51 protein-coding genes and 5 tRNA genes (1 of these 56 running past the window's edge) are annotated in these 57,671 nt (G+C 45.8%); 26 read left to right on the top strand and 30 right to left on the bottom strand.

The genetic code is table 11. From position 1 onward, the window contains the following. Positions 1 to 127: 127 nt before the first annotated feature. From FME95_RS05000 to FME95_RS05010, 3 genes are read right to left on the bottom strand one after another with little or no spacing between them, the layout of a single operon-like run. Positions 128 to 835 (bottom strand): polysaccharide deacetylase family protein, encoded by a 708-nt coding sequence (locus FME95_RS05000; RefSeq protein ID WP_147713313.1) that lies wholly within the window; start codon positions 833 to 835, stop codon positions 128 to 130. Positions 836 to 881: 46 nt separating this feature from the next. Then, the gene (locus FME95_RS05005) at positions 882 to 2,063 is read right to left on the bottom strand and encodes a glycosyltransferase (protein WP_147713314.1); all 1,182 of its coding nucleotides are present in this window, start codon (positions 2,061 to 2,063) and stop codon (positions 882 to 884) included. Positions 2,064 to 2,071: 8 nt separating this feature from the next. Continuing rightward, positions 2,072 to 3,232 (bottom strand): sulfotransferase, encoded by a 1,161-nt coding sequence (locus FME95_RS05010; protein ID WP_147713315.1) that lies wholly within the window; start codon positions 3,230 to 3,232, stop codon positions 2,072 to 2,074. 278 nt (positions 3,233 to 3,510) lie between these two features. Here FME95_RS05010 and FME95_RS05015 point away from each other — a divergent pair. From FME95_RS05015 to FME95_RS05030, 4 genes are all read left to right on the top strand, one after another. Further along, positions 3,511 to 3,587 (top strand) — tRNA-Met (locus FME95_RS05015). A gap of 4 nt (positions 3,588 to 3,591) precedes the next feature. After that, positions 3,592 to 3,666, top strand: a tRNA-Gln gene (locus FME95_RS05020). Between the two features lie 43 nt (positions 3,667 to 3,709). Next, positions 3,710 to 3,784, top strand: a tRNA-Gln gene (locus FME95_RS05025). Positions 3,785 to 3,904: 120 nt separating this feature from the next. Further along, a complete protein-coding gene (locus FME95_RS05030; protein WP_222709908.1) occupies positions 3,905 to 4,753 on the top strand; it encodes a sulfurtransferase in 849 nt (282 codons plus the stop codon). 27 nt (positions 4,754 to 4,780) lie between these two features. Here FME95_RS05030 and FME95_RS05035 read toward each other — a convergent pair whose 3' ends face one another. Together FME95_RS05035 and FME95_RS05040 are read right to left on the bottom strand one after the other, a co-directional pair. Next, complete coding sequence (locus tag FME95_RS05035) at positions 4,781 to 5,800, bottom strand: LacI family DNA-binding transcriptional regulator (RefSeq protein WP_147713317.1); 1,020 nt, start codon at positions 5,798 to 5,800, stop codon at positions 4,781 to 4,783. Between the two features lie 52 nt (positions 5,801 to 5,852). Further along, positions 5,853 to 6,596 (bottom strand): MBL fold metallo-hydrolase, encoded by a 744-nt coding sequence (locus tag FME95_RS05040; RefSeq protein ID WP_147713318.1) that lies wholly within the window; start codon positions 6,594 to 6,596, stop codon positions 5,853 to 5,855. A gap of 172 nt (positions 6,597 to 6,768) precedes the next feature. On the opposite strand from FME95_RS05040, the gene FME95_RS05045 reads away from it, so the two are divergent. From FME95_RS05045 to FME95_RS05065, 5 genes are all read left to right on the top strand, one after another. Next, positions 6,769 to 7,782, top strand: a complete 1,014-nt coding sequence (locus FME95_RS05045; protein WP_147713319.1) for an ABC transporter ATP-binding protein — start codon at positions 6,769 to 6,771, stop codon at positions 7,780 to 7,782. A 16-nt stretch (positions 7,783 to 7,798) separates the two neighbouring features. Then, complete coding sequence (locus tag FME95_RS05050) at positions 7,799 to 8,947, top strand: ABC transporter substrate-binding protein (protein WP_147713320.1); 1,149 nt, start codon at positions 7,799 to 7,801, stop codon at positions 8,945 to 8,947. A gap of 60 nt (positions 8,948 to 9,007) precedes the next feature. After that, positions 9,008 to 9,835, top strand: coding sequence for an ABC transporter permease (locus FME95_RS05055; RefSeq protein ID WP_147713321.1), 828 nt, complete (start codon positions 9,008 to 9,010; stop codon positions 9,833 to 9,835). A gap of 19 nt (positions 9,836 to 9,854) precedes the next feature. Continuing rightward, the gene (locus FME95_RS05060) at positions 9,855 to 10,694 is read left to right on the top strand and encodes an ABC transporter permease (protein ID WP_147713322.1); all 840 of its coding nucleotides are present in this window, start codon (positions 9,855 to 9,857) and stop codon (positions 10,692 to 10,694) included. Between the two features lie 170 nt (positions 10,695 to 10,864). After that, positions 10,865 to 11,905, top strand: a complete 1,041-nt coding sequence (locus FME95_RS05065) for a polysaccharide deacetylase family protein (protein ID WP_147713323.1) — start codon at positions 10,865 to 10,867, stop codon at positions 11,903 to 11,905. A gap of 104 nt (positions 11,906 to 12,009) precedes the next feature. Here the strand turns inward: FME95_RS05065 and FME95_RS05070 are convergent, their stop codons facing one another. From FME95_RS05070 to FME95_RS05085, 4 genes are all read right to left on the bottom strand, one after another. After that, a complete protein-coding gene (locus FME95_RS05070) occupies positions 12,010 to 12,342 on the bottom strand; it encodes a DUF2185 domain-containing protein (protein ID WP_147713324.1) in 333 nt (110 codons plus the stop codon). 177 nt (positions 12,343 to 12,519) lie between these two features. After that, positions 12,520 to 13,242, bottom strand: coding sequence for a DUF3581 family protein (locus tag FME95_RS05075; protein ID WP_147713325.1), 723 nt, complete (start codon positions 13,240 to 13,242; stop codon positions 12,520 to 12,522). 193 nt (positions 13,243 to 13,435) lie between these two features. After that, on the bottom strand, positions 13,436 to 14,287 hold the full coding sequence (locus FME95_RS05080) for a hypothetical protein (RefSeq protein WP_147713326.1): 852 nt from the start codon (positions 14,285 to 14,287) through the stop codon (positions 13,436 to 13,438). Between the two features lie 106 nt (positions 14,288 to 14,393). Then, complete coding sequence (locus FME95_RS05085) at positions 14,394 to 16,691, bottom strand: hybrid sensor histidine kinase/response regulator (RefSeq protein ID WP_246109360.1); 2,298 nt, start codon at positions 16,689 to 16,691, stop codon at positions 14,394 to 14,396. Between the two features lie 251 nt (positions 16,692 to 16,942). Here FME95_RS05085 and FME95_RS05090 point away from each other — a divergent pair, with 251 nt between their 5' ends. From FME95_RS05090 to moeA, 4 genes are all read left to right on the top strand, one after another. Then, positions 16,943 to 17,956 carry a DUF3549 family protein gene (locus tag FME95_RS05090; protein WP_147713328.1) on the top strand — a complete coding sequence of 338 codons (1,014 nt, stop codon included), beginning with the start codon at positions 16,943 to 16,945 and terminating at the stop codon, positions 17,954 to 17,956. Then, positions 17,953 to 18,327, top strand: a complete 375-nt coding sequence (locus FME95_RS05095; protein WP_147713329.1) for a YchJ family protein — start codon at positions 17,953 to 17,955, stop codon at positions 18,325 to 18,327. Before FME95_RS05090 ends, FME95_RS05095 begins: the two co-directional genes overlap by 4 nt. 91 nt (positions 18,328 to 18,418) lie before the next feature. Further along, positions 18,419 to 18,853: a hypothetical protein gene (locus FME95_RS05100; protein WP_147713330.1), complete on the top strand. Its 435-nt coding sequence runs from the start codon at positions 18,419 to 18,421 to the stop codon at positions 18,851 to 18,853. A gap of 21 nt (positions 18,854 to 18,874) precedes the next feature. Further along, positions 18,875 to 20,104 (top strand): molybdopterin molybdotransferase MoeA, encoded by a 1,230-nt coding sequence (gene moeA / locus FME95_RS05105; RefSeq protein WP_147713331.1) that lies wholly within the window; start codon positions 18,875 to 18,877, stop codon positions 20,102 to 20,104. A gap of 112 nt (positions 20,105 to 20,216) precedes the next feature. On the opposite strand, the gene FME95_RS05110 is transcribed toward moeA, so the two are convergent. The 4 genes from FME95_RS05110 to FME95_RS05125 form a co-directional block, all read right to left on the bottom strand. Next, entirely contained in the window at positions 20,217 to 20,777 is a 561-nt protein-coding gene (locus FME95_RS05110; protein ID WP_147713332.1) for a phosphoribosyltransferase, read from the bottom strand. A 365-nt stretch (positions 20,778 to 21,142) separates the two neighbouring features. Continuing rightward, entirely contained in the window at positions 21,143 to 22,138 is a 996-nt protein-coding gene (gene gap, locus FME95_RS05115; RefSeq protein WP_147713333.1) for a type I glyceraldehyde-3-phosphate dehydrogenase, read from the bottom strand. Between the two features lie 326 nt (positions 22,139 to 22,464). Further along, positions 22,465 to 24,291, bottom strand: a complete 1,827-nt coding sequence (locus FME95_RS05120) for an ABC transporter ATP-binding protein (RefSeq protein ID WP_147713334.1) — start codon at positions 24,289 to 24,291, stop codon at positions 22,465 to 22,467. Between the two features lie 59 nt (positions 24,292 to 24,350). Beyond that, a complete protein-coding gene (locus FME95_RS05125; protein WP_147713335.1) occupies positions 24,351 to 24,965 on the bottom strand; it encodes a carbonic anhydrase in 615 nt (204 codons plus the stop codon). Positions 24,966 to 25,263: 298 nt separating this feature from the next. Here FME95_RS05125 and FME95_RS05130 point away from each other — a divergent pair, with 298 nt between their 5' ends. Then, complete coding sequence (locus tag FME95_RS05130) at positions 25,264 to 25,569, top strand: ComEA family DNA-binding protein (RefSeq protein ID WP_147713336.1); 306 nt, start codon at positions 25,264 to 25,266, stop codon at positions 25,567 to 25,569. Positions 25,570 to 25,905: 336 nt separating this feature from the next. Here the strand turns inward: FME95_RS05130 and FME95_RS05135 are convergent. From FME95_RS05135 to FME95_RS05170, 8 genes are all read right to left on the bottom strand, one after another. Continuing rightward, positions 25,906 to 25,982 (bottom strand) — tRNA-Pro (locus FME95_RS05135). Positions 25,983 to 25,989: 7 nt separating this feature from the next. Further along, positions 25,990 to 26,079: transfer RNA gene (locus FME95_RS05140), tRNA-Ser, on the bottom strand. 152 nt (positions 26,080 to 26,231) lie between these two features. Then, the gene (gene queF, locus FME95_RS05145; RefSeq protein WP_342783515.1) at positions 26,232 to 27,065 is read right to left on the bottom strand and encodes an NADPH-dependent 7-cyano-7-deazaguanine reductase QueF; all 834 of its coding nucleotides are present in this window, start codon (positions 27,063 to 27,065) and stop codon (positions 26,232 to 26,234) included. Positions 27,066 to 27,071: 6 nt separating this feature from the next. Continuing rightward, positions 27,072 to 27,842: an ABC transporter permease gene (locus tag FME95_RS05150; RefSeq protein WP_147713337.1), complete on the bottom strand. Its 771-nt coding sequence runs from the start codon at positions 27,840 to 27,842 to the stop codon at positions 27,072 to 27,074. A gap of 2 nt (positions 27,843 to 27,844) precedes the next feature. Beyond that, positions 27,845 to 28,774 carry an ABC transporter ATP-binding protein gene (locus FME95_RS05155; protein WP_147713338.1) on the bottom strand — a complete coding sequence of 310 codons (930 nt, stop codon included), beginning with the start codon at positions 28,772 to 28,774 and terminating at the stop codon, positions 27,845 to 27,847. A 96-nt stretch (positions 28,775 to 28,870) separates the two neighbouring features. After that, a complete protein-coding gene (locus FME95_RS05160) occupies positions 28,871 to 30,106 on the bottom strand; it encodes a DUF4032 domain-containing protein (protein WP_147713339.1) in 1,236 nt (411 codons plus the stop codon). Between the two features lie 92 nt (positions 30,107 to 30,198). Next, on the bottom strand, positions 30,199 to 31,293 hold the full coding sequence (locus FME95_RS05165) for an ABC transporter ATP-binding protein (protein ID WP_147713340.1): 1,095 nt from the start codon (positions 31,291 to 31,293) through the stop codon (positions 30,199 to 30,201). A 545-nt stretch (positions 31,294 to 31,838) separates the two neighbouring features. Then, entirely contained in the window at positions 31,839 to 32,837 is a 999-nt protein-coding gene (locus tag FME95_RS05170) for a glucokinase (protein WP_147713341.1), read from the bottom strand. 424 nt (positions 32,838 to 33,261) lie between these two features. Between FME95_RS05170 and hexR the strand changes: the two genes are divergently transcribed. From hexR to FME95_RS05185, 3 genes are all read left to right on the top strand, one after another. Next, a complete protein-coding gene (gene hexR / locus FME95_RS05175) occupies positions 33,262 to 34,140 on the top strand; it encodes a transcriptional regulator HexR (protein ID WP_147713342.1) in 879 nt (292 codons plus the stop codon). A gap of 340 nt (positions 34,141 to 34,480) precedes the next feature. Beyond that, positions 34,481 to 37,141: a pyruvate dehydrogenase (acetyl-transferring), homodimeric type gene (aceE, locus tag FME95_RS05180; RefSeq protein ID WP_147713343.1), complete on the top strand. Its 2,661-nt coding sequence runs from the start codon at positions 34,481 to 34,483 to the stop codon at positions 37,139 to 37,141. Between the two features lie 23 nt (positions 37,142 to 37,164). Further along, positions 37,165 to 39,042 (top strand): 2-oxo acid dehydrogenase subunit E2, encoded by a 1,878-nt coding sequence (locus tag FME95_RS05185; protein WP_147713344.1) that lies wholly within the window; start codon positions 37,165 to 37,167, stop codon positions 39,040 to 39,042. Between the two features lie 199 nt (positions 39,043 to 39,241). Here FME95_RS05185 and FME95_RS05190 read toward each other — a convergent pair whose 3' ends face one another. Next, complete coding sequence (locus tag FME95_RS05190) at positions 39,242 to 39,610, bottom strand: hypothetical protein (RefSeq protein ID WP_147713345.1); 369 nt, start codon at positions 39,608 to 39,610, stop codon at positions 39,242 to 39,244. 17 nt (positions 39,611 to 39,627) lie between these two features. Further along, the gene (locus FME95_RS05195) at positions 39,628 to 40,542 is read right to left on the bottom strand and encodes an AraC family transcriptional regulator (RefSeq protein ID WP_147713346.1); all 915 of its coding nucleotides are present in this window, start codon (positions 40,540 to 40,542) and stop codon (positions 39,628 to 39,630) included. Between the two features lie 330 nt (positions 40,543 to 40,872). Between FME95_RS05195 and FME95_RS05200 the strand changes: the two genes are divergently transcribed. Next, a complete protein-coding gene (locus tag FME95_RS05200) occupies positions 40,873 to 41,823 on the top strand; it encodes an SDR family oxidoreductase (protein WP_147713347.1) in 951 nt (316 codons plus the stop codon). Positions 41,824 to 41,971: 148 nt separating this feature from the next. Here the strand turns inward: FME95_RS05200 and galU are convergent, their stop codons facing one another. Then, positions 41,972 to 42,802, bottom strand: a complete 831-nt coding sequence (galU, locus tag FME95_RS05205; protein ID WP_147713348.1) for a UTP--glucose-1-phosphate uridylyltransferase GalU — start codon at positions 42,800 to 42,802, stop codon at positions 41,972 to 41,974. Between the two features lie 227 nt (positions 42,803 to 43,029). Here galU and rarD point away from each other — a divergent pair, with 227 nt between their 5' ends. Together rarD and FME95_RS05215 are read left to right on the top strand one after the other, a co-directional pair. Continuing rightward, positions 43,030 to 43,950 carry an EamA family transporter RarD gene (gene rarD, locus FME95_RS05210; protein WP_246109321.1) on the top strand — a complete coding sequence of 307 codons (921 nt, stop codon included), beginning with the start codon at positions 43,030 to 43,032 and terminating at the stop codon, positions 43,948 to 43,950. A 102-nt stretch (positions 43,951 to 44,052) separates the two neighbouring features. Beyond that, positions 44,053 to 44,847 carry an NRDE family protein gene (locus tag FME95_RS05215; protein WP_147713349.1) on the top strand — a complete coding sequence of 265 codons (795 nt, stop codon included), beginning with the start codon at positions 44,053 to 44,055 and terminating at the stop codon, positions 44,845 to 44,847. 86 nt (positions 44,848 to 44,933) lie between these two features. Here the strand turns inward: FME95_RS05215 and rng are convergent, their stop codons facing one another. The 5 genes from rng to FME95_RS05240 all read right to left on the bottom strand — a co-directional run bounded on the left by rng (position 44,934) and on the right by FME95_RS05240 (position 49,563). Continuing rightward, entirely contained in the window at positions 44,934 to 46,394 is a 1,461-nt protein-coding gene (gene rng, locus FME95_RS05220) for a ribonuclease G (protein WP_147713350.1), read from the bottom strand. A gap of 57 nt (positions 46,395 to 46,451) precedes the next feature. Beyond that, positions 46,452 to 47,087, bottom strand: coding sequence for a Maf family protein (locus FME95_RS05225; protein ID WP_147713351.1), 636 nt, complete (start codon positions 47,085 to 47,087; stop codon positions 46,452 to 46,454). Further along, entirely contained in the window at positions 47,087 to 47,578 is a 492-nt protein-coding gene (mreD, locus tag FME95_RS05230) for a rod shape-determining protein MreD (protein WP_187265449.1), read from the bottom strand. The genes FME95_RS05225 and mreD overlap by 1 nt, the downstream gene beginning before the upstream one ends. Then, entirely contained in the window at positions 47,571 to 48,407 is an 837-nt protein-coding gene (gene mreC / locus FME95_RS05235; RefSeq protein WP_342783522.1) for a rod shape-determining protein MreC, read from the bottom strand. Before mreC ends, mreD begins: the two co-directional genes overlap by 8 nt. A 118-nt stretch (positions 48,408 to 48,525) precedes the next feature. Next, positions 48,526 to 49,563: a rod shape-determining protein gene (locus FME95_RS05240; protein ID WP_147713354.1), complete on the bottom strand. Its 1,038-nt coding sequence runs from the start codon at positions 49,561 to 49,563 to the stop codon at positions 48,526 to 48,528. Between the two features lie 255 nt (positions 49,564 to 49,818). On the opposite strand from FME95_RS05240, the gene gatC reads away from it, so the two are divergent. From gatC to FME95_RS05270, 6 genes are all read left to right on the top strand, one after another. After that, positions 49,819 to 50,106, top strand: a complete 288-nt coding sequence (gatC, locus tag FME95_RS05245) for an Asp-tRNA(Asn)/Glu-tRNA(Gln) amidotransferase subunit GatC (RefSeq protein ID WP_147713355.1) — start codon at positions 49,819 to 49,821, stop codon at positions 50,104 to 50,106. Between the two features lie 10 nt (positions 50,107 to 50,116). Further along, positions 50,117 to 51,577 (top strand): Asp-tRNA(Asn)/Glu-tRNA(Gln) amidotransferase subunit GatA, encoded by a 1,461-nt coding sequence (gatA, locus tag FME95_RS05250; protein ID WP_147713356.1) that lies wholly within the window; start codon positions 50,117 to 50,119, stop codon positions 51,575 to 51,577. Further along, positions 51,577 to 53,010, top strand: coding sequence for an Asp-tRNA(Asn)/Glu-tRNA(Gln) amidotransferase subunit GatB (gatB, locus tag FME95_RS05255; protein ID WP_147713357.1), 1,434 nt, complete (start codon positions 51,577 to 51,579; stop codon positions 53,008 to 53,010). Before gatA ends, gatB begins: the two co-directional genes overlap by 1 nt. A 289-nt stretch (positions 53,011 to 53,299) precedes the next feature. After that, positions 53,300 to 55,450 (top strand): adenosylcobalamin-dependent ribonucleoside-diphosphate reductase, encoded by a 2,151-nt coding sequence (locus FME95_RS05260; protein WP_147713358.1) that lies wholly within the window; start codon positions 53,300 to 53,302, stop codon positions 55,448 to 55,450. 11 nt (positions 55,451 to 55,461) lie between these two features. Beyond that, the gene (locus tag FME95_RS05265; RefSeq protein ID WP_147713359.1) at positions 55,462 to 56,175 is read left to right on the top strand and encodes a TSCPD domain-containing protein; all 714 of its coding nucleotides are present in this window, start codon (positions 55,462 to 55,464) and stop codon (positions 56,173 to 56,175) included. Positions 56,176 to 56,285: 110 nt separating this feature from the next. Then, positions 56,286 to 57,230 carry an ATP-grasp fold amidoligase family protein gene (locus tag FME95_RS05270; protein ID WP_147713360.1) on the top strand — a complete coding sequence of 315 codons (945 nt, stop codon included), beginning with the start codon at positions 56,286 to 56,288 and terminating at the stop codon, positions 57,228 to 57,230. A 189-nt stretch (positions 57,231 to 57,419) separates the two neighbouring features. Here the strand turns inward: FME95_RS05270 and FME95_RS05275 are convergent, their stop codons facing one another. Beyond that, a protein-coding gene (locus tag FME95_RS05275; protein ID WP_246109323.1) for a GrpB family protein crosses the window boundary here: on the bottom strand, positions 57,420 to 57,671 show its final stretch. The gene runs 273 nt beyond the window's last position; the window shows 252 of its 525 coding nt (coding positions 274–525); its start codon lies beyond the right edge, outside the window; the stop codon is at positions 57,420 to 57,422.

Raw genomic sequence — 57,671 nt, forward strand, 5'->3', positions numbered from 1 at the left:
CTAATGAAAAGCCCTATCAAAATCAATGCTTTGGCCCTATTGTTAGCACCTAAAGACCTAGCAGTGCCTAAAAACCAAGGCTTTTATCAGCTAAACCAAGAAGGTCCACCAACAAAAGAAGCTGAGCCTATGAATCAGCCACAAACAGGCTCTGCCATGAGACGGCATCCACCTGTGTCAGCATCGTGCTCAGCTGATCGGCAATGCGGTAATCAAAATCATAAGGGTGAATGGAAAGCCTTGCAGGCTTGCGCGCAGATGAAAGCGTCAAATTCAGCCAATTCCAGAAACGCAAAAACAAAGCTCTTGGCCGGTTATCAGCTTCAAACCCCAATAGTGGCAGCTTTTTAAGCTGACCCTGAGGAAAAGACCGAATACCACTGGTGGTTTCATAAGCGCTAAATGGCAACTGGTTTAGGTCAGCAGGTGATAGCTTGCCCATCGCCCAAGCTGGCGGAACATACATAGTCGGAGCGTTAAAGCCGTGATCCGCAAACCACTGAAAATTGTTATTTAACAGCGTTTTTAACTCATCCCTCGAATAGGATAAATGCTCACCCGCCGTGCGAGAGATCAACCGACTATGAACAGCGTGATACAGGCCGCCAATCTTAGTAATGCGATGCAACCAGCCATGACCCGCAAACTCATAGCCTTTCGCCTGCAAGGTATGTAAGCGCTCAATTTGCGAGTCGTCCCATTGCAAGCCCGGTACGATCAATAGCAAAATATTACTGGGCGTAAATCGATCCAGATGCTCAGCCAATATCCACTCTACTCGATCCAGCGTTTCCGGCATGACATCATGAATACTGATGACGACATTTTTTCGCATAGTTACCTCTTGCTTTTTTACAGCCCACCAGCCCTTTTACAAACCACTAGCCACGAATTTTACGATACATCAGTTTCAGGCTACGGCGTGCTGGCACTGGCACTGGCACTGGCACTGATCGACTAACCTGCTCGCCTTGCGTGCATTGCAACCAAAGTTCACGATTCCATTGCACATGAGACAGGGCCGCTTGGCGACTGATCGAGCAGCGGCGATGGATTTCAAACTCACTAAGCGAGTGATATTGCTGCAAGGCATCAGCCAAGGATAAATCCTCATCAACAACAATTAAGCCCTGTTTTAAATCGCTCCATTCACAAATACCGCAGGCTTCAGATACAAACACCAAACGCTGACGCGCCATGGCTTCCATCGCGACTGTGCCAAAGCTTTCAACCTTGCTTGGTAAAACCAAGGCATCGTGATCATCAATCAGCTGCACAATACGCTCGCGACCAACCCAGCCTAATAAGGTGACATTCTCCACCCCCGCAGCCAATGCTTCGAGTGATTTCCGCTCTGGCCCATCACCAGCGATGCTAAATTCGATATCAGGACAAGCTTTCGCTGCTGCAATCACCGCAGGCAGATTTTTCTCGGCCGCCAACCGACCGACAAACAAGACTCGATTAAGCAGTTTAGGCACACGCTTAACCGGTGTGTGCATTAAATTTTGACCAATCGGCGTACCCATCAGATCAACTTTTTTAGCGCCCATATTTTTCGCAATATCGACCATCTCTTGGGAATTAGCCAACACCTGGTCAGCCAAACGAAACAAGGCTTTATTGACCACATCAAAATAGGTACGGGTAATGCCACCCTGAACGCGATTCCAATAGAGTGAGGCAAGCTTTTCGAACCAAGTATGAAAACCAACAATAACTTTAATACCCTGACGCTTGGCGAGCATGGCGCCAACCAAACCAAACAGGCCCGGCGTTGGAATAACCACAACCGTCGGTTCAAATGACTTCAATTTACGGCTCAACTGAAAGCCGTTCGGAAAACACAGTTTTTGTGTCGAGTCGCCTGGCAACGGCACCATCCAGCAGCCTTGCCATTTTTCGCCACTGATTTCTGGTGACACCAATTCCACTTCATCAACATACGGGATTAGGTCATCGATCAAGTCGGCATAATAAGCACCGACACCATTGCGGTGTGGCGCGGCATCAGAAATGACCAATACTCGGGATTCGGGATGGTTAGTCGTTTTTGTGTCCATCGGAGTCTTCACCCTATTTCTTTTAAATTGTATGAATGTTTTAGGTACTTCTTAGGAAACAGCCCAATCGCCTGATCAAACAAGGCAAAATCGGACCGGTTGTAACTGTGACCACTTTTATAAGCGCGCGCCTTAGCAACTTCTCGCTGCAAAGCTTCTGCAAAGGCAGGCGTCATATCTAACTGGCAATGCTGCAATGAGAGCTCAACGACAGCGTTTAAATCCTTGACTAAATCGGCCATCGCAATCGGCAGAACATCGGCTTGCTGCAAAGCTGGTGACTCTAAATAGTGGTAATAACCTGCCATCATCTCAATGAGGCGCTGACTGAAGGCATCGGAAATATCGCAGCCGTAAGCCGCTTGCCAAGCAGGATTTAGCGAACTGATTTGCGATGGCACCGCCGCTTCTGCTTCGCGCTGGCAGACCAAAAAAGACGCCTCATGAAAATGCTCCCTTAAGGTTGCAACCCAGGTTAAAAAGGATGGGTTCTTGCAAAGGTAACGCTGATCGGCACCATGAAAATACAGGTGCTTTTGAATTAAGCGGCGATAGAACGACATGATCGCTTTACGTGAATTGGCACTCAGTTGCTGGTCAAACTGACTCAACTGCCAAAAATGCTTTTGCTCAGGGAACAGCAACACCATTAAAAAGCAGGCGTTAATTGGCAGCAGCGCTATGAAATCTTCTTCGGCTTCTTGCAAGCCAAGCTTATGCACCGAATGCATGTTCTTAATAAAGGGGATGTTTATTTTCGACAGCGCGCCGTTCAAAGGCTTTATCAAGCGGCCGATGGTGCTATAAAAGTAGCGCTCGCTGATGCTCGGGGCGAAAACGCACTCCCACATAGTCATGCTGGTTAATTGCTCGTGTTGAGCAAGTACTCGTTGCAAGTGCGTTGTACCGCTGCGAGGAATACCGGTGACAAAAACAATCTTCGAGGTTTTCTGCTTTCGGTAAGCTCGAAAAAGAATCTCATCCAATAGAAAACCAAACCAATGCAGCAGCTGCAAAGCGATAAAGAGAGGCACGACTAGCAAAAAGATCACCAGTCGCCGCAGCAAACTCGCCTGCTTGGCAACAAAAATAGATCTTATTGACCAACCCAGCATACGAGCCATGTTAAGCAATGCCTGAAGCGCGCCTTTAATCATGCAGTCACTCATAATTTGAAACTAAATTCATCGTAGGTTAAAAAGATGGCATGACAACTTTATGACAGGCAGACTAGCGAACACTGCTCGCGTGGGCCAATAGATCGCTACAACCTTACTTCAGCTTTGCGTTTGTCATTTGCACTGTGCATTGTAAAGCTGCACAAGATTGATTCTGAGAATCAGAGTAGCGCCATATGAGCGTCGCTAACTTGTTGAAATTATTTAAAAAAGACTCAGATATTGTTGACAGTAAAATTTTTATGAGGATAATACGCGTCCGTTATCGGGGCTATATAGCTCAGTTGGTTAGAGCACAGCATTCATAATGCTGGGGTCGCTGGTTCAAGTCCAGCTATAGCCACCATCATTGGTCCGTAGCCAAGCGGTAAGGCAACGGGTTTTGATCCCGTCATGCGCAGGTTCGAATCCTGCCGGACCAGCCAATTCTCGATAACATCAGCTACTCTTTGTATGATCCTCAGGTATTGGTCCGTAGCCAAGCGGTAAGGCAACGGGTTTTGATCCCGTCATGCGCAGGTTCGAATCCTGCCGGACCAGCCAATTCTACCACTTCATTAACTTAGTCTTGTTTCGCTTAATTTAACTCGCTCCATAGCTCAGAACTAAAAGATTGATCGGCAATCAGGTAAACTGGATTTTTTTATCTAACAGGGCCTGCCAATGTCTTACCTTATCGATACTTATCAATTATCCAGCCTACTCGCAGAATCCCCAGATACGCTTATTTTAGATTGCCAATCCGCCTTAGGTGATCGCAGCCAATCCAAAGCACTCTATGATGCAGGCCATATTCTCGGCGCTATCCATGTTGATTCCGAAACCGAGTTGTCTGGGCCAATCATTGCTGACAAAACAGGCCGCCATCCACTGCCAAGCCAAGATCAATGGCAGGCGACATTGCAGCGCTGGGGCGTAACGAAAGACCGCCCTATCATCATATACGATCAAAACAACAGCATGTTTGCAGCCCGCGCTTGGTGGCTATTAATGTGGGCGGGTATCAAACAGGCGAAAGTATTAGATGGCGGTCTCGATGCTTGGCGTCACAGCGGCGGCGCGATTTCAACAGAACCGGCGGCTGCGACTCAAACCTCAAACTTACAAATTGATGTACACAACTCACTCACTATTGCAGCCGACTCGTTACTGTCGTTGTCTGCCGAACAGGCGTTACTGGATGCTCGCGCACTGCCCAGATACCAAGGTTTGGTCGAACCATTAGACAGCAAAGCAGGCCACATACCTGGCGCTATTAATGCCGACTTCAGTAAAAACTTAGACAGCGACAATCGCTTTTTGCCGCCCGAGCAATTAGCTCAGCGTTTCCAATCGGTCGCCGACAAACCAGTGATTTGCTATTGCGGCTCTGGCGTTACTGCCTGCCACAATATTTTGGCGATGACTATTGCCGGAATGAAAATGGCAACACTCTACCCTGGCAGCTGGAGTGAATGGATTGTCGACGACAGCCGCCCTGTGGCAACAGCTATTGAAGGCTCACCTCTGTAAACAGCACTCGGCGTTGCAATAGGCGGTTTAGGGTGAGGTGTGGCGAGTGAGCAGACTTACGGCAACCTGCTCTTGCCTTTGCGCCAGTTCAGGGTTATTGGCTCGCGACTCCAAACACCACAAAACCTTTTCGGCGGTTTCTTTAACACTGTGGTCAATGGTGGTTAACTGATAACTGTATTGCGACGTCAGTGGAGTGTTATCGAAACCGATAAGGTGAAAGTCCTCTGGCGCATGTTTACCCTGCTCACGCATGCCGTCTAAAAAACCACACGCCATCAATGCGGTGGCACAAAATACGCCATCGACCTGTTGACCTGAAGCAACGAGCTGATGCGCTGCCGCACGAGCACCCTCATAACAGTTCTGCTCAGTTTTAATGTTAATCAGCTGATGCGCTGGCTGCTGATTCCAATCGTGCAACGCTGCTTTAAAATGTTCACCTCGGTCGACGCCAGACCAAGTCGAGTCTTTATAATTTAACCAACCAATAGTCTGGCAACCAGCCGACATCAATTGCTGCGCGGCAAGCTGCGCACCCTTTTGATTATCAGAACACACCACGTCGACTTTAGATAAATTAATGGCTCGGTTAATACCAACCACAGGAATGGACAACTGCAAACATTCTTCGACCAACGCTTCCGGCGGCTGACCTGAGGTGACCACAACGCCCGATACCCGATACTGAGTAAATCGGCGCAGCGTATCTTCAAGGTCATCATCCTTACGCACTTCTGTAACTAACGCCTGATAACCACGCGACTTTATCTCTGACAATAAAGCTTCCAACAACGAGCTTCGAAAAGGATCACTCAGATGGGCAACGACAACACCGATCAGCTGACTGCGTCGCCGATTCAAACCCTGAGCCAAAAAATTTACCTGATAACCGAGTTGCTCAGCCGCACGCAATACCTTTGCTTTTGTCTGTTCAGAAATACTGCCATTTTCGGTAAAGGTTCTGGACACAGCCGAACGAGAAACACCCGCCAAATCGGCAACATCTTGCGCCGTCACCACCGTTTTTGTTTTTTTATTATTCAAGCTTTTTCCTATGAATATCGGTTAGCCATCGAGTTGCGAATGGGCTTACTAGCTACAGACGTGATAAATCCAGCTGTAATCCATCTTCGCTGACAAACTGTTTTTCGTTACCAGCTACTGCTGCGCGTATTTTGTCGACTTCCTCATCCCAACAATGATACAAGCCTAGTCGATTGATCTGTAACTCTTCTGCTAACTTCTGACAATCGACAAAATCTCCATGTGAGTCATCCGCAGCCAACTCAGTAAAACAAGCACATTCTTGAAATGCCAAGTCTGCGTCTTTCATCAAAGCTCTGCTGGCTTTGGTCGGCCGACCATCACCGCTGTAAAATAAACGCTGATTATCAACCGAAAATAAAATCGCACGATTGCTAATTTCGTGTTGAGTTTCAGCCGTTTGCAACTGCCAACCTTGCCAGCTAAACGAGTCTTCGGTGTCGAGCCATTGGATTTCAAATGTCGTTGTTTGCTCTGGCCAATAACCTAAGCAAGCAATTGATTGCAATGCGGCGCGATGCTCAGGCTGGCAGATAATGGTGAGCGGCGCACTACGCTGAAAACTTTTCCAATAATTAATTAACGCTGGCAAACCAGCGCAATGATCGGGGTGAATGTGGCTAAAATAAATCACCTGTATGGCATCGAGCGGTAAATTTCGATTAAACAGCGCTCTGGGAATGGTCGGGCCGCAATCCACCAACCACATCTTTCCTGCTGCATCAGTTACCGTGATCGCCGCGGTATTCTTGCTTTTCGCAAACGCACTGCCTGAACCTAGAACATCAATTTTCATATCGTTAACCAAATTTTTTTCATTTGTTAATTAATTTGTCATAAATCAAGCTCAAAGTACCTGCCGCAAGATTCGCAAAACGTTGCACGACTTTACTATCGAATGAACACGTGTTCAACGATTTTAAAACAGCAGTAACCCAATACATTTTTATAGAGTGTTTGATAAACAGATGAAGCGTCTACAGATTCAAGATTTAGCGGCTGGCTACGGCAATAAACAAATTCTATCGGACATTAATTTGTCGGTTAATGCCGGAGAAATGGTTGCCCTACTGGGCCCTTCTGGCTGCGGTAAGACGACTCTGCTAAACGTTCTTTGTGGCTTTTTACCACATTCAAGTGGTGACATTCAGCTTGGCGATCAATCCATCACTGGCCTTTCCGCAGACAAACGAAACATCACCATGGTGTTTCAAAGCTATGCACTCTGGCCTCATCTCAGTGTGGCGCAAAATGTTGCCTACGGTTTAAAAGTTCGCAAGCAACCAGCGCAAGAAATTGCCTCAAAGGTGAAGGAATTTTTAACGCTGGTGAAGTTACAAGGGCTCGAAAACGAAAAGGTAACAAACCTTTCAGGCGGCCAACGACAACGAGTCGCTTTAGCTCGTGCGCTTATTATCCAGCCAGATATTTTGGTATTAGATGAGCCACTATCCAACCTCGACGCCAAGGTGCGCTTGCAGGTTCGTCACGAAATTAAAAGCCTGCAAAAAGAGATTGGTTTTAGCTCTCTGATTGTTACCCACGACCAAGAAGAAGCCTTGGTTATGGCCGATCGCATCGCGGTATTAAACAACGGAAAAATCGAACAGCTCGGCTCTTGCGAAGAAATTTTTAACCAACCTAAAACGCCTTTTGTTGCTGACTTCATGGGCGCAGACAATCAGCTCTCGGTGAATCGCTCCGGCAGCTCTCAGATTATTTATTTTCGCGCCGAGCAGGCTCTGCTGGAGCCTGGATCTCACAACACTATTGAAGCGACGCTTGCCGATCAAGGCCTTGTAGTTTCTGGTCGAGTACTGCAAAGCGCGTTTTTTGGAAACCACTACCAAGTTAGCCTGGAGTGTGATGGTCAACTATTAAGGGCCGTTCATCCATGTGCTTTAGAGCAAGGCGAACAGGTCTTGCTCAAAGTTCCACCCTCGTCGTTACACATTTTTAACCATTCAATCCCCACAAACTGATATTTAAGGATTCGACATGTTTTTAAAAAACAAACTGCTGCTAGCTGCCGCCATGAGTACGGCGTTAACTGCAGGCATCGCACAAGCTGAGACCACATTAAATGTAGTCACCGCTGGTAGTCAAAATATGGTTGATTACGTTAAAACCTATTTGGCGCCAAAATTCGAAGCGACTCACCCTGGCGTAACCGTCAATGTCGTGGGTACTGGTCCTGGTGATGCAGGTTCTCACAAAATTTTAGAAAAACTCGCTGCACAACAACAAAGCGGCCAAACTGTTTGGGACGTTGACGTTGCTGTTGTTCACCAAAAATTAGGTGGCGACATGGTTAAGCAAAACCTACTTAGCGCTTACCGAGACGACATTAAAACTGGCACATTAGTAACCCGTGACAGCGCAGACAATGCTTTAGGTACCGATGTCAGGGGCTACGTCATGCCAATGTTCCACAGCCAAACAGCGATTGCTTATAACAGCGACTTTATTAAAACGCCGCCGGCATCTTACGACGAATTGGTTAAATGGGTTAAAAAGAACCCTAAAGCATTCGGCTATAACGGTATTAAAAACGGTATGTCAGGCTTAGCTTTTGTCGCTGGTTGGATCTACACCTACGGTGACGATGCAGAGACTTTAACAAGCGAGCCTTACAACAGTGAACTTAAAGACTCTTGGTCATCTGCCTATAAGAAGCTTAAACGTTTTAACAAAGACGTAACCTTCACGCCTGGTAACGCAGGTACGTTAGACATGCTAAACCGCGGTGAAATTTTCATGGGCCCAGTTTGGGTAGACATGTTCTACAGCTGGAAAGACCAAGGTAAATTACCTCCATCAATGAAACTTGTGTTGATTGCTCCAGGCATGCCAGGCCAGCCAATGTATTACGCAGTACCTGCAAAAGCAGCTAACGAGCAACTTGCTAAAGAATTTATCGAGCTTGCAACCAGCCCTGAAGTTCAAGCTGAAGGTATTGTAAAACGTTTCAACTGGTATCCAGGTATCGATGCAGAACACGTTCAGAAACACCTAACCACTGAAGAGTGGGAAAAACTGTTCATCGAAATTACACCTAAGGACCTTGCGGATTACGGCAAGAGCTTCCCAATTGCACCTTACTTTGATGACATCAAAGAAGGTTACGAGCGTCAGGTTTCTAACTGATTAAACGATCAAATAATCAAGCGATCTGGTATCGCTTGATTATTTTTTTCAGGAACAATCATGCAATCTCATCCCGTCAATAAAGTTTGGTTGGTACTGCCTGCAGCATCTCTTGTGGTGCTTCTTTTTTTGTACCCGCTTTCTTTTTCTATTTTTTCTGCCTTGTCGGATGACCAAGGAAAATTCACCTTCGCTCATCTGGTCAATGCGTTTGAGCTTTATTCTAAAGACATTTTATTTTCAATTATTATTGTCTTAGCTTCGCTGTTTTTTTTGTGCTTAATATCCGTCACTATCGCAGCTTTGATCCGTCTATCTCGCTTTAAAAAGCTAACTCAATTACTTGGCTTACTGTATCGATTACCGTTGTTTATCCCACTAATTGTCACCGCACAGATGATGCGTACTTTTTTGGCAAAAAATGGCTTGATGAATAACACCCTGATTCAACTCGGACTACTAACGCCAATGGAAACAATGTCGTTTTTAGGTTGGCGCGGCATAATTATCACCTTTGTCTGGAAACAGTTAGCGCTGGCAACTCTGCTTATTTCTGGCGCCATGGCCGCAATTGATGACAATCAAATACGAGCGGCTCAAAATTTAGGCGGCAGCCGACTTGGCATTCTGTTTAAAATTATTTTGCCGCAAATAACACCGGCGATTGGCGTTGCCATGGTGCTGTCTGTGGTTAGCATGCTGTCCGCTCTATCGGTGCCACTTATGATCGGGACCGGAACACCAACCATGATGACCGCCGATATGTCATTCCGAATTAACTCTTACGGTGACTACCATACTGCGAATGCATTAGGCCTTGTTTCCTATCTTTTCTGCGCTGGTTTCGCCTGGTTCTATCTTCGCCAAAACATTAAAGAAAAATCCTAATCGCAGCGAGATTTTCAACATGATCAATCGTCTACTACAGCGACCTAGTGCCAATAGATTTTCCAGTGAGTTTTTTGCACAGGCTGTTTTTATTGTTTGCCTAGCACTCTTTTTATTCGGCCCCATCATTAACTTACTGATATGGAGTGTCGCCGAAGTCTGGTACTTCCCTCATAAACTTCCAGCCGAATGGGGGTTTAAATATTGGAGACAAGTATTCAGCCCATACAGCGATGTGACTGGGTCGATGATATCCAGTGTATTAATTGCGTTAGCGACCGTTGTAGTCTGTTTAGTGGTTTCTATTCCAGCAGGCTTCGCATTAGCACAAAAATCAATTCCGTTACGTCTGTTTTGGATGCTGTTATTTTTAATACCTCAAGCTTTTCCAAACCTAACGGTTTACATCAACATTGCAAAAATCTTTTACGACTTCGGTCTTAATGGCAGCTTTATCGGTGTTGTTTTAGTTCATAGCGTACACGGACTGATGTTTTCGGTTTGGATCTGTGTCGCTGCCTTTTCAGGGATTGACCCTTTGCTGTCACGTGCCTCAATCAATCTGGGGGCAAGCCCGCTGTATACTTTTTTTCATATTATTTTACCCCAAGCGATCCCCGGTATCGTCGTTGCAGGCATCTTTGTTTTTTTAGAATCTTTGGACGAATTCACCGGTACTTTTTTTGTCGGTACGCCTGAAATCACAACACTGCCGTTATTACTTTATACCGCCAGCATGGAAGGAAACTATCAAATTGCGTCCATTACCGCGCTTATCTTACTCGTTCCTTCTGTGGTGTTTGTTTTAATTATTCATCGTTTTGTCAGCGCACAGATGCTGTCAAAGATTGGCCAATAGCCTCTTAGGTGTCTACAAGAGTGCCGCTCAGCAGCGCTGTAACTTGAATGCCAATGCTATAACGATTACATTCCCCAGCTTACAGCTGGGGAATTTTTGCTAACTCGCACTCAATTCCGTCTAGGCTGTTCCATGTTCGCTCTAATCTATCCACTGGGAATAACAGCCTCATGCAAAAAAGTATTGTTACTGCGCTAGTGATTTTATTTTCTAGCCTGCTGCTTAATAAAGCTTATGCTGAAAGCAGTTTTAACATTTTGGTTTATCATCACGTTGCGACAGACACTCCAGCCAGCACATCGGTCAGCCCTGAGCAGTTTCGTCAGCACTTAGAATTAATAAAAAGTAATGGCTATCAGGTTGTCGATTTAGCTCAAGCACTAGATACGATCCGCAGTGGCGAGCCGTTAGCAAAACCCTCTATCGCAATCACTTTTGATGATGGATTCAATGATATCTATACGCAAGCGTGGCCATTGCTAAAGGAATATAACTTTCCATTTACGGTTTTTGTTTCTACCGATGCAATAGATCAGCAGCTAAACGGAATGTTGAGTTGGGATCAGATTCGCGACCTGCACAAGCACGGCGTTACCATTGCTAACCATACGACCGATCATGATTATTTAGTGCGCTATGAAAATTACGATCAGGCTTGGCTGGAAAGTATTTCCGAAAAAATCACCACGGCGCAGCAACGATTAGAAACGGAACTGGACAGCGAACTACCGAAGTGGCTTGCTTATCCCTATGGTGAATTTAATCAGCCATTACAGCATTTACTTAAGCAATTAGGCTACCTTGGCTTTGCGCAACACTCGGGCGGTGTTTGGCAAGGCAGTGATTTCTTGGCTATCCCACGTTTCGCAGCGGCGGGTATTTATGCCAACCCAAATACGCTAAAAGTTAAGTTAGCATCGAAACCGATGCCGATCGATAATTCATTGCTCAGTGATATGGTCACCGATCAAAGCCAACCAACGCTCAAGGCAACGCTGCTCATGCCGGTTGATATGAGCCGATCATTAAATTGCTTCGTCAATGGTCGTGCACACACAGCTCAGTGGATTTCGGATTTAGAGTTTACACTCACCAGCGATACTGCATTAGAAAAAGGTCGGCACCGTTATAACTGCACTAGCCGCAGTAGTACGGGGAATTTCTACTATTGGTTTTCGAAGCCCTGGCTGGTACTGCCGAAAGAAGGTTAATGCATGAAACCACATGAGCAGCTTGCAGCAGTCTCGTGTGGTTTTATAGCGTCATCATTGTGGTATCAATAGATTTTGCTGTGCAAGAAACACAGCAACGTGGATTAGTCGGGTATTACATAGTCGTGCACAGGAACCCAGTGGTTACTATCGGGTAAGCGCTCCCACACACTGCCGACTTCAGATTGCTTAACCAACTCTGAAATGCTGGGGTCTAATCGTTCCATACAGTCTAACGGCGCCACACAGGCTGCATCTTCTTCTTGCAGAAACTCATCGGTCTCTTGGCCGCTGTAAAAGCGAAAGCCAGTATCATTTTTATGCTGGGGCAACTCTTTATAAAAAAAACGGATCGGCAAAGGGCGTTCATTAAGAATAAGACTCGATGCCAAACATAGGTGCCCTGCTTTATTGTTGATACAAACTTCATTCATCATCTTTTACTATCTACCTTAAACAACCAATAACCAAAAGGGCGGCGGATTATAAGTAAACGAGAAAAAAATGCACTGCAAAAATTGAACGATTGGATAACAAAAAAAACAGGCCCCATAAAATCAATCAGTTACAAATGTTATTTTTTGTAACTGACGAAAACGCCCGCTAAATTGAACTTAACTTTCAGCCAACTGAGCTAAGTAATGCTCTTTGCGCTGATTAAATTCATCGACCATCGGGCTAAGAATGCCATCATCGAACGGCATTAAACCGCCGACCAGCAGTTTTTTATCACCCTGACCAACAACTTGGCCTGCTTCTTTAACATCAAAGATAAAGCGGATCTCGGCACGTTTACCGTCAACATCAAATTGAGTACTCGCCAGCTCAAGCGTTGGCGCGTTTAAGTCGAGTCGATCGAGCTTAAACGACATACGTTCGTACATTACCAGAGGGCGCTTAGGGTTAAACATCACACCCTTATCTCGCATTAGTGGCACCATTAAAAATGGGAAGTTGTAGCCAGAAAAGGACACGTACTGCTTTATGAGTTGCTCTATCACCGCTTCATCGTCGGTATGTTCACCTTCGCGGCTAACCTCGGTGTAAAGCTTCCCTTCGGGATCCACCAGCGCCAACTGCTGGGCGCTTGGCTGAGTAAACAGCAGCTCAACATCGCGACCCACCATACCAGCAAAATTAAACTGCATCTGCTGACTTAAGCCTTGCTTGCTTAAGATCAAAGCAAACAATAGGTCGCCGGGAACGCAAAATCGGCGAGCATCGGGGTCATGAATGGGGTTAAAGTCGCCGGCAATTTCTTTCGCAAAGCGACTGGCCTGCTCTGGGCTGATCGATAAGCTATCGCCGTTTTGATTATAAAACTGGTCAAGAAACACTGAAAACCTCACTCATACCTATAGATATTAATCGCTATAGTGTGCCTAGTATATTCATGATTAAAAACGACTCGAATAAGAAAAGATTTGTGCGCTGCGGTAAAAAGCCACAATGCCATAAGCCGGGTTTAGGTGAAGATGCTGTGCAATTAACCGCAGCATCTTCATTTTAAGAGCCTCGTTTTTAAAGGCTTTAATTTGCTAAGGCGTCAAGCCTTGCGCTGAGTGCATCTAATTGACTCGCCAAGGCTGTCAGCCTTTTACTGGTCTCTAGACGACTGGCATCAATGGCCTGCAATTGTCGGCTGTAACTGGCTTGCTCAGCCAACAAATCTTCTTGTGTTAATGTCAAACTGATCAACCGCTCTTCGATGTTGGCCTGTAAAGCACCCTCTAACTTATCACTGAGACTGTTCAGCTGTTGCGTCATTGAAGCAAGCTCTTGCTTATTGCTCTGCGTTAACTGCTGTAGCGGTGATAATTGGCCTTTGAGCGACGAAACGGCCTGATCACTCGAATTTAACTGATCGGCCAGCTCATCGATGCTTTTTTCGGCGGCATTGACACTGGCTAGCTGACTTTTAAGAGCTGCCTGGTTCTCTTCAATCCAGTTTTTATTACGCTTATTCGCCACATCCCACAGCTTTCTGATCTCTGACATGTGCACATCGGTGTCGGCTTTGATTGCCTTAAACTGGGCATTAATTGCGGTTTCGTTCAACGCGACAGACTCATCGGTTTGATTCAGAGCTCGCTCTAAACTGACAATACGGTCGTCGGCTAACTCTAAACGTTCTTCATAAGAGGCTTGTAGCTGATGTAATGAATACTGCTGATAGGCCATAAAGATCGCGGCAATCGCAAGAACAACAACGCTGGCGACAAGACCCCATGGCGTTTTACTGGGTAAATAGTCATCATCAAAGGGAATGTCATCGACTGGTTCTTTAGGCGGCGGACTTGGTGGGGGCGTGTGACGCTCACGAATATCGTCACGATCCGGTACCATACTGGGAATAGAACCAACGTTCGGCTTGTCAGACATCTCTCATATCCTAAGGCTAATTTAGAGCTATTATCTGAGCTTATTCGCCATAGAGCAACAGCTGCTTAAAGGCCGTAATGTCAATCCTCGGTATGAGTATCAGCCGTTACAGCAACCACTGACTTAAGACCGCTTTCAAGCCGTCTAAACGAACAGGCTTAGCCATAAAGTCATTCATCCCAGATTGAATGCACTTTAGCCGGTCGACGTCGGTGTCGTTGGCACTGACGGCAATAATAGGAATATCAGAATCCAGTTCTGGGTTGGCTCTAACCCGCTGAGCGAGTTCGTGGCCACTCATTTCAGGCATCATACAATCCAGCAAAATCAGGTCGACCTTGGATTCACTCAGCTTGTTCAGAGCCTCTTGACCACTTAAGGCGGTTATTGGCGTTGCCTCTAATTTCTTAACGAAGGCTGATAGGATTTTTAAATTAACGGCCATGTCGTCAACCACGAGAATTCGCTTACCCTTGAAAGCGCCCTCTTTAGCCAGTTCTTGATTAGAAACTTCAGTCACCGGAAACGCAACATCAAGGTGTGCGCCGCTGTGTCGATTGCTCAATTTCGACTGAGCGCCTATCTCTTGGATCAGCATATGGCTAACCAATGCGCCCATCGATTCACCATTCCAATGATCACTATTGGTACTGTTGTACCAGTCAATGATGTCTTCATCGGCAAATCGATTGCTGGCAGTAAGATCTGCAGATAAGTAAGGTTTAGACGCCCGATATTCTAGCCGGAAAGTAATGTACATCTGCTTGCAATTAAGAATCTCCATTGCCGCTTCTATAATATTGCGTATCACCTTACTGATATGCAGCCAATCCATTTCTAATATCGTCGGAACCGAATCGTCGATTCGCATATCAACCTTAATCTCCGAATTGGCGAAGATATGCTTCCAGTATTCTTGTATACGCATAATTTCGGCGCGGACATTACAGCGCTGAATAAAGGGTCGATAGCCTTCAGAAACTAAACTTGAGTAAGTCAGCAGGTTATCGACTTTAAACAACAGCTCGGTCGCCGACAGATCGGTTTGGTCAATAATATCGACCTGCTCTGCAAACTCAGCTTTTTCGGACAACAGCTGTAAATTACCGATCAACACGTGGATCGGCGTTTTCAGTTGGTGTCCCGCAGACAGCAAGAATGCTTCATTGGATGCATTACTTCTTTCAACCATTTTGAGTGCATCGCTAACCTTAGAGTAAGCCTCGTAAACCTCTTTATTTGATGTTTTTTGAATTTGCCGTAACCGATAAATCAAAGCAAAAGACAGCACCATTGATTCGGTGGCAACACCAATTTCCGCAAAGCGAATACCTATATAGCTCGGTTCTAAAACGCCCATCACAATTAGGCTGTACGCAAACATACTGGCCATCATAGGCACCCAGCAGAAAACAAATAACCAAGAGCCTTGCACCTTTTTACGGCAACTCATGATGCCAACACCAATAACGCTGATGGTTAACAACAGCAAGCTCAATGTCACTAGCAGTGCCGTCAGTGCTTTATCCACGTATAAAAATGGCACGATCAACAAGGGCGACTGCGCTATCCAGAAGAAATAGCGATCAAAGCGCGGCAAGTGCTGCTTACTACTCAAATAGGAACGCGTGAAATTCAAACCGCCCCAGGTAAAACCAACATAAGCGAGATAGCCAATATTTTGCTGCAACCAGACCATATCCTGCCAAATATAGGCATAGCCATAGCCGCTATTGAACAGTATCGAAGTCGACATGCTGACCATATAAATGATGTACCAGCCGTACTCCGGATAACGCGTTCCAAGGTAGACCATTAGGTTGTAGATGGTCATGGCGAAGATGACGCCGTATAAAAACAGGATAAAGTTTTCATATAGAGTCAGACGCTCAAACACCGTAACCGGATCACCCAGAATCATCGGTAATAGCATCGGGGACTGACCGCGAGCCTGTATCAGGATGCCGTCAGTTTGGTCTTCGGGGATGAGAAAAATGAAACTTCGGTGTTTAATTTGGCGAGCAGCAAAAGGTCGAGTATCACCTGTCTTTGTCACCAAGGTTGGCTCTAGCCGCCCAGTCTCTTGATTGTGAATCAGGTGATAAAAGTTAACCTGATCAATGTAGGCATTGCCCAGCTCTAGCCATAAGGGAACGCCGTCGACATAAGCATCGTCTGATAAATAGACCCAGATATGGCTATGTGTCGCACCGTAAGAAGGAATCGATGTTATGTATTCAAATTCACCTAAACGTGACAAGACGTCAGACGCTGACAGCGAGCCCGATACATCCTCATACACCTGCAACGAGCGCCAATCAACGACGGTGTTCTCTTCGCCATCTGAAAACGCTTCTGTAGAGGCTAAGGCATCAATTGAGTAACCTAGCAAACTGTATAGCATCAATCGAAAGATACTATGAAGTAACTTATTCAGAGCGAGACCTTACTTAGAACAGGGACAGTAAAATAAAAGTAGTTCAACTTGTTAATTTTACAATCAAGTAAACCGTATCTACCAATAAATAAATAGATAAATAAAAACAACAGCTACATACATTTTATGCCTGCGCTCAACGTGGCATACTTATTGGTTAATGTCATCTCGTTACGCTAATTTACTTATAACCCATCACTGAACACGTGGACGCCCTAATGAATGCACCCAGCCTCTCTGGTTTTCTGTCACTTATCGGTACGGAGTATCAGCTGTTCGACCTCGGCGTACAGGTTCGACGCATACCAAAGAACACGTTAGAAATATTGGATCACGGTTTCCGATACCCTCAGCCACACCTTGGCTTTGCTTGGCTGGCTATTTTCACGTGGCAAGCCGATGCATTGGAAAGAAACAATCTATGGTTCTTAAAGCTACCTCTGGACGAACAGGGCTGTTTATTACCTGCAGTGCATGGTGAGTTAGTGCGGCGTCTGTATCAGGCCATTCAAACAAAAGACAACGACGAGCGTCGCCGCTTATTAAGCGATCACGGCTTCCAATTTACGCCCGACAACAACAAGATGGCAGCGATGCATTCTGCCGTCACTCATCAACTGAATTTACCGGCCAGTCCTTACCTAGCGCCCGCGATGGATTATTTTTTACAGACCGAAACCGATATCGACTGGACCAAGCTCGGACTGCAAGGCCTGTCTGATTTAGTAGAGCGTTGCCTACCGAAACACGAACAACAACTCATCGATAATCTAGAAAAAATCGAAGACGCACCACTGATTGCGCTGGTCAACCAAATGCAACATCGCCGCATCAGTGAGCCAATGGCTCTGGCGTTATGTGACGAAGCCCTGCGCAGAAATATTGATGAACTGACCGAAGCAACACTAAGAGGCATCAGTCAAGCAGAGAACCTGCCAGCTATTACCGAGCTTTTCCAAACGCAACTAGCAGAGAACTCTATTTCATTAGAAAGTTTATTAATTCTGATTACCTATTATCCAAAGCTATTTAAAGACATCGACTTTGCCTGCCAGCGCATGACCCAACTGTCTACTCGAGTCGACCGAAAGAGCTTCAGCAAAGTACTGACAAATTTAGCTATGCAGGATGAACTCGACGGCCTAGTTATCAAAATACTGTCATCCGCTACGCTCACCGAGCCACTGGCCAATGCACTGAGCGATACCATTAAATCGGCGGCGAAAAAATGACCTCGAAGAGCCTTTGTTATTGTGGCCACAGCCAAAGCTATGCAGACTGTTGTGGCCGTTATATTGATGCTGGCGCCTATCCTCGCGACCCAGAAAGCCTCATGCGCAGTCGCTACAGTGCCTATGCCTGTAAAAATTTATCCTATCTTAAAAAGACATGGCACCCAGATACCTGCCCAGAATTAACTCAAGCGCAACTAGAACAAACCGAATGGTTAGAGTTAAACGTCATCTCTAGTAAAAATGGCCTCAAAAAAGGTTTTGTCGAATTTGAAGCCTATTACAAAGAAGGCAACGGCAAAGCCTGCCTAAAAGAGCACTCGATGTTCGTTAAAGTCAAAGGACGATGGCTGTATTACTCTGCTCAGTAGCCTGTAACAGGGGGCTTAAAAAGCCAAATCATGAACTCCGTCTATATTTATAGGTCTATCTCAAACAACTTAATATGAGGCTTAGACGACGTTGCTTTTAACCATTACTCAATACTGTTCGAAACTTTATAATAAGCCTGTCATTAAAAGCTTAGTTGCGGCTATCGCGGCATTTATTGTTTATGGTGGTTGGGCGGCCTATGCCAATTATGAATTTGGTACTCAGTACGCTTTGCGTGCGCTGTTCGGGCAAGGCGGCTTCGCCTTTAGCGCAACTTTGCTGTTGACGCTTCTAGCAGAATACCTCTACATCGCTTTTGGCAAAAACAAACAAGCGCTGGCCAAAGCGTTCTCTATTTGCGTTATGATAAGCGCAACATTGCCTGCAACCATTCACTGGTTAATCGGCACACCTAACATTCTACTGTCTATTACGCCTGGCTTTATTTTTGGCTCTGTCTATTTATTTTTATACCTTAGGCTGCTGCACAGAAATACACTCGCACTCAATAAGAGCCTGACATAACAGACACCTTGGATTTGAACTATGACATGTGATCAGCAACCCGGACTAATGCCTCTGGAAACAGGCATTAAAGAAATGCTATCGGCCATCACACCTTGCCAAACAATCGAACCGATTTCCTTGGCGGATGCCGCTGAACGGGTATTAGCAAAAGATATTCAATCGCCTATAGCTGTACCGAGTTTTGATAACTCTGCCATGGACGGTTACGCCATTAATGCAACTGAAAGTACGGCTGAAAGCTTTACCATTCAAGGTCAGTCGATGGCAGGCAGCCCTTATTTAGAAACATTAAAAGCCAATCATGCCGTACGCATTATGACCGGCGCTGCAATACCTAACGGGGCCGACACTGTCATTATGCAAGAGTCTGCCGTTCGCCAAGGCGATCAAGTTACATTTACTCAAATCCCTACTATTGGTAACAATATTCGTAAACGAGGCGAAGACGTCGCTGAAGGTGATACGGTATTGCCTCAAGGCACCCGTTTAAATGCCGCCAACATGGCGTTACTCGCCAGTGTCGGCAGTGCTGAAATTTCGGTTTATGCGAAAACAAAAGTCGGCCTGATGTCGACTGGTGACGAACTGAAACAACCCGGCCAAAGTTTGAGTTACGGTGACATTTACGACAGTAACCGTATCGCGGTTAAACAGATGCTGCAAAACTTATCGGTTGAAGTCATCGATTACGGCATCATTGCCGATAACGAAGCTGACTTTACACGCGCCTTCAAAAAAGCAGACAGTGAATGTGACTTTGTCATCTCTTCAGGTGGCGTCAGTGTGGGAGAAGCCGACTATACAAAAACTGTGCTTGAGCAACTTGGTCGTATTGATTTCTGGAAGCTGGCAATAAAACCCGGTAAGCCTTTCGCTTTTGGCCAACTGCCGAATAGCTATTTTATCGGTTTGCCTGGCAACCCTGTCTCTGCGATTGTCACCATGCACGTTTTAGCCAGCCAAGCGATTCGACAGCATCAACACATTGGTCATCAACCGATGAAAATGATCAAAGCGCGATCAGCAACAGACTTAAAAAAGGCACCCGGTCGATTAGACTTTCAACGCGGCCATTGGCAATTAAATGCGCAAGGGGAAGTTAGCGTTGAGCCAGTAGGTCGTCAGCAGGGATCCCATATTTTGCATGGATTAGCTAACGCCAATTGCTATATCGCGCTGGAACAAGAACGCTCGAATGTCAGTGCTGGGGAATGGGTCGATATTTGGTTGTTCGATCATCTCATTTAAAACCGCAATTGATAAACCGCAGACAATAAAAAAGCCACTTCATTCGAAGTGGCTTTTAAAACTTTCAACATTAGCACTCAATTCTGAGCGTTAATTCTGCTTTCGAGTCAAACTAGACTAATAAATCTCTAATTTCTTTTAACTCTTGCTTACCTTCAATCAGCTCATCTGGCGTTAAACCACTTAATTCATGTGGAAATACTAACCAATCATCGCTCGATTTTACGTAATAGTCTGGTTTCATATCGACCTGAGTATTTTTAGGCTTATACCAAGGGCAAGCCACGCGAATATCATGCGGTGTGTTTTTACGTGACAGCTTTTTAATTTGAGTGATTAACGCATCGACACTACGACCAGAATCAAATACATCATCAACGATCAATAGCGAATCTTCTGCGTTGGTATTTTCGATCAAATAATGCAAACCATGAACGCGGATTTCTTTCGATTGCTGACCAATGCCATAGTATGAAGAGGTACGAACAGCGATATGATCGGTCTCTATGCCTTTAAAGTCGAAATACTCCTGCACAGAAATACCAATGGGCGCACCACCACGCCAAATACCCACAATAAAGTTTGGGCGAAAGCCATCGTCCATAACCTGAGCGGCTAAACGAAACGAGTCTCTTAACAGCTCGCCGGCGGTAATAAATACTTTATCTGTCATGTTCGGAGTTAACCTAGTTCGTCATTATTAAAAAAGGCTGTGGATTATAATTAACCGCCCCAGCTTTGTCTCAATTAATTGGTTTGTCTGTGAACTTATTGCACCTGATTAGCCTAGGATAGGTGAAAATTGAACAATAGGTCTAATCAACTCAATCGTTGATAGCCAATCTATTGGTAAAAAACAGTCAAAGAGAGTATTTTGTAATAAAACTACAAAATCACCAAAACCGCTAACACTAAACCTTATGCCATAAAAAAACCGCGCCAAGGCACGGTTTTTAATCTCGACTCAATCTATTCGCTAGTAGCGAGTCGACTGATGTCGAGGATAGCGGTTTCTAATCTATTAGAAATATAAGCTAATTACTTAGAAATATGAGCCGCTAGATCAAGAACTTTGTTTGAGTAACCGATTTCGTTATCGTACCAAGAAACAACTTTAACGAAAGTATCAGTTAGAGCAATACCGGCTTTTGCATCAAACACAGAAGTTTGTGTTTCACCGATGAAGTCTTGAGAAACAACGTCATCTTCAGTGTAACCAAGAACACCCGCCATTTCGCCTTCTGAAGCTTCTTTCATTGCTGCACAAATAGTTTCATAAGATGCTGGAGTCTTAAGGTTAACAGTTAGGTCAACAACAGAAACGTCTGCTGTAGGTACACGGAAAGACATACCTGTTAGCTTGCCGTTAAGCTCAGGTAGTACAACACCTACAGCTTTAGCAGCACCAGTTGAAGATGGGATGATGTTCTGAGAAGCACCACGACCACCGCGCCAATCTTTAGCAGATGGGCCGTCAACAGTTTTCTGAGTTGCTGTCGTTGCGTGAACAGTCGTCATCAAGCCAGACTCGATGCCGAACTTGTCATTCAATACTTTAGCGATAGGCGCTAAGCAGTTAGTCGTACAAGACGCATTAGATACGATATCTTGGCCGGCATAAGATTTTTCATTTACACCCATAACGAACATTGGTGTTGCATCTTTAGAAGGGCCAGTTAGTACAACTTTCTTAGCACCTGCTTCGATGTGCTTACGAGCAGTTTCGTCAGTTAGGAAGATACCTGTTGCTTCAGCAACAACATCAACACCGATATCACCCCAAGCAAGAGCGGCTGGATCACGCTCGGCTGTTACGCGTACTTTTTTACCGTTAACGATAAGGTTGCCGCCTTCAACTTCTACAGTGCCTTTGAAACGACCGTGAGTTGAGTCGTACTTAAGCATGTAAGCCATGTAATCAACATCAATTAAATCATTGATGCCAACAACTTCAATATCGTCACGCTCGCAAGAAGCACGGAAAACGAAACGACCGATACGGCCAAAACCGTTAATACCTACTTTGATAGTCATGGTATTAGAATCCCCTATTTTTAGGTTTATGTGATTTGGGTTGAAAAATTCTGTAGCAAAATTACAAATTTGGCGCAAAAGGTCAACCGATGGAACGATTTTTCTTGCTTTGAATCAACACAAAAATCAAACAAATCAAGAAATTGAACAATATTTAATCGATCTCAGCACCCAATTGTAGTTTAGAAACAAGGCTACGCGAATCTAGTTATCAACATCTCACTATATAGGGTCAAAATTATTAAAAAAAACCTTAGGCTGCTTCATTTGAGATCAAAAAGTGCCATAAATGCTCAAATACTCCTTAATCTCTCAGCCATAGCGCCTTAATCGGTTAAAAAACCACCTGATTGACGCTGCCAAAGCTCTGCATAAACACCGCCTTTGGCAATCAACTCTGCATGGCTGCCTTGCTCGATTATTTTGCCTTGATCGATAACTATCAGCCGATCCAATGCGGCAATAGTCGATAATCGATGTGCGATCGCAATAACGGTCTTGTCAGACATCAACTGCACTAGGTTTTGTTGGATAGCCGCTTCAGCCTCAGAATCTAAGGCTGAGGTGGCTTCATCCATAATTAGAATTGGCGCATCCTTAAGTAACACTCGAGCAATGGCAATGCGTTGCCGCTGACCACCAGAAAGCTTAACGCCCCGCTCACCCACTTGAGCATCCAATCCCTGGTTACCGTAGGGGTCACACAGCGTCTGAATAAAATCATAGGCTTCTGCTTTTTTGCAGGCAGCAATAAGCTCTTGCTCTGAGGCGTCAGGTCGACCATAAAGGATGTTTTCTCGAATGGATCGATGCAGCAGCATGGTATCCTGCGTCACCACACCAATATTGGCTCGTAACGAATCCTGCGCGACCGTGGCAATGTCTTGATCGTCGATCAAAATACGACCAGACTGCAGCTCATAAAACCTCAACAACAGATTTATCAATGTTGATTTTCCAGCCCCAGAACGCCCTACTAAGCCGACTCGCTCACCCGGCTCGATGGTCAAATTCAAGTTCTCAATCACCGAGCCTTCTGAACCATAGCTAAAGCTTGCCTGTTGAAACTGGATGCGGCCCTGATCAACGTTCATCATGCTAGCTTGATCATTGTCCAGAATGGTTTGCGGCTTACTCAGGGTGCGCATACCATCAATGACGGTTCCGACATTCTCAAATAAAGCACCAATTTCTCGCATCACCCAATGGCTCATGCCATTCATCCTCAATGCCAAAGCAATAGCTAAAGCAATGGTTCCGATGCTGGCCTGCCCCAAGCTCCACAGATAAATTGAGTAGCCAGCCAAGCTAAACAGCAAGATGTAATTAAACCAACTGATGAAAAATTCAAATAGCGTCACCAGTCGGCGTTGTTGATGAGCGGCAGTTAAAAACTGCTGCATGCTCTGCTTTGCATAATCGGCTTCTGCTTGAGTATCAGCAAACAGCTTCACGGTTTGGATATTGGTATAGCTGTCGACAACTCTCCCAGTCATTGTTGAGCGAGCATCTGCGACGGCACTGGAGCTGTGTCGTAGGCGAGGTACAAAGTAAAATTGCAAAGAACAATATATCGCCAACCAAATAAAAATAGGTACCACCAAGCGCGAATCGGCCTGAGCGATCAAAATCAACATAGTGGCGACATAAACAATAATATAGAGCATGACATCAAGCAGGCGCACAACTGACTCACGAACGGCTAACGAAGTTTGCATCACTTTGGTCGCAACTCGTCCGGCAAAGTCATCCTGATAAAACGACAAACTTTGTTTCAGCAAATAGCGATGCGCTAACCAGCGAATAGACATTGAGTAGTTCGGCAACATGGCTTGGTTTTGCAACAATGAAACCAGCAATACCAACAGCGGCACGACAATGACAACAAATATCGAAATAGCTGTCAGCTGCACGCTGTACTGCTCAAACAGCTGGTCAGGGCTAATCGATGATAGCCAGTCAATCAACCAACCCATCAGGCCAAACATCGAAGCTTCTGCTACAGCCACCAAGGCTGAAAAGAGCGATAAAAAGAAAATAGGCGTCCACATGCCTTGGGTGTAATGCAAACAAAAACGGATTAACGTATCGGGTGGCTGCGTTGGTTCTTGTTCAGGAAAAGCGTCGATCAAACGCTCAAAAAATGAAAACATACCAATTCCTGTTACTGATTACGGCGAATAAATGACCTTCCAATAGGTTGTCGCGGCGATTAAATATCTAAAAAGTCTACCTCGCCCGTTTCAAGCGAGTATTGCGCACCGACAACATTCAGCTTACCAAGCTGAACCTGCTCTTCTAAATAGGGTGAGGAATATCGCACTTGGCTGACCGACGAACGAATATTGGCGCGTACCGCATATTTCACCAAATCTGTTTCATTGTGTTTTAGATCGGTTTCGGCAAGCGTTTCGAGGGATGGGCGGATACGAGAAACAATTGACATCAAATTATGTGAAGGCGCGACACTTGGGTTACGGATGGCATCTAGTGTCGCCTGAATTGCACCACAATGACTGTGGCCGAGCACAACAACCAAGGGTGTGCCATAGGTTTCAACAGCAAACTCGATACTGCCGACTTGTGAAGGTGCGACAATATTGCCGGCAACTCGAATGACAAACAGATCTCCCAAACCCTGATCAAACACCAACTCTGCTGGTACTCGCGAGTCTGAGCATCCTAAAATAATGGCAAAGGGTTTTTGCCCATCTAAAAGTTTTAAACGACGCTGCTCTGAGCTGAGTTCATGCTGCTTGCCCACTTGAGAAACAAAGCGTTTATTTCCTTCTTTCAGCTGCTGTAGCGCCTGCTGTGCATCGACCATATTGCGACCTATCACCGTTCATGACTAAGTTATTGTTTTATATCATACGACACCGCAGAAAAGCGAAAAACCGCTTCAAAATCAGAGCATTCATGAAACATTCTCACAACAGCTAAGACGACCAATTGGCAGTAAAAACTGAGAACTGCATCAGGTATTTCGCAATTAGCCGACAAGGGTAGCCTTGGGATACTTTTAGCCTACCCGTTCAATCAGGCTGATTATTTAATTAACCTGCAGTTGTCTTTAGGAACAAAGATGCCCCACCCAAGGAAGACTTATTTAAGGATGAATAACGATGAAAAACCTGCTCATAGCTTTGTGCGCAGCCCTGTATATTGCCATGTCAGCACCGGCAATGGCGCAGGGCACGGAAAGCGCATCCACTGAACAAACTATTTTATATGTAGATATCAACAAGGATAGTGCTGAAAAGATGTCTGATTTGCTAATTGGTGTTGGCGCAAAAAAGGCAGAAGCCATTGTGCAATACCGTGAACAAAACGGACCTTTTAATTCTGCAGAAGAGCTTGTAAATGTGCCGGGGATTGGCGCATCGACCTTGCAAAAAAACTATGAAGCGATTGTTGTTGGCGATATTTAACCATCAGCAAAAGACAACGAATTCGACAGTTAGGGACAGTGATCAGGGATAGGACGAGTAAAGGACTACTCAGCACGGATGCACCATACCTCCTCACCACACTTAAGCATAAAAGGGCCTTTCAAGGTCCTTTTTTATGTCCGCAGCAGAGCCGCGTTACAAAATAAGCTGGCATCTACAAATAAATTTTCCTGCTACACCTCGATATGAGATCGACAATCAGCCGAGTTTTTATCAGCCACAAACTAACCAGCGTATTCAGTTAAAGCCTGATCACTTAATAAAATTTAAAGCAGTAGAATAAATAAAAGGAATTGGCTGATAAAAAAGAAGAAGTGGTCGGAGCAGAGGGATTCGAACCCCCGACCCTCTGGTCCCAAACCAGATGCGCTACCAAACTGCGCTATGCTCCGACTATGATGGCGGTGAGTGAGAGATTCGAACTCTCGATACGATTTCTCGTATACACGCTTTCCAGGCGTGCTCCTTCAGCCACTCGGACAACTCACCAAGCATTTAGCTCGCTGATGTCAGTAATGAAGTCCCACACCAAATCAGCGGTGGCGCACTTTATCGAATTACGCCCTTGCTGGCAAGGTATTTCATAAAAAACAAAAGCTTAGCTGCCTTAGATTGCACAAAAGCAGCTCCGCTGACTGACCTTACTGACGCACCATTCGTAAATTATTTACGATGGCGTCCGCCTGATTACTACGAAATGGATTGATATCCAGACCACCTCGGCGAACATAACGAGCATACACCGTCAACGATTTGCACTGACAGTGCTGCTGCAAGTCTACAAAGATGCGTTCAACGCACTGCTCATGAAATTCGTTATGCTGGCGAAAAGAGATCAAATATTTCAGCAAAGACTCGCGATCAATCTTCGCGCCACTGTACTCGATATAAACTGAACCCCAATCTGGCTGACCAGTCACCAAACAATTAGACTTCAACAGATGAGAGCAAAGACTTTCTTGTACCTGCTCGTCACTACAGCGCAGCAAACTGGCATCGGTCTGATAATCGGTTATCTCAATATCCAGATCATCAATACAGTCTGCCTGCCACTGATGAATCTGTTCATGCGTTACTGCCTTGTTAAGCGAGTGCAGCGCCACCTTAACTTCGGCACCAACCGCTTTGGTCAAATCTTCAGCAAGCAGCGAAGAAACCACGTTTAAGCTTTCAAAACGACTTTGATTAAACGAATTCAAGTACAGCTTGAACGACTTAGATTCAATGATATTGACTGACGACGCGGGAATATAAAATACCGCGATAGCTACCATCGGCTTGCCTTTTAAGTTTAGCCACGACAACTCATAACCGTTCCATATATCGACGCCATGGAACGGCAAGTCACGGTCCGTCAAACCAAGCTCTTCGCGCTTAGCGACACGTGCAATAGGAAAAAGTAAGCTGGCATCGTATTGGTCGATGTAACGACTGGTTTTTCCTAATGGTGATGATTCTGGAGAATTAATAATCAACTTCCCTTAAGAGCGCATACCGCGCCCTACTTTCAATAAGTACATTGCCCAGCTGGTGAGCACCGCAACAAAGACTAGCAACACAATATAGGCAGTCATCGGTGTAATATCCGACACGCCAATAATGCCATAACGGAAGGTATTCACCATATAGAGGATCGGATTCAATTTACTAATCCACTGCCAAACTTCAGGTAGTAATGTTACCGAATAAAAAACACCGCCGAGGTAAGTTAACGGCGTCAAAATAAAGGTTGGCACTATGGTGACGTCATCAAATTTTGTTGCATAAACCGCGTTGATAAAACCAGCCAACGAAAAAGCAATTGCCGTTAACAGAATCACCGAAATGGTGATTAACGGATGCTCTACCGACAGGCTTGAAAACCAAAGACTCAAAAACAATACGATCATACCGCAAGCTAATCCACGAGCAACGCCACCGGCAACATAACCCGATAAAATAATCCAATTAGGCACTGGCGCAACCATTAGTTCTTCAATCGAGCGCTGAAACTTATTGGAGAAAAAACTTGAGCTAACATTGCCATAACTGTTGGTGATCACAGACATCATAATCAGACCTGGCACAATAAACTGCATGTAGCTGAAGCCGCCCATTTCACCAATTCGGCCGCCGATCAGATTGCCGAAAATAACAAAGTACAACACCATAGTAATGGCTGGCGGCAATAGCGTTTGTGGCCAAATACGTAAAAATCGGCGTATTTCTTTAGAAACAATGGTCGTAAAGGCGACCCAGTAATTCGCATTCATATCTAGGCTTCCTGTTCCTTTTTCCCTGTTAAATCGACAAACAATTCTTCCAACCGATTGGTCTTTGGACGAATGCTAATCGCATCAATGCCACACTGACTCAATTGCATGAACAACGAATTCAAACTGGTACCCTTTTTGAGGGTACATTCAATACTATAAGAATCGATCAATTGCGCATTAAATTCCGACAGTGCATCCGGTAATTGCTTAAGTTCTGCCTGTACATCGACAACAAAAACCGAGTTATCTTTTTCATTTAACAGGTCTTTGGTTGCGCCCTGAGCAATGATATTACCAGCGCCAATTATGGCGAGGTTACGGCAAAGCGATTCTGCTTCTTCTAAATAGTGAGTGGTTAGGATAATCGTGATGCCTTGAGCATTGAGCTCAGTTAAGAATCGCCACATGGATCGGCGTATTTCAATATCAACACCAGCGGTTGGTTCATCCAAAATAAGAATTTTGGGTTCGTGCACCAACGCTCGGGCGATCATCAATCGGCGCTTCATACCACCAGATAGCATCACCGCCTGATTATTACGCTTATCCCATAAATCCAATTGCTTGAGGTATTTTTCGGCCCGCTGCAACGCCAACTTAGTTGGCAAGCCATAATAGCCAGCTTGCTGGACAATAATATCAATAACTTTTTCAAAGCTATTGAAATTAAATTCTTGCGGCACAACGCCCAGACTGCGCTTAACTTGCTCACGCTCGGTATCTAGGTCAAAACCATTGACCTTAACGACCCCTTGGGTTTTATTGACTAACGAAGATACGATACCCAAGGTGGTGGATTTCCCAGCACCATTGGGGCCGAGTAATGCAAAAAAATCGCCCTGCTGGACATTGAGTTCGACGCCCTTGAGCGCCTGAAAACCATTGTCATAGACTTTGGTCAGGTTGGATATTTCCAGTGCATAACTCATCAGTGGCTCACTTTAAGACATGGCTAATACAGTTGTAGCCCTTAATGGGTGTGAAGCCTAAGAATTCAACACTGATTCAGTCGATTGCCGCCCAGATTAAGACTCTTTATTTTTAACGCGCTGTTTGAGTACATTTTCAACATAAGACTGTGAGGCGAATGGCATACCGACATCGGCATGTCGCTCCTCACTCAAGTACCAGCGGTGCTCAAGAATTTCATGGAAGATTTCGGCGTCATCGAGGCCGTTTTTTAGCTCTTCAGGTACCACCTGCAAGCAGGGATTAAATATATCCGACATCCAGCGATAGGCGGCAACCGGAATAGGCACATCATAATTTTCTTGCTGTGAGAGTAATACTCGATAACGATTCAGGCTGTTAAGTAACCTGCGGGCTTGGTTTTCTTGCACTTGTAGGCCGGTGAGCGCAGCCAGCTTGCGTTTATGATGCCAGTGCTCAACGACGCGCGGCACCATTTTGACCTTTTGACCATCCTCTTCTATTGAGATTTCCATCTCTTCGACATCAAAACCCAAATCGTTAATGCGGCTGATACGCTTCTCTATTAGGTACTGATCTTCAGAGTCAAACAGTTCAAACTGCGTCAATTCATTCCACAGCTGGGTATATTTGGTGATTAATGAGTCTGCTAAATCGACAGGATCCAAACCTGGCGGTAAGCAATTAGCGGCCTCTAGATCCATTAGATCGCCAGCAATGTTGGTGTGCGCTAATTCTAAATCGAATTCACGCCGACGATCCGGTACCTTATCGAGCAGATCTCCCGTTTCGGCATCGACCAAATAGGCCGCCATCAAACCGGCATCGCGTTTAAAAAGCGCATTTGAAAAGGAGCAATCACCCCAATAAAACCCTGATAAGTGCAGCCTTGCCAGTAACTCTGCCAATGCATCCAGCATTTGCTCTAACTGCAGTTGTTGAATGCCATTTTCGATGATGATTCGATACGGCAGTGCACCGACCATATAGCTGGTAATCAACAAGCCTCGACCTGCAACTTTTTTATTTTGCTGCTTTTCTTGCTCCGAAAGGTGGGCGTCACGCTCGGTGACAATACCGACTGGCTCAACCACCGGCAAACCTAATTCTTGTAACTCACGCAGCAGCCGATACTCTTTTTCTGCAATCGGCGTCGCCAATTCTTTTAGCGCATAAACGTGACCATGATAAGAAATAAACTTAACCACATTTCGATGAATACCATGCGCGACCTCAACGAAGCTCGATGCCGGCCAGTCGGTCAAATGACGCGACCAAGGCAGACGCAAGTCGGTAAAGTAATGACTTGGAGAAGCGATCTTAAACTTCATCGAAACCTCAGCCTCGTGCTTTGGCAGTTAAGTTAAATATAACGGAAGAATCCGTGCCTGCTTGCCAAACAAACAGGCACGAAGCTGGCCAGCTATAGGCGATCTTGGGTGTCGCCATCAAATAGATGCAGCTTGTCTGTATTGATCACCAACGCAACGGTATCGCCTACCTTCGGCGCGCGGTAAACATCCATTTTAGCAATCATTGGTTTTTCTTCGCCTTCCATAACAAAGTGCACAACAACCTCGTGACCCAGTGTTTCAACAATCGTCACCTTGCCGCTAATGGGCGCTTTATGGCTCCATTCACTTTCATCGGCACCTCGAACATGCTCAGGTCGAAAGCCAACATAGACTGTTTTGCCTTTGCGCTCAGCAACAGCTTCTTTCCATTGCTCTGGCACATCCAGTGTCACTATCGGATGACTCAATTGAGTGCCATCTTCAGAGACGCTCATCTTCACCACGTTCATGTTAGGTGTGCCAATAAATTGCGCTACAAAGACATTAGCTGGTGAATCGTAAAGCTCGAGAGGCGTACCTACTTGACGCAACACGCCGTCGTGCAGCACGGCAATACGATCGCCCATAGTCATCGCTTCAACCTGATCATGCGTTACATAAACGGAAGTGATACCTAGACGCTTTTGCAAATTGGCAATCTCGGCTCGCATTTGCACACGCAACTCTGCATCAAGGTTAGAAAGTGGTTCGTCAAATAGGAACACTGCTGGCTTACGCACAATCGCACGACCTAACGCCACTCGCTGGCGCTGACCGCCGGATAAGGCTTTTGGTTTACGCTCTAGCAAATGCGACAAGCCCAACGTTTCGGCAGCTTCGGTAACCAGCTGGTCGATATCCTCTTTCGACATCTTGCGCAAGCGCAGACCAAAGGCGATGTTTTCGTATACTGTCATGTGTGGGTACAGGGCGTAGCTTTGAAACACCATGGCAACATCGCGGTCTTTCGGGTGTACATCGTTCACCTCGCGATTACCAATATACAGACTGCCATCGGTGATATCTTCCAAGCCTGCGATCATTCGCAGTGTGGTCGATTTACCACAGCCCGAAGGCCCCACCAGCACCATAAATTCTTGATCTTGAATATCTAGATCTAGGTTCTTGATGATATTGACATCACCATAGCTTTTAACCACTTTCTCAAACCGAATGCTCGCCATAATTATTGTTCTCTCTTATTCGTATAGGGTTAACACAGGCCAAACAAACAAAAGCACAATAGCGCTGAATTGCGACTGGGAACGTCATCACCGACTGTTGTCTTGGATCTTAGTTACGTTGGATCTTAGTTACGTTGGATCTTAGTTACGTTGGATCTTAGTTACGTTGGATCTTAGTTACGTTGGATCTTAATTACTTTGGATCCCAGTTGCTTTCGATCTCTTTTGTTTTTATTTGGCAATCTAAAACAGCTGCATCCGTTATAACAATGAGAATCTAGTGCTGCAACTACAAATGAATTTATTTAATCCAATAGATTAGTATTTCTAACCCATGGAATAACAACTCTGTAAACATCAACGATCATTCAAGCTCAACCAACCAGCCTGAAACTCAGATATTGCAAGCAGCGCCACCTTCGCAAAGTCATAAAAAATCGGTACGACCACCTTAAGGCAGTAGCCGATCATTATGACAGGTGAATTTATTTCTGCTGTTTGTTGTTGGCTTTTAATCGACGACCCAATTTGGGCAGAGAGCCAACCTACTTCGCTAAGCGATGATTCAAAACCGCGGCAGCACCGAGCAAACCCGGCTGTTCAGTCACAACGACATAAGTTGGGATGGATTCCACAAACGACGACATCCGCCCTTTGCTTTCAAAGCGAACGCGAAACTCACTTTGCTGGAAGAAATCGATAAACCTCGGCACGATGCCACCAGTAATATAAACGCCACCCTTAGCGCCTAACATCAAAGCAACATCGCCGGCGTAAGAGCCCAGTACGGCACAAAACATCGACAACGCCTCAACACAAAGCGGATCACTGCCAGCCAATGCAGCTGCACTAATCTCTTTGGCTTCTAATCGTTGACTCACCCCTTTAAGATCGGCCAAGGCTTGATAAATGTTCTCGATACCCTGACCAGAAAGCAACCGCTCTTGCGACACCCGCTCAAACTTTGATAGCAAAAAGCTCAACACGGCCTGCTCTTTTAAATTAGTCGGCGCAAAGTGACTGTGGCCGCCTTCGGTTTCAAGCGTCACTGGGCCATGATCAGAAAACGCCAGCGCAGCCAACCCCAACCCGGTACCTGGGCCTGTCACTGCAATCGGCTTTGCCGCAACAGCCTCACCACCGCCAACCTTAATTAAGCCCTGATCATCCAATTGCGGAATCGCATTAGCCATCGCATGATAATCATTAATAAAAACCAGACTTTTAAGACCCAACTTAGCCTGCAAGGCTTTAACGCTAAAAGACCAATAATGATTGGTCATATTAATTTGATCGTTATCGGTTGGGCAGGCAATCGCCATAACGGCATGCTCGGGCCGCTCAACGTTATCGGGCAACTGCGTTAAATAAGCATCAACCGCCTGATCGATGGTTTCAAAGTCTGCACCATTCAATGCCGTCACCTGTTGTAAATCGGCTTCAGCCAACATCAACTGCCCATTATTTTTCAACTCACGAATCGGAGCCAATGCAAAGCGCGCATTTGTACCACCAATATCGGCGACTAAGCCCAGTGCTGCCATAGCGTTCAACCCTTATTTTGATTTATTTTTATTTCAAAGTGTTATATCGCGCAGACCATCGACGACGGCCTGCATTCGCAATGATGCCCCAACGAGCATAGCAACTCAATTTGGCGATCAATAGCAAGCTAAGTCAACTTTCCGGCAACATTCAATGCTTAGGCCATAGTAAAACAGCCCAACTCATAACGATTAAACCGACAGATAAAATCTCTCTATTTGTCGATTTTAGTGAAAGTTTATTACATCGACACCATTAGCAGATACCATAGCGAAACAATGCCAAACCTTGATAAACACGGGCCTTACCTGCTCGTTTTAGCATTTATCGTAGAAATCGATGAAAACCTTAAGCTAGATCACTTTACGGCTAAGTTGTTAATTTCCTACAATTTAGCCCATTAAACACACCGGAACATAAATTATGACCAATGACTTATTAGCACGCTTAAGGTCCAACCCCAGTTGCCTAAGCAAAAGTGAACGGAAAGTCGCCGAGGTCATCTTGCAAGACCCCAACAAAGCCATTCGATCAAGTATCGCAAGTTTAGCTCACGCAGCGGATGTCTCTGAGCCAACGGTAAATCGTTTTTGCCGAAGTTTAGATTGCAGCGGCTTTCCTGATTTCAAACTCAAACTGGCCCAGTGCCTTGCCACCGGAAGACCGTTTGAGAATCGCCATGTCGAACCCAGCGATCGCGTTGAGGAATACAGCGAAAAAATATTCGAAGCAACACTGGGCGCTATTTCTGACGCTCAAAACACCATTGACCCTAGCGCCGTTATTCGCGCCGTCGACGTTGTTTGCAATGCTCGCCGCATTGAATTCCACGGCCTCGGTGCATCCAGCAGCGTTTGTCTGGATGCGCAAAATAAATTTTTTCGGCTCAACATTCCTTGCGTTGCCTACACCGACGTCTTACAACAACGCATGTCCGCAGCGGCGGCAAAACCAGAAGACTGTATTTTTATTATTTCCAATACTGGACGCACCATTTCTTTAGTAGAAACCGCTCACCTAGCTCGCGAAGCAGGAGCGACTATTATTTCCTTAACTTCTCCACAATCACCGTTGGCAGAATTAAGCGACATCGTGCTCGGCGTTGAAAGCTCTGAAAACACCGACATCTACACACCAATGACATCAAGACTGGTTCATTTAACTGTGCTAGATGTTCTCTCAACCGGAGTCACCTTACGACTAGGGCCTGAATTCCACAGTCACATTAATCGAATAAAAGCCGCACTGGATGACACTCGATATAAAAATGACTCACGATATAAAAATAAAGAAAAGAGCTAAGCCCACGGATCACGCCAACCCCAAGCGGTTCAGTCAAAATCTTGACCGATTAATGATTGTAACTCTCAGTAATATCCTGTAAAAAGTGCCCCAAATGAAAAATACCACAGACGGCAGCTTCGGCTGCCGTTTGCCGTTGAAAGGTGTGACGAAAGCGAAATTTCGCCAATCAGCGTACTCTCGCTCAATGGCGAATGGCGCGAAACACTCTACGCTCATAAGGTATTTGTTTTATATAAAATAAGCAGTCACCTACATTAATAAACTAATGTAATCTTCAGTGACTTTTTTCATAAAGAACGGAAAGTCCGTTTACCGTCGGGGATGAGGTTTAAACTCTATGGAACACGATTTAGATCCAATCGAAACACAGGAATGGCTTGATGCACTGGCTTCAGTTGTCCGTGAAGAAGGTAGTGATCGAGCTCAATTCTTGCTCAAGCGTCTATCAGACCAAGCTACGCATTCTGGAGAAGGCGTACCTTTTGCTATTAATACACCCTTCCGTAACACCATCGGTTTGGAAGACGAACCAAAATACCCTGGCGACAATGCGCTAGAGCGTAAAATTCGCTCAATGATTCGTTGGAATGCTGTTGCTATGGTTGTTAAAGCCAACAAGTCTGGCGATGACCTAGGTGGCCACATCTCAAGCTTCCAATCATCTGCGACGCTTTACGACATAGGTTTCAACCACTTCTGGAGAGCGCCAACAGCGACGCACCCAGGCGACATGGTTTACTTCCAAGGTCACATTTCTCCGGGTATTTATGCGCGTTCTTATGTTGAAGGCCGCTTAACGGATGACCAGCTTAATAACTTCCGTCGTGAAGTTGATGGCCAAGGTCTTTCTTCTTACCCACACCCTTGGTTAATGCCTGACTACTGGCAGTTCCCAACCGTATCTATGGGTCTAGGTCCGATCCAAGCGATCTACCAAGCGCACGTCATGCGTTACCTAGAAAACCATGAGAAAATTGAAAAAGGCGGCCGCGTCTGGGCATTCCTAGGCGATGGTGAAATGGATGAGCCAGAATCCTTAGGTGCTATTTCATTAGCCGGTCGTGAAAACCTAGACAACCTAAACTTTGTCATTAACTGTAACCTTCAGCGTCTTGATGGCCCTGTTCGTGGTAACGGCAAAATCATTCAAGAACTTGAAGGTATGTTCCGTGGCGCAGGCTGGAACGTAGTGAAAGTTGTTTGGGGTCGTCATTGGGACAAACTGTTTGCAGCAGACAAAAAAGGTCTACTGCAAAAACGTATGGACGAAGTTGTTGATGGTGAGCTACAGGCTTACAAATCTAACGGTGGCGCATACACCCGTGAACACTTCTTCGGCAAGTACCCTGAATTAGCAGAACTGGCTAAAGACCTATCGGACGAAGACATCTACCGCCTAAACCGTGGTGGTCACGATCCATACAAGGTTTACGCTGCGTTCAACCGTGCCGTTAACGACAACGGTGGTAAGCCAACCGTTATTCTTGCGCACACTGTGAAAGGCTACGGCATCGAAGCAGGCGAAGCGAAAAACATGACTCACTCACTGAAGAAACTTTCAGTAGATGATCTGAAAAAATTCCGCGACCTTTGTGAAGTGCCAATCAGCGATGAAGATCTAGATGCGGGCAAAATCCCGTTCTACCGTCCTGATGAAAACAGCCCAGAGATGCAATACATCCGCAATCGCCGCAACACGCTAGGTGGTTACTTACCAATCCGTCGTAAAAAAGCGGAAGGCAAGCTAACGGTTCCAACGCTTGAAAGCTTTGAAGCGATGACAAAAGAATCTGGCGATCGTGAAATCTCAACCACGATGAGCTTTGTTCGCGTATTGTCTTCTTTGATGAAAGACAAAGAAATTGGTAGCCGCATCGTACCTATCGTTCCTGACGAAGCTCGTACCTTCGGTATGGAAGGCATGTTCCGTCAGTTTGGTATCTACTCACCTTGGGGACAGACTTATATCCCTCAAGATAAGAGCCAAGTGATGTGGTACAAAGAAGACATCAAAGGCCAGATCCTTCAAGAAGGCATCAACGAAGCTGGTGCGATGAGTTCTTGGATTTCTGCAGCAACGTCTTACTCTAACTTTAACCACCAGTTAGTACCGTTCTACGTTTACTACTCAATGTTCGGTTTCCAACGTATTGGCGATCTTGCATGGGCAGCTGGCGACCTACAAGCACGCGGTTTCTTAATCGGTGCAACTTCTGGTCGTACAACTCTAAACGGTGAAGGTCTACAGCACCAAGACGGTCACAGCCACATTTTAGCGGGTACCATCCCTAACTGTGTGACTTACGATGCTACTTACGGCTACGAAGTTGCGACCATTATTCAAGATGGTCTGAAGCGTATGGTTGAAGATCAAGAAGACGTCTTCTACTACCTAACGACTCTAAACGAGAACTACACACACCCAGGTTTGAAACCAGAAATGGTTGAAGGCATTAAGAAGGGTATGTACCTGTTCGAAGAAGATAAGAAGAAAGCGAAGCAGCCTACAGTTCAGCTTTTAGGTTCTGGCTCAATCATGCAAGAAGTTCGTGCAGCCGCTGAAATCTTACGTTCTGAGTACAAGGTTAACGTTGATATCTGGGCAGTGACCAGCTACAACGAATTGACTCGTGAAGGTCTAGACGCTGATCGTGAAAACCTTCTTAACCCAGAAGCAGCACCTCGTGAAGCTTACGTGACTCAACTATTAAAAGACCGTGAAGGTCCTGTTGTATCGTCAAGTGACTACATGAAGAATTACGCTAACCAAATCCGCAAATGGGTTCCAGGTACTTATGAAGTATTGGGTACAGATGGTTTTGGCCGAAGTGATTCACGCGCTAAGCTACGTCACTTCTTCGAAGTCGATCGTAACTGGGTCACTGTTGCTGCATTGAAAGCACTTGCAGATGACGGTGCCATTAAAGCGTCGGTGGTATCCGAAGCGATCAAGAAGTTTGATCTTGATATGAACAAACCAAACCCAATGACAGTGTAATTGTCCCGTTAGGAGTCTTATAAATGGCAACTGAAATTATAAAAGTTCCCGATATCGGCATGGACAGCGCTACCTGTATTGAGGTGAGTGTAAAAGTCGGTGATGTGATCAGTGAAGACGATACCATCATCGTCCTAGAGTCCGACAAAGCATCAATGGACGTGCCTGCTCCAGCAGCAGGCAAGGTTACTGAGATTAAAATCAATGAAGGCGACAGCGTTTCTGAAGGCGATGACCTTATTGTCTTAGAAATCGAAGGTGGCGCTGCCACTGCTGAAGCTCCGGCGGCTGCACCTGCAGCAGCCGAAGCACCTGCGGCTCCTGCTGCAGGCGGCGCTGTTGAAGAAATCAAAGTGCCTGACATTGGTATGGACAGCGCAACGATCATCGAAATTTCGGTGAAAGTTGGCGACGTACTCAGTGAAGACGACACCATCGTCGTACTTGAAAGCGACAAGGCCTCTATGGATGTGCCTGCGCCTAAAGGCGGTGAAGTTGTTTCCATTAAAGCTTCAGAAGGCGACAGCGTCTCTGAAGGTGCGGTATTAATTGAGCTGAAAACAGCAGCATCAGGCGCTAAAGGTGCTCCGGTTGCTGAACCTTCTGCTCCACAAAATGCAGCACCAGGCGCGACTGCACCGGCAACGTCTAGCAGCGAAGAAGTGAAAGTACCAAACATTGGTATGGACAGCGCTAAGATCATTGAGATCTCAGTTAAACCTGGCGATATGGTTGCTGAAGAAGACACCATCATCATTCTAGAATCTGACAAAGCTTCTATGGATGTACCTTCCCCAATCGCGGGCGAAGTGTTGGCTGTTAAAGTCAACGAAGGTGATGAAGTTTCTGAAGGTCATCTTATCCTTACGATTAAACCAGAAGGCACGTCAGCAGCTGCACCCGCTGCGGCGCCAGCACCAGCTGCTGCTGCCCCATCCGCTCCTGCTGCAGCAAAACCTGCCGCGGCACCGGCTAAGATGGCTGATGACATCAAGCCAAGCAAAAACGTTCACGCAGGCCCTGCTGTTCGTCGCTTAGCTCGTGAATTCGGTGTTGATCTAGGCTTAGTACCTGGTTCTGGCCCTCGTGGACGCATCATTAAAGATGACGTTGCTAACTGGGTTAAAAACCGTCTACAAGAGCCGACTAACCCTGCTGCAGGCGCTGGTCTACCGACTGTTCCTGATCAGGATTTCTCTAAGTTCGGCGATGTAGAAATCGTTGAAATGAGCCGTATTCAGCAACTAACTGCTGCAAACATGGTTCGTAACTCTTTGGTTATTCCAGCTGTTACTCAGTTTGATGAAGCCGACGTTACAGAAACAGAGAAGTTCCGTCAGTCACTGAAACCTGAAATGGAAAAACGTGGTACTAAGATCAGCCCACTGGCCTTTATTATTAAAGCCTGTGCATCTGCGTTGGTTGAATACCCGAACTTCAATGTTTCATTGATGGCCGATGGTAAGCGCTATGTGCAAAAACACTACGTCAATATTGGTCTAGCAGTTGATACACCAAATGGTTTGATTGTTCCTGTGATTAAAGATGCAGACAAAAAATCCGTATGGCAAATCGCTGAAGACATCATTGACTTTGCGAAGCGTGGACGTGAAGGCAAAGTTAAGCCTGCAGAAATGCAAGGCGGCTGTTTCACCGTATCTAGCCTTGGTGGCTTAGGCGGTACTGCCTTTACTCCAATCGTAAATGCACCAGAAGTTGCTATTCTGGGTATTTCTAAAAACGCTGTGAAACCTCATTGGACCGGTTCTGAATTTGTACCTCGTACATTCACACCGCTGTCGCTTTCATACGACCACCGTGCAATTAACGGTGCTGATGCAGCCAAGTTCACAACCTACCTAACTCAGGTTCTAGCCGACGTTCGTCGTTTAGTTCTGTAATAGGTTCGCGTTCATTAGGCGAGCAACTCGATGAGTTGCTATCGCCTAATACAAAAAAATCCAATGGTAGAGATACCATTGGATTTTTTTTGTCACTGAGAAAATAAAACCGACAATTCAGACTGTTTTTAAATTATTTTTTAATGCTTATAAGCTTTTCTAAAATAAATAACCCTACAGAAAACAACCTACTGTACGCCTAAGAACTGGCTTTAACATACCAATAAAATAACGGCACCAGTAAAACGATTTCGATAACAACATTTAACCATTGCTTAGCAACCGAGCCATCTAAAGCAATGCCCAATAGGCGCGCAATAAGAAAACCGATCATCAACATCGAAGCCGCTAGCGAGACTATCGCCTGCCACGTCATCACCGCAGGCGGGAAACAAAGCAATAGCCCTAAGCCAATCGGAACTCCCCACCAAATTCTTCGCTCTACCGCCTGAAAGATATCGGTTGGAACCGGCCGAGAACTGAGCCACTCAGGCTTGCACGCCAATGCAATTCCTGCCGCGATCAGTAATAGACCAATCAATTTAAACAACATACCAATAGTTATCATAGCGTTCCTTAAATTCGTTAGGCTGATTGCGCAGAGTAATCGCGTATCCATTGTTTAGGCGACTGACCATACATACGTTTAAATTCACGACTAAATTGAGACGAACTGACGTAACCAACATCCATCGCTGCGGAGCTAACATTCATGCCATCAGCAATTTTAATCGCTGCGCTATTGAGCCGCATCGACTTAACAAACTGGATCGGCGACAAACGGGTAGCCTGTTTAAATTTTCGATGAAAAACTGCTCGGCTCATACCAACCTGCGCGGCAATACGATCGATGCTGACCGATTCATCAAGATGGCTAGAAAGGTAGTTAATCGCTCGTGCAATCTCATTGCCAACACCAAAGGCTTGCTTTACTGAAGCGCCTGATGCGCCCTTTAAGATGGCGTAATACAACTCGCGTAGGCGACTGCTACCGAGCACCGCTTTATCCGTATCGTTATCTAGCAGCAATAGCCGATACAGTGCATCGGCAAAACCCATGTCCCAATCACTGGCAACAACACTTTGCGCAATAACGCTGGCGCTCGGCCGACGAATCGTCGCTGCGGCATTATCCATTTCTAACGACAACTCGCTCATCAGTCGGGTATCAAGACTAATATAAACCCCCAACAGTGGATGATCGGGTGAAGCATCGGGCGCTCCGGCTTCGACTGGCGTTGGCATGGTGCAACAAAAATACTGATCGCTGCTGTACAGATGCCGCTGGCCATCTAAGATAGCCTCCTTGGTGCCCGATAAAATAACCGTCACCGAAGGCTCATACACGGCTGGCGCGCAACGTACGGCGTCGGTTACACGAAACAGCTGCACGCCTTGAATACCGGTTTCTATTAAACCCTCATCAACGGCATGCTCTTCGAGCCACTGCGCTATCTGCTGTTTAAGCACCTGATGCTTATTTCCTTGTTGTCTGCTCATTGCTGGTTAGCCACTTAGTAATTGAATCTGTCGTTATTAATCGATACATTCAGCTTAATCTCGAATATGCCGTTATTCAACAGAACGATACAAATAGGCAATTTTTAGCGATTATTACGCCTATTTATTGCCAATCCTGACAACTATAGTCCTCTTCATAGCAATCTACTCACAACCGCACAATTACTTTATTCCGGTAAATGCTTTGATCCGGCAAATGCTGTGCACCGGTAAATGCTTTGATCCGGTGAACATTTGAACCCAATGAATACTGTGCTTGTGCGGATAGACGTTACTTCATAGATAGGCAACGATTAGGAACTAAAGACCATGACAACTAAAAATCCGTTTGGCGCTAAAGGCTGGACACCTGAACGACTCAACTCTCTGACTGGTAAAACCTACGTCATCACTGGTGCGAATACCGGCGCAGGTTTTCAGGCCGCGCGCTTACTGCTCTCTAAAGGCGCAACGGTTGTAATGCTAAACCGTAACGAATACAAATCGACCGCCGCCATTTCTGCGTTAAAGCAAGAATTCGGCGCTGACGCCGATGTTAGTTTTATTCTTATGGATCTAGCCGACCTCTCCTCTGTACGCAAAGCCGCAATAGAAGTTCTTGAAACACAATCGCGCATTGATGCACTGATCTGCAATGGCGCTATTGCGCAAATTGCGAAACAGGAATTCACCAAAGACGGCTTTGAAAGTCAGCTAGGCGTTAACCATTACGGCCATTTTTTACTGTGCGGCATACTGTTCGAACGGATAGACGAATCAAAGGGACGCATCGTTGTTGTCGCTAGCGAAGGCTATAAGATGGGTTTAAAAACAATTCAGTTCGACGATATGAACTGGGACAACAACTATCACCCCAACAAAACTTACTGCCATAGTAAGTTGGCGCAAATGATGTTTGCTTACGAACTGCAAAATAAAGTCGAGCTATATAATAAGTCGGTAAAGGTTTACGTTTGTCATCCCGGTGCCTCGAACACCTCATTGATCGACAACAAAGCCAGTTGGGCAACAAGGTTTACATGGTCAATCATGGTGAAGCTAGGCATCGCTCAAACCGCAGAACGTGGCTCATACCCTGAAGTCATGTGTGCAACTGAAACCGAGCTTAAACAACTTGCTTACTATGGCCCAACAGGTTTAATGAATTTTGGTGGCCCCGTTGGCGAATGTAAGCTTGAATCCTTTGCACTCGACAGCAAGGTTGGTGACAAACTCTGGTCTCTTTCAGAACAACAAACAGCTTTTGAGTGGAGCTTTTAATTCGGCCCTATTGCATCGCAGTAGAAAGCAAAGCCATAGAGAGCCTAACCTAGATTAATCTACAGACAAAAAAATAAGGCCTTCGTAATGAAGGCCTTATTTTCAGTTAACGTCTATAGATGAAGTCTGAATAGCGACCTATAGAGTTTTATTCTTTATAAATATTTTCAAAGCAGTAGTTCGTCGCTTCAACAAAGCCTTCAACCGAACCGCAGTCAAAACGCTTACCTTTAAAACGATAAGCCATAACAACACCGTCTTGCGCTTGAGTCTTCAAGGCATCGGTTAATTGGATCTCATCGTTTTTACCCGGAGGTGTTTCTTTAATGATGTCAAAGATATCCGGCGTTAAGATGTATCGACCAATCACCGCAAGGTTACTTGGCTCAGTGCCCTTCTCTGGCTTTTCAACCATGTCGGTAACACGATAAACACCGTCTTTCATTTCTTCGCCAGCAATCACACCATACTTATGGATTTCATCTTCTGGCACTTCCATAACCGCAACAATAGAGCAACGGAACTGCTTATGAACCTTAACCATTTGCGCTAGAACATTGTCTTCGCCTTCTTCGGTGACACAGAGGTCATCGGCAAGTACAACGCCAAAAGATTCATTACCTACTAGAGTTTCACCGGCCAAAATCGCATGGCCTAAGCCTTTCATTTCTTTTTGTCGAGTATAAGAAAAAACGCCCTCATCCATTAGCATTCGGATTGAGTCGAGGTACTTTTCTTTAGAAGAGCCATTAATTTGATGCTCTAACTCATAAGAAATATCGAAGTGATCTGCAATTGCACGCTTACCACGGCCAGTAATAAAGCCAACGTAGTTCAGACCTGCGTTAATAGACTCTTCAACTCCGTACTGCACCAAGGGCTTATTAACAATTGGCAACATCTCTTTTGGCAATGCTTTTGTCGCCGGTAAAAACCGAGTGCCGTATCCGCCGACAGGGAATAAACATTTACGTATCATTCAGAACGTCCTTCTTTTAAAATAGCGTCTTAATAACGAGGTGTTATGGGTTAAGCAAAATCCCCACCACTTTCTGCACTTTAACATGGTCGAGTTGACAAGTTCAAAGTGTGTCTATGCCTTTGCTTTCACTGAGTTTATGACACTCGTGTGAATATTAGGTTACAAGTGATTGATTTTATTCACATTTCTACCTTTCTATCATGCTCTAAATCAGGAATCGTTAGATGATGAACAAAGAGACTAAAGACGGCATTAGTCTAGCCTTAGGTGCCTACGGATTGTGGGCTGTCGCACCGATCTATTTCAAATGGGTGAGCGACATCGATGCCATTGCCATTTTATCGCACCGTGTTATCTGGTCTTTTGTTTTAGTGATGATGCTTATATTTTTGCTGCGCCGCTGGCAGCCGGTCGTGCAAGCACTGGCCAACCGACGAACACGCCGAGGCTTAATTTTATCCACCCTTCTCATCGGTGGTAACTGGGGTGTTTTTATCTGGGCAGTGAACAACAACCATATGCTCAGCGCTTCACTGGGTTATTACATCAACCCACTGTTCAATATCTTACTTGGCTTTTTATTTTTTAAAGACCGGCTCGATCCCATAAAAAAAATGGCGGCCATTATGTGTTTAGTGGCGGTCTCTATCGAGATTTATCACTTTGGCGAATTGCCTTGGGTTGCGCTAGCGCTGGCAATTTCTTTCGGCCTTTATGGGCTTATTCGTAAAACCATTGCTGTCGACAGCTTTGTCGGCATGACGATAGAAACAGGCCTATTGCTGCCAATGAGTATCGGCTATTTATGGCTGGTACCCAGTGCAACACCGGCGGCAGAAACCGATGCCTGGCTCTACCTTAAACTGTTTTTAGCTGGCCCTATTACCATGGCACCATTGTTGTGCTTTGCCGGCGCCGCCAATCGAATTTCGCTAACCGCATTGGGCTTTTTCCAATACATTGGCCCCAGCGGTATGTTCTTATTGGCGATCTTTGTTTATGGCGAGCCACTTTCCAGTGAAAAACTACTCACCTTTGTGGTGATCTGGTCAGCATTGGCACTCATCATCTGGGATAACATCCGTAAATTAAGACGGCAAAAACTGGATCAGCAAAAACTAAACCAGCAAAAGGCGGTCTATTGAGACTATAACGAGTTAGTTTTCTTTATTGCTAATTGTCTTTAATAGCGATTAGAAACACACTCAATAGAAATACACTCAAAGAGAACAGAGGTCTTTTGCTTCATGTGTTTAGCGGTTTTTTCTTGGCAGCCCGGTGCCGACTCTGTATTGCAGTTAGTCGCGAATCGTGACGAGTTTAGAGCGCGGCCCACATCAGCCATGCATTGGTGGCCAGACAACACTATTCTCGCAGGCAAAGATGAAGTTGCTGGCGGCTCTTGGTTAGGCGCCAATAAGCTAGGACACTTTGCCCTACTGACCAACATTCGGCCTGGCTTTATTGGCTATCAAGCAACAAGAAGTCGCGGTGATCTGGTACGTAACTTTTTAAGCTATCAATTAAATAGTACGCAATTAAGTAGCCCGCAATTAACCAGCACACAGTCTATTGAGCAATATCACCAGTCTGTTATCACTGAAATAGAGGCTTACGGCGGCTTTAATCTATTGCTTGGCGACGGTGAGCGACTGTTTTGGTTTAGCTCGACCAACCCTCAAGGTCGCTGGCTAGAAGCCGGTATCTATGGCTTATCGAACGACAGCCTAGATACACCCTGGCCAAAAACAGAATTAGCGAAACAGCAAATGCAGGCCTTTTTAGATTCGGGCAAAACCACGCTGCAACAGTCCGAAATCCTTACCTCGACAACTGTCTTTGCTGATCACCAATTGCCTAAAACGGATGTACCGATTGAGTGGGAAAGAAAAGTTTCTGCGCAGACCATTACCGATGAGCAATACGGTACACGCTGCCGAACCTATCTTGATTGGCGCAACGCTAGATTTAATATCACAGAACAACAGATCGACAGCCAAGCGAACATCAGCGCTGAAGCGAACTATCTAATCGAGGTTTAATAAACTAAAGTTCAGCAGCTCAACGATACTAAGCTGCAACGTTAGAATAAATTAAGTTGAATTGGATTGGATTGGATTGGATTAAGTTACTGCAAGATGACATCGAACTGCTCTTGCGTATACATCGGCTCAACCTGAAAACGGATTGGTTTGCCGATAAATTCTTCCAAGTCGGCAACGTTAGAAGACTCTTCATCAAGCAATCGATCGATCACTTGCTGATTAGCCAGCACCAAATATTGATCGTTATTATAAGCCCGCTCTTCACGTAAAATTTCGCGGAAGATTTCGTAACACACCGTCTGCGATGTTTTTAACATGCCGCGCCCTTGGCAAACCGAGCAGGCTTCGGTTAAGACCTGTTCCAAACTTTCTCTGGTGCGTTTACGCGTCATTTCAACCAGACCCAATTCAGACACACCGGTCACCTTACTTTTGGCGTGATCGCGCTCTAAACTTTTTTCTAGCATTCGGTGCACTTGGCGACGATGCTCTTCGTCATCCATATCGATAAAATCGAGAATGATAATGCCGCCCAAATTACGCAGCCGAAGCTGACGGCAAATTGCAGTCACCGCTTCTAAGTTGGTTTTGAAAATGGTTTCTTCTAAATTTCGATGGCCGACAAATGCACCGGTATTAACATCAATCGTAGTCATTGCCTCGGTTTGATCGATAATCAAATAACCGCCCGACTTAAGCTCAACTTTACGGCTGAGCGCTCGTTGAATTTCATCCTCAACAGAATACAGATCAAAAATTGGCCGCTCACCGGGATAGTTTTCAAAACAATCAACCACCTCTGGCGTGTACTTAGTGACAAACTCAACCACCTTGGTAAAGGTTTCTTTCGAGTCAATGCGGATACGCTCAACATCGGCGCGCACCAAATCACGGGCGACTCGTAAATACAGCGGTAAGTCTTCATAGATAACACTGGCAGGCTTATTCGATTGCATGCGCTCTTCCAGTACACGATAAACCCGGCGCAAATAATTCATATCCGATTGAATTTCGCTCAAGCCAATACCTTCGGCTGCTGTGCGTAAAATAAAGCCGCCCTTATCGATACCTTCGGAGTCTTTTGCCGACTCAATAGCTTGTCGTAAGCGCTCACGCTCATCATTGCCTTCGATACGCTGTGAAATGCCAATATGATCCGTGCTTGGCATATACACCAAGTAACGCGACGGAATCGACAAAGCCGTGGTCAGCCGCGCACCTTTGGTACCGATAGGGTCTTTAATCACCTGAACAATGAGTGTCTGGCCTTCTCGCACCAGCATCTGAATGGTTTTATGGTTTTCATTATCGGCTCGGCTAATGTCGATATCCGATGCATGAATAAAGGCGGCACGCTCTAAACCGATATCAACAAAGGCCGCCTGCATACCTGGCAGTACGCGCAACACCTTGCCTTTGTAGATATTGCCAACCAGACCGAGCGTCTGGCTACGTTCGATATAGACTTCCTGAACGGACCCATTTTCAACCAGCGCGACGCGCGTTTCCATGGGAGTTACGTTCACTAATATTTCAGAAGCCATGTCGATACCTGTTTGTTTATCGGCCAGAATAAGCTTGGCCTAATTGTAGATCTCTAGCTAGGTTAACTGCAGCTCACCATGCCAAAGAGGGATGTCAGCCTGAGTTAACAATTTGGCGGTTTGATGAATTGGCAAACCCACAACAGCACTATAGCTGCCTGTGATTTGTTCAATAAACACCGATGCCAACCCCTGAATACCATAACCACCGGCTTTATCTAAAGGTTCACCCGTGTGCCAGTAAGCCTTTATTTGCGACTCAGTCAAATGGCTGAAGCAAACCTCGGTGCTGACACAGTCGCTGTAAACATGATGATTAGAAACCAAGGCGATTGCGGTCAGTACGCAATGGCTGCGACCTGAAAGTAATTGCATCATCGAGTAAAAATCATCTTGATCAACTGGCTTGCCAAGAATTTTTCCGTCGACAACGACCGCCGTATCAGAGCCTAACACCCAGCGCTGTTCGGTTGACTGTTCTAGTGCCTGTTCGGTTGTCTGTTTGAATGTCGGTGCCGCCGCCAACACAGCCTTAGCTTTTTCTAACGCCAAGCGTTGTACATAGGCTTCTGCTTGCTCTTGCGGCAATACAGATTCATCGATATCGGCAGCGAAAATATCAAACTCGACCCCCAAACTGGCAAGTAGCTCCTGCCGTCTGGGTGATTGAGACGCTAAAATCAACTGCGCCATTACTGCACTCGAATTTTGTCTTTCAGCAGACTGGTCAAGCCATAAACCCATGGCCAACAGATCGCAGACGTCAGTGCAGGCCAAATATGAACCTGCCCAGCAATGGTCGACATCATCGCACCTTTAAGCCAAGCAGCAACTAAGTGAGTAATCGCTATGGCTAAGAAGATGATCATAGCCTGCTGTGCAATGGGGTACATCTTTAAACGCACATGCAGTAATAGGATGGTGTAAGCCAAGCAGGCAAAAACAACGCTGTATAGGCCTAACGGTGTACCGACTAAGGTGTCGTACAACAGGCCGACACCAAAGCTCACCAAAATACCAAAGCGCTCTGGCAATACCAGCACCCAAAATACAATCATTAAGCCGACCCAATCCGGGCGCGCAATTTCAAATCGGCCAGGTAATGGAATGGCGGCAAAATAAAATGCTATAAAAAAGGTAATGGGGATAAACCAAAGACCAGAACTGGCTTTCCTATTATTCATCATCAGGCTCCTTCTGAAACACCATCAGTAGGCTGCGCGACTGGCCCAAATGAGCCAAAGGTTTTACCTTAATATTAGCGAACGCTGTACCGGGGTCGTGCTCAACACTGACGACTTCAGCAACCGGATAGCCTTCAGGGAATAAACCGCCTAAACCGGAGGTCACCAATAGATCGCCAATTTGTACATCGGCGGTATTGGTCATGTATTCCATTTCTAGCAGATCAAGATTACCGGTGCCGGTAACAACACTGCGAATACCATTGCGATTAACATAGACAGGCACCGCAAAGTTTACGTCGGCAACCAGTGCTACTCGCGAAGTGAGTGAGTCCACCTGCACGACAACGCCAAATAAGCCATAGGCGTCGACCACAGCTTGGCCTAAATAAACACCGTCTTGGGCGCCTCGATTAACAATCACTTGAATGGTAAAAGGGTCTGGGTCAACACTGATCAGTTCGGCCGTCATGACCTCACTTTCAAGGCGAGCAGTTGCATCAAGCAGTCGTCTTAGCCGCTCGTTCTCAGCTTCTAAAACAGATAGCTGCTGTACCTTTTGCTGCAATATAAGAATTTGGCTGCGAGCGCGTCGGTTAGTTTCGAGCAGCTCATTACGCTCAGAAAAGGTCTCAGTCGACCACGTCATTACCTCACCTGGCAGCGAGACAAGCGACTGAACAGGCGAAATAAGATAAGACAACGATTGGCGCAAAAAACTGATTCGATCAAAACGAACATCGAGCACAATCAGGGCTAAAGACAGGATAACAACACCGGCAAATCGATAACCATGCGCTGGCCCGGCTATAAAGAGTGTTTTATTAATGGCTCATTCCCCTAGCATCGGAAACACAGTCACGTACAACTCTGAATAAACGCTTGGTCGATACAGATGCAGCATAAACACTCATTGCATTGACCTACCAAGCGAGACTCTCAGAACGTTACTCAGCACTTAAAAATTCAAAGGTGCTTTCGTCCATCATTTCTAATGCACGGCCGCCGCCACGAGCAACACAGGTCAATGGATCTTCTGCGATCAACACAGGTAGACCTGTTTCTTCGGTTAGCAAACGGTCGATATCACGTAACAAAGCACCACCGCCGGTTAATACTAGGCCGGACTCTGCAATATCAGAAGCCAATTCCGGTGGCGTTTGCTCTAGGGCACCTTTCACCGCCTGAACAATCGCAGATAGGCTTTCTTGCAATGCTTCAAGCACTTCGTTGCTGTTCAGTGTAAAGCTACGCGGAATACCTTCGGCAAGGTTACGACCACGAACATCAATTTCGCGAATCTCAGTGCCTGGGTATGCACAGCCAATTTCAATTTTAACGCGCTCTGCCGTCGCTTCACCGATCAACGAGCCATAATTACGGCGGATATAAGAAACAATCGCTTCATCAAAACGGTCACCACCAACACGGACCGACTCGCTGAATACAATACCGTTTAGCGAGCTGACCGCAATTTCAGTGGTACCACCACCGATATCAACAACCATCGAGCCGCGTGCTTCTTCAACAGGCAGTCCCGCACCAATCGCCGCAGCCATTGGTTCTTCAATTAGGTAAACTTCACGAGCACCGGCACCATAAGCAGACTCACGAATCGCTTTACGTTCAACCTGAGTCGATTTACAGGGCACACACACCAATACGCGAGGGCTTGGCGTGAACCAGCTGTTTTCGTGTACTTTGGTAATAAAGTGCTGAAGCATTTTTTCTGTAACATGAAAGTCAGCAATAACACCGTCTTTCATTGGACGAATTGCTTGGATCGTTCCAGGCGTACGACCTAACATGCGTTTTGCGTCTTCACCAACCGCTGCCACTTCACGCTGGTTACCATTTATGCGCACCGCAACAACGGAAGGTTCATTAAGGACAATATCTCGATCTCGAACATAAATAAGAGTATTCGCCGTACCTAAATCGATCGACAAATCACTTGAAAATAAACCACGTATTTTTTTAAACATTTTTTAATCGCTTAAGCAGAAGGTGACTAATAAGGAACAGCCCAGAAATGTATCAATGGCGGGGATTTTGGGCAAGGAGTAAATGTGATAACGTATACTGCATTCAAAGGTTTTTTACTAAATTGAGCACTAAACAACCACAGTCGCTCATTTTCTAGCCAAAAACAACTGTATCACTGCTCGAAATTTTGCCTGATAAGCCAGCGCTTATTTATTGGCGAGTCGAGCGCGTTAACGTAAAGGAGATTAACGGCCATGAGCCTAGATCGCTCTCAGGTTGAATCCGTTGCCAAACTGGCTCGGCTCAAAATCAGCGAAGCCGATATGCCCGACTACCTCAATAGTCTCAACAGCATTCTTGAACTTGTTGATAAAATGCAAGCTGTCGACACCACCGATGTTGAACCGCTTGCTAACCCACTCGACGCCGTACAGCGTTTACGCGCCGATGTCGTCACCGAGACGAATCAACGCGAAGCCCTTCAAGCAAATGCACCAGCCACCGAAGATGGCTTATTCCTCGTGCCCAAGGTTATTGAATAAGGTTTAATAGATGGAAAACAAAACGTTGAAACAACTGGCCGATGGTCTGTCATCGCGCGAGTTTTCGAGTGTCGAGCTCACCCAACACTATCTCGATAAAATTAATCGTTACGATGAGCAGCTTAATGCTTACATCACCGTAACCGACGAACAGGCACTAAGCGCAGCAAAGGCCGCCGACGAAAAGATTGCCAATGGCACCGCTAGCGCGTTAACCGGCCTGCCGATTGCCTATAAAGATCTTTTTTGTACTCAGGGTGTTCGCACCAGCTGTGGTTCTAAAATTTTAGATAACTTCGTTGCCCCCTATGAATCGACCGCGACTCAGAACCTAAACAGCGCTGGCATGGTTATGCTCGGCAAAACCAACTTGGATGAGTTCGCGATGGGCTCTTCTACTGAATCCAGCTTTTACGGCGCAACCAAAAACCCTTGGGATTTAAACGCCGTGCCGGGTGGTTCATCTGGTGGTTCTGCGGCAGCCGTTGCAGCAGATTTAGCGCCGGTTTCTTTGGGTACCGATACCGGAGGCTCGATTCGTCAGCCTGCGGCTTTTTGTGGCATCACTGGCTTAAAGCCGACTTACGGTCGCGTTTCTCGCTGGGGCATGGTCGCTTATGGCTCATCTTTAGACCAAGCCGGTCCAATGGCGCAAACCGCCGAAGATGCCGCCATGATTATGAATGCATTAGCAGGTTTTGACGCCAAAGACTCCACCTGCATGGACAAGCCAGTCGACAACTACATGGCCGACCTCAACAAGCCAATTAAAGGCTTGAAGATTGGCCTGCCGAAAGAATTTTTTGGCGACTCGCTCGACGCAGGCATTCGCGATGCCGTGATGCAGGCGGTTAAGCAACTTGAAGCCCAAGGCGCCATCATTAAAGAGATTTCGTTGCCACGCACCGAACTTGCTATTCCGGCTTACTACATCATTGCACCGGCAGAAGCCTCGACCAACCTGTCTCGCTTTGACGGCGTACGTTACGGCCACCGCTGTGACGACCCACAAGATCTTGCCGACATGTATATTCGCTCACGTTCTGAAGGTTTCGGCGATGAAGTTAAACGCCGTATTCTCGTGGGAACCTACGCACTATCTGCCGGTTATTACGATGCCTACTACCGCAAAGCACAGCAGTTGCGTCGTTTAATCAAACAGGATTTCCAAGCGGCCTTGGCCGATGTCGATGTTATTGCTGGCCCAACCACGCCATCACCGGCATGGAACATTGGTGCTAAAAACCAAGACCCGGTTGCCATGTACCTAGAAGATATCTACACCCTTTCGGTTAACCTTGCCGGTTTACCGGGCATGTCGATACCTTGCGGTATGCAAAACGGCTTACCAGTTGGCTTGCAAATCATCGGTAACTATTTCGATGAAGCAAAACTACTTAACATTGGCCATCAGTTCCAACAAGCAACCGATTGGCACACCCGCAAACCTACGTTAGGAGAAAGCAACTAATGCAATGGGAAACGGTGATCGGGTTAGAGGTTCACGTACAGCTTTCAACCCAAACAAAAATCTTTTCTGGTTCTAGCACCGCCTTTGGTGCCGAACCCAACACGCAAGCCAATGTCATTGACCTCGCTCTACCAGGTATTTTACCTGTGGTTAACGAACAGGCCGTCGCTAAAGCCGTAGCCTTTGGTTTGGCTATCGACGCGGAGATTGGTAAGAAGTCGTTTTTTGAACGCAAAAACTATTTTTACCCTGACTTACCAAAAGGCTACCAGACCACTCAGTTAGAAGCGCCTATCGTTGGCCCTGGCCATATTGATATCACGCTGCAAAACGGCGATAGCAAACGAGTTCGCATCCACCATGCTCACCTTGAAGAAGATGCCGGTAAATCGCTGCATGAAGACTTCCAAGGCATGACGGGCATCGACCTTAACCGTGCAGGCACGCCGCTGATCGAGATCGTTACCGAGCCGGATATGCGCAGCGCCGAAGAAGCAGTGGCTTTTGCTAAAAAGCTGCACAGCATCGTCACCGCTATTGGCATTGGCGATGGTGAAATGTCACAGGGCTCAATGCGATTCGACGTCAACATTTCAGTGCGCCCCAAAGGCCAAGAAGAATACGGCACCCGTACCGAAACCAAGAACCTAAACTCGTTTAAGTTCATGGAAGAAGCCATTGAGATGGAAGTTGAACGCCAGATCGATGTGCTCGAAGACGGCGGCTCTATCACCCAAGAAACACGACTGTATAACGGCGACAAAAAAACCGCCCGCGCTATGCGCAGTAAAGAAGAAGCTAACGACTACCGTTACTTCCCTTGCCCAGACTTACTGCCGATTGTATTGGATGATGACTACATCGATGACATCAAACAGTCGTTGCCTGAGTTGCCAGCGGCCAAAGAACAACGCTTTATTGAAGACTATAGCCTAACGCCATACGACGCTGGCGTACTCGCTGCGAATGCCGAGCTTGCACTCTATTTTGAGCAAGCAACAAAGGTTTGTGGCGATGCCAAATTAGCCGCCAACTGGTGTATGGGTGAAGTCGCCAAGCTGCTCAATCAACAAGAGCTCAGCGTTGCCGACTGCCCTATCGCTCCTGAAGATCTTGGCCTATTACTAACTCGCATTAAAGACGATACGATTTCGGGTAAAATCGCCAAACAGGTCTTCCAAGCAATGGCTGACGGTGAAGGCAATGCCGATCAAATCATCGAAGCCAAAGGCTTAAAACAGGTTACCGATACTGGCGCGATTGAAGCGATGGTTGATGAAATTATCGCCGCAAACCAAGCTCAGTTCGACGAGCTCAAAGCCGGTAAAGATAAACTGATGGGCTTCTTTGTTGGCCAGGTGATGAAAATCTCCAAAGGCCAAGCCAACCCAGGCCAAGTCAACAAGATCATCAAAAGCAAAATCTCCCAATAGTTTCAATTCGAAAAGCAGTTTCGATTTAAAAAATCGATCACTCAAATAGCCGACTAGCATCACTAGTCGGCTATTTTTTGCGCGCTCTGATCAGTTATCAATCGACAAAATGTGAACCGCCTCACTTGGCTAAAAAAATATTTTTTAAGCAACCCGCATGGTTAGTGGCATCTGCACATGTCAACTACATATAGTTAAAATATCGACTTTAACCACTACAGGTTGTGTTCTAAAATGCATTGCAACACAACCCCTGTACAAAACCGCTGACCCAAAGGACCTTCTTAACATGACGGGAAATACTCAACTGGAACGTGATAATTGCGTCAAAATCGATCATCAAGCTGCATCTATCGACATCTGGGATGCCAAATATCGTTTAAAAGACAGTCACGGCACTGCTGTCGATAAAGACATGCAAGCCACCTTTGCTCGTGTAGCTGAGGCATTATCTTCCGTCGAAACCGATAAGAAAAAACAAGACGAATGGAACAAGAAATTTTTATGGGCACTAGAAAACGGCGCGATACCAGCGGGTCGAATCGTTTCTAATGCCGGTGCGCTTGCACACAAGCCTGCAACATCGACCATTAACTGTACGGTTTCTGGCACCATTCACGACTCTATGGACGGCATTCTAGAAAAAGTCCACGAAGCGGGCCTAACATTAAAAGCCGGTTGCGGTATCGGTTATGAATTTTCTACCTTGCGACCACGTAACGCCTTTGTTTCGGGTGCCGGTGCCTACACTTCTGGCCCGTTATCCTTCATGGATATTTACGATCGCATGTGCTTTACCGTCTCCTCTGCAGGCGGCCGTCGTGGCGCGCAAATGGCAACTTTCGACATCAGCCACCCAGACGTTATCGACTTCATTCGCGCCAAGCGTGAAGACGGCCGCTTACGTCAATTTAACCTATCGCTATTGATCACTTCAGAATTTATGGAAGCGGTTAAAGACGACGGCGACTGGCCGTTAGTATTCCCAGTTTCAGAGTCCGAAGCCAAGCGCGACCAGCTCGATGTTAACGACCCAAACCAAGTCATCTGGAAGGACTGGCACGTTAAAGACGGCTACCTAACCAACGATGAAGACTTAGTCGCTTGCCGAGTTTACCGTGTCATTAAAGCGCGTAACCTGTGGAACGTGATCATGACATCGACTTACGACTTTGCAGAGCCAGGCTTCATCCTGATCGACAAGGTTAACGAGTACAACAACAACTGGTTCTGCGAAAAAATCCGCGCCACCAACCCTTGTGGCGAGCAGCCATTGCCACCTTACGGCAGCTGCTTATTAGGTTCGATCAACCTAACTCAATTTGTTGAGCAGCCTTTTACTGAGCACGCCAAATTCAATTGGGACAAATACCGTGAAGTTGTAAAAATCTTCACTCGTATGCTCGACAACGTTGTTGAAATTAACGGCTTACCGCTAGAAGGCCAACGCCGCGAAATTGAAAGCAAGCGCCGCCACGGCATGGGTTACCTCGGTTTAGGCAGCACCATCACCATGCTACAAATGAGCTATGGCGATAAAAACTCCGTGGCCTTTACCGAAGAAGTCACCAAAGCAATGGCCGTTGCCGGTTGGGAAACCGCCTTAGACCTAGCCAAAGAAAAAGGCCCTGCACCAATTATGGAGCAGACGTTCGAGATCACTCCAGAAATGGTTCGTCAGCGTCCAGAATTATTAAAAGACGGCTACCAAGTTGGTGACAAACTGCCCGGCAAAATTCTACACGCCAAGTACAGCCGTTACATGCAACAGCTGGCTGGCGCTGAGCCAGCGCTTGTCGACGAACTTGCAAAAGTTGGTGCCCGCTTTACGCACCACTCGTCTATTGCACCGACAGGCACCATCAGCCTTTCTATTGCTAACAACGCAAGTAACGGTATTGAGCCAAGCTTTGCTCACCATTACAGCCGTAACATTATTCGCGAAGGCAAAAAGAGCAAAGAGAAAGTCGATGTATTTTCTTATGAGCTACTGGCCTACCGTGAATTAATTAACGACAAAGCGATGCCGTTTAGCACCGATGAAGCCTCTAAACTGCCGGACTACTTTATTGCCGCAGACGATGTCACACCAAACCAGCACGTCGACATTCAGGCCGCATCGCAAAAATGGATTGACTCTTCGATCTCGAAAACCGCCAACGTACCAACGGATTACCCGTTCGAAGATTTCAAAGACATCTACCTGTACGCCTATCAGCAAGGTTTGAAAGGCTGTACAACCTTCCGCTTTAATCCAGAAGCCTTCCAAGGCGTATTGGTTAAAGAAGAAGATTTAGCAAACACCACCTATCGCTTTAACTTAGAAGATGGAACCACCTTAGAAGTTAAGGGTAACGAAGAAATTGAATACGACGGTGAAACACACACCGCCGCCAACCTATTCGACGCCCTAAAAGAAGGCTACTACGGTAAGTTTTAAGGATTAACCTAATGAAAAAAATTGAAAAGAAAATCGTCGGTTTTGAAGTCATCACCGAAGAGAAAAAAGCGCTTGCAGAAGCCGCCAATACAGAAGCAACCCAAACGGAAAAACCCAGTGCAGACATTATTCAAATGCACGAATCGGTTGAGCGTCCAGATATGCTGATCGGTTCTACTTACAAAATTAAAACGCCGATGTCCGAACACGCCATGTATGTCACCATTAATGACATTCTGCTAAACGAAGGCACCGAGCACGAACAACGCCGTCCATTTGAGATTTTCATCAACTCAAAAAATATGGAACATTATCAGTGGGTGGTTGCACTAACGCTTCTCATCTCTGCGGTATTCCGTAAAGGCGGCGACATTACCTTTATCGTCGACGAACTGCGTGCCGTGTTTGACCCGCAAGGTGGCTACTTCAAACGTGGTGGTAAATTTATGCCATCACTGGTTGCCGAAATTGGCGACGTGGTTGAAAAGCACCTTAAGATGATCGGCATGATCGCGACCGAAGAGCTGGACGAACACCAGAAAAAACTCATCGAACAAAAGCGTGCCGAGTACGAAGCTAAAACTGAAAAATCTGCCAGCGCTAGCGAAGAAGCCAGCGAATTCCCAGCAGATGCTCAGCTTTGTAAAAAATGTAATACCAAAGCTGCCATCATTATGGATGGCTGCCTAACCTGTCTAAACTGCGGCGATTCTAAGTGCGGTTAAGTTGAAACGTTAAATAAGCCAACAGAATGGCAGTTCGTAGTATCGACAACTACTGAACTGCCATTTTTAATTACATAATACATGGCTACTTTTATACTGGAACCTTTTACATGTCGTCCTATAAATACATAGCTCATCGCTTACGGCTAAAAATTGTTAACCTTCTAACACCCCTAGCTTGGAATATACATTACTCACTCGCAGCACTATCTGGATTTTCCTCTTTAAAAAAAAGCACTCATAAAAGACTTGGGTATTCACCAAACCTGCGTCACCCTAAGTCATTCAATGAACGTACTCAGCATAAAAAATTATTTAATAGAGATCCCTTACTGCCAATTGCGTCAGATAAATATAAGGTACGTGAATATGTAATCGACACTCTTGGTGAAGGAGCGGAAGAGTACCTAGTCCCTATGATTGACTCTGCAGTATTACCAGAGAAAATCGACTATAAAAATCTACCTAGTGAATGCGTAATCAAAGCTAACCATGCCGCTGGCACTAACTTAATTCTAAGAGAAGGCCATAACCTAACTGCAGATGACATCATTAAAAAATGCTACCAGTGGTTAAGCAGGCCTTATGGGTTATCTAAGTTTCAATGGGCTTATACAAAAATAAAAAAGCGCATCATAGTAGAAGAATTATTAAAAACTGATACTGGCGATATTCCTGAAGACTATAAATTTCACATTTTGAATGGTAAGTGCATATTCATTCAGGTCGACTACGAGCGCCACGGTGAAAACCGAACTAGAACACACTACGATACTGACTGGAATGTATTGCCATTCTCAATGCAACGCTATGGAAGTAGCCAAGTAACTGACGCTCCTAAAAGGCTCAAAGAAATGATAGAGCTTTCGATTAAGCTAGCAAAACCATTTGAGTATTCGCGCATTGATTGGTATGCAGTTAATGATCGAATTTATCTGGGTGAAATAACCCAGTATCCCGGTGATGGCATATCACCGTTCGAACCGGACAGCGTTGACTTTAAGCTTGGCCAATTATGGGATACTGACACTACGATTCATGACGTCCTATCGTAAAACTCTAGCGACTCTAATTATAAAAAAGCCCCGCCAGTGAATAACTGGCGGGGCTTTTTTATACACTAAAAATAATTTTATTTAATTTTTTTGAAGTGGATGATTATTTTAAACTGGCAAGATTGGCTTCAAACAAAGTTAACAGCTAACCCTGTTGGTCTAACTAATTAAATTACCAACAAAAGTTCGTTAAGAGTATTTCCATAATAAAGCTTTGGCTTCATGCTCTTTAATGAATGCATTTTTTAGGCTCATATAAACCTCAATATCGTTGTTGCACTCTAGAGCTGCTTGTTTTTTTATGCTGCCGTATTCATTCACAATGGTTTTAAACTCTCGTAAATAGTCTCTAAAAGCAATGTGCCTCTTTACTTCTTCAGAGCCTTTAACAAACGCATGAACTTGATGGCTACGTTGTACACCACCCTTTTGAAAATATCT

Origin of the sequence: Reinekea thalattae (genome assembly GCF_008041945.1) — a bacterium.
Classification (GTDB): Bacteria; Pseudomonadota; Gammaproteobacteria; order Pseudomonadales; family Natronospirillaceae; genus Reinekea; species Reinekea thalattae.

Coding starts and splice junctions, on each gene's coding strand:
- FME95_RS05160 (WP_147713339.1), bottom strand. CDS start 30,106: ATGAAGTTTAAGATCGCTTCTCCAAGTCATTACTTTACCGACTTGCGT.
- FME95_RS05215 (WP_147713349.1), top strand. CDS start 44,053: ATGTGTTTAGCGGTTTTTTCTTGGCAGCCCGGTGCCGACTCTGTATTG.
- FME95_RS05055 (WP_147713321.1), top strand. CDS start 9,008: ATGCAATCTCATCCCGTCAATAAAGTTTGGTTGGTACTGCCTGCAGCA.
- FME95_RS05070 (WP_147713324.1), bottom strand. CDS start 12,342: ATGATGAATGAAGTTTGTATCAACAATAAAGCAGGGCACCTATGTTTG.
- FME95_RS05190 (WP_147713345.1), bottom strand. CDS start 39,610: ATGATAACTATTGGTATGTTGTTTAAATTGATTGGTCTATTACTGATC.
- FME95_RS05085 (WP_246109360.1), bottom strand. CDS start 16,691: ATGCTATACAGTTTGCTAGGTTACTCAATTGATGCCTTAGCCTCTACA.
- FME95_RS05065 (WP_147713323.1), top strand. CDS start 10,865: ATGCAAAAAAGTATTGTTACTGCGCTAGTGATTTTATTTTCTAGCCTG.
- FME95_RS05090 (WP_147713328.1), top strand. CDS start 16,943: ATGAATGCACCCAGCCTCTCTGGTTTTCTGTCACTTATCGGTACGGAG.
- FME95_RS05120 (WP_147713334.1), bottom strand. CDS start 24,291: ATGTTTTCATTTTTTGAGCGTTTGATCGACGCTTTTCCTGAACAAGAA.
- FME95_RS05195 (WP_147713346.1), bottom strand. CDS start 40,542: ATGAGCAGACAACAAGGAAATAAGCATCAGGTGCTTAAACAGCAGATA.
- FME95_RS05240 (WP_147713354.1), bottom strand. CDS start 49,563: ATGTTTAAAAAAATACGTGGTTTATTTTCAAGTGATTTGTCGATCGAT.
- FME95_RS05150 (WP_147713337.1), bottom strand. CDS start 27,842: ATGAATGCGAATTACTGGGTCGCCTTTACGACCATTGTTTCTAAAGAA.
- FME95_RS05000 (WP_147713313.1), bottom strand. CDS start 835: ATGCGAAAAAATGTCGTCATCAGTATTCATGATGTCATGCCGGAAACG.
- mreD (WP_187265449.1), bottom strand. CDS start 47,578: ATGAATAATAGGAAAGCCAGTTCTGGTCTTTGGTTTATCCCCATTACC.
- FME95_RS05270 (WP_147713360.1), top strand. CDS start 56,286: ATGTCGTCCTATAAATACATAGCTCATCGCTTACGGCTAAAAATTGTT.
- FME95_RS05005 (WP_147713314.1), bottom strand. CDS start 2,063: ATGGACACAAAAACGACTAACCATCCCGAATCCCGAGTATTGGTCATT.
- FME95_RS05080 (WP_147713326.1), bottom strand. CDS start 14,287: ATGTCTGACAAGCCGAACGTTGGTTCTATTCCCAGTATGGTACCGGAT.
- FME95_RS05030 (WP_222709908.1), top strand. CDS start 3,905: ATGTCTTACCTTATCGATACTTATCAATTATCCAGCCTACTCGCAGAA.
- gatC (WP_147713355.1), top strand. CDS start 49,819: ATGAGCCTAGATCGCTCTCAGGTTGAATCCGTTGCCAAACTGGCTCGG.
- gatB (WP_147713357.1), top strand. CDS start 51,577: ATGCAATGGGAAACGGTGATCGGGTTAGAGGTTCACGTACAGCTTTCA.
- FME95_RS05060 (WP_147713322.1), top strand. CDS start 9,855: ATGATCAATCGTCTACTACAGCGACCTAGTGCCAATAGATTTTCCAGT.
- FME95_RS05050 (WP_147713320.1), top strand. CDS start 7,799: ATGTTTTTAAAAAACAAACTGCTGCTAGCTGCCGCCATGAGTACGGCG.
- FME95_RS05265 (WP_147713359.1), top strand. CDS start 55,462: ATGAAAAAAATTGAAAAGAAAATCGTCGGTTTTGAAGTCATCACCGAA.
- FME95_RS05045 (WP_147713319.1), top strand. CDS start 6,769: ATGAAGCGTCTACAGATTCAAGATTTAGCGGCTGGCTACGGCAATAAA.
- FME95_RS05170 (WP_147713341.1), bottom strand. CDS start 32,837: ATGGCAGCACTGGGCTTAGTCGCCGATATTGGTGGTACAAATGCGCGC.
- hexR (WP_147713342.1), top strand. CDS start 33,262: ATGACCAATGACTTATTAGCACGCTTAAGGTCCAACCCCAGTTGCCTA.
- FME95_RS05225 (WP_147713351.1), bottom strand. CDS start 47,087: ATGGCGCAGTTGATTTTAGCGTCTCAATCACCCAGACGGCAGGAGCTA.
- FME95_RS05010 (WP_147713315.1), bottom strand. CDS start 3,232: ATGAGTGACTGCATGATTAAAGGCGCGCTTCAGGCATTGCTTAACATG.
- FME95_RS05125 (WP_147713335.1), bottom strand. CDS start 24,965: ATGGTCGATGCACAGCAGGCGCTACAGCAGCTGAAAGAAGGAAATAAA.
- FME95_RS05095 (WP_147713329.1), top strand. CDS start 17,953: ATGACCTCGAAGAGCCTTTGTTATTGTGGCCACAGCCAAAGCTATGCA.
- FME95_RS05155 (WP_147713338.1), bottom strand. CDS start 28,774: ATGAGTTATGCACTGGAAATATCCAACCTGACCAAAGTCTATGACAAT.
- galU (WP_147713348.1), bottom strand. CDS start 42,802: ATGATACGTAAATGTTTATTCCCTGTCGGCGGATACGGCACTCGGTTT.
- FME95_RS05040 (WP_147713318.1), bottom strand. CDS start 6,596: ATGAAAATTGATGTTCTAGGTTCAGGCAGTGCGTTTGCGAAAAGCAAG.
- FME95_RS05260 (WP_147713358.1), top strand. CDS start 53,300: ATGACGGGAAATACTCAACTGGAACGTGATAATTGCGTCAAAATCGAT.
- FME95_RS05130 (WP_147713336.1), top strand. CDS start 25,264: ATGAAAAACCTGCTCATAGCTTTGTGCGCAGCCCTGTATATTGCCATG.
- FME95_RS05185 (WP_147713344.1), top strand. CDS start 37,165: ATGGCAACTGAAATTATAAAAGTTCCCGATATCGGCATGGACAGCGCT.
- aceE (WP_147713343.1), top strand. CDS start 34,481: ATGGAACACGATTTAGATCCAATCGAAACACAGGAATGGCTTGATGCA.
- moeA (WP_147713331.1), top strand. CDS start 18,875: ATGACATGTGATCAGCAACCCGGACTAATGCCTCTGGAAACAGGCATT.
- gatA (WP_147713356.1), top strand. CDS start 50,117: ATGGAAAACAAAACGTTGAAACAACTGGCCGATGGTCTGTCATCGCGC.
- rng (WP_147713350.1), bottom strand. CDS start 46,394: ATGGCTTCTGAAATATTAGTGAACGTAACTCCCATGGAAACGCGCGTC.
- rarD (WP_246109321.1), top strand. CDS start 43,030: ATGATGAACAAAGAGACTAAAGACGGCATTAGTCTAGCCTTAGGTGCC.
- FME95_RS05165 (WP_147713340.1), bottom strand. CDS start 31,293: ATGGCGAGCATTCGGTTTGAGAAAGTGGTTAAAAGCTATGGTGATGTC.
- FME95_RS05200 (WP_147713347.1), top strand. CDS start 40,873: ATGACAACTAAAAATCCGTTTGGCGCTAAAGGCTGGACACCTGAACGA.
- gap (WP_147713333.1), bottom strand. CDS start 22,138: ATGACTATCAAAGTAGGTATTAACGGTTTTGGCCGTATCGGTCGTTTC.
- FME95_RS05110 (WP_147713332.1), bottom strand. CDS start 20,777: ATGACAGATAAAGTATTTATTACCGCCGGCGAGCTGTTAAGAGACTCG.